This is a genomic window from Candidatus Nanosynbacter sp. HMT-352, assembly GCF_021222645.1.
Taxonomy (GTDB): Bacteria; Patescibacteriota; Saccharimonadia; order Saccharimonadales; family Saccharimonadaceae; genus Nanosynbacter.
In genome coordinates this window covers 461,371-518,272 of the sequence record NZ_CP089520.1, presented here as the reverse complement: position 1 = coordinate 518,272, position 56,902 = coordinate 461,371, and the positions used below count along the sequence as shown (strand labels likewise).

At 42.4% G+C, this 56,902-nt stretch carries 56 protein-coding genes and 7 tRNA genes (2 of these 63 running past the window's edge); 38 read left to right on the top strand and 25 right to left on the bottom strand.

What is annotated here, in order from left to right; translation table 11 throughout:
* Both LR957_RS02765 and LR957_RS02760 read left to right on the top strand, forming a co-directional pair.
* A protein-coding gene (locus LR957_RS02765) for a VWA domain-containing protein (protein WP_232272825.1) crosses the window boundary here: on the top strand, positions 1-1,008 show its 3' portion. The gene continues 1,449 nt to the left of window position 1, outside the view; the window shows 1,008 of its 2,457 coding nt (coding positions 1,450-2,457); its start codon lies off the left edge, out of view; the stop codon is at positions 1,006-1,008.
* 24 nt (positions 1,009-1,032) lie between these two features.
* Positions 1,033-1,860 carry a PH domain-containing protein gene (locus LR957_RS02760; RefSeq protein WP_232272824.1) on the top strand — a complete coding sequence of 276 codons (828 nt, stop codon included), beginning with the start codon at positions 1,033-1,035 and terminating at the stop codon, positions 1,858-1,860.
* Between the two features lie 4 nt (positions 1,861-1,864).
* Here LR957_RS02760 and LR957_RS02755 read toward each other — a convergent pair whose 3' ends face one another.
* On the bottom strand, positions 1,865-2,257 hold the full coding sequence (locus tag LR957_RS02755; protein WP_232272823.1) for a type II secretion system protein: 393 nt from the start codon (positions 2,255-2,257) through the stop codon (positions 1,865-1,867).
* 67 nt (positions 2,258-2,324) lie between these two features.
* On the opposite strand from LR957_RS02755, the gene recA reads away from it, so the two are divergent.
* Together recA and LR957_RS02745 are read left to right on the top strand one after the other, a co-directional pair.
* Positions 2,325-3,380: a recombinase RecA gene (gene recA / locus LR957_RS02750; RefSeq protein ID WP_310736987.1), complete on the top strand. Its 1,056-nt coding sequence runs from the start codon at positions 2,325-2,327 to the stop codon at positions 3,378-3,380.
* Between the two features lie 11 nt (positions 3,381-3,391).
* Complete coding sequence (locus LR957_RS02745) at positions 3,392-4,045, top strand: regulatory protein RecX (protein WP_232272822.1); 654 nt, start codon at positions 3,392-3,394, stop codon at positions 4,043-4,045.
* Here the strand turns inward: LR957_RS02745 and LR957_RS02740 are convergent.
* From LR957_RS02740 to LR957_RS02710, 7 genes are all read right to left on the bottom strand, one after another.
* The gene (locus tag LR957_RS02740; RefSeq protein WP_232272821.1) at positions 4,042-4,629 is read right to left on the bottom strand and encodes a PRC-barrel domain-containing protein; all 588 of its coding nucleotides are present in this window, start codon (positions 4,627-4,629) and stop codon (positions 4,042-4,044) included. The two genes, LR957_RS02745 and LR957_RS02740, sit on opposite strands and share 4 nt — an antisense overlap.
* Before the next feature lie 24 nt (positions 4,630-4,653).
* Positions 4,654-4,938: a hypothetical protein gene (locus tag LR957_RS02735; protein WP_232272820.1), complete on the bottom strand. Its 285-nt coding sequence runs from the start codon at positions 4,936-4,938 to the stop codon at positions 4,654-4,656.
* Positions 4,935-5,462 carry a hypothetical protein gene (locus LR957_RS02730; RefSeq protein WP_232272819.1) on the bottom strand — a complete coding sequence of 176 codons (528 nt, stop codon included), beginning with the start codon at positions 5,460-5,462 and terminating at the stop codon, positions 4,935-4,937. Before LR957_RS02730 ends, LR957_RS02735 begins: the two co-directional genes overlap by 4 nt.
* 68 nt (positions 5,463-5,530) lie before the next feature.
* Positions 5,531-6,106, bottom strand: a complete 576-nt coding sequence (locus LR957_RS02725) for a PilN domain-containing protein (RefSeq protein WP_232272818.1) — start codon at positions 6,104-6,106, stop codon at positions 5,531-5,533.
* Positions 6,099-7,151 (bottom strand): type IV pilus assembly protein PilM, encoded by a 1,053-nt coding sequence (gene pilM / locus LR957_RS02720; RefSeq protein ID WP_256443797.1) that lies wholly within the window; start codon positions 7,149-7,151, stop codon positions 6,099-6,101. The genes LR957_RS02725 and pilM overlap by 8 nt, the downstream gene beginning before the upstream one ends.
* Before the next feature lie 57 nt (positions 7,152-7,208).
* Positions 7,209-8,435, bottom strand: a complete 1,227-nt coding sequence (locus LR957_RS02715) for a type II secretion system F family protein (protein ID WP_232272816.1) — start codon at positions 8,433-8,435, stop codon at positions 7,209-7,211.
* A gap of 4 nt (positions 8,436-8,439) precedes the next feature.
* Complete coding sequence (locus tag LR957_RS02710) at positions 8,440-10,218, bottom strand: GspE/PulE family protein (protein ID WP_232272815.1); 1,779 nt, start codon at positions 10,216-10,218, stop codon at positions 8,440-8,442.
* 60 nt (positions 10,219-10,278) lie between these two features.
* On the opposite strand from LR957_RS02710, the gene tsaE reads away from it, so the two are divergent.
* The 5 genes from tsaE to LR957_RS02685 all read left to right on the top strand — a co-directional run bounded on the left by tsaE (position 10,279) and on the right by LR957_RS02685 (position 13,914).
* Entirely contained in the window at positions 10,279-10,737 is a 459-nt protein-coding gene (gene tsaE, locus LR957_RS02705) for a tRNA (adenosine(37)-N6)-threonylcarbamoyltransferase complex ATPase subunit type 1 TsaE (RefSeq protein WP_232272814.1), read from the top strand.
* Complete coding sequence (tsaB, locus tag LR957_RS02700; protein WP_232272813.1) at positions 10,734-11,108, top strand: tRNA (adenosine(37)-N6)-threonylcarbamoyltransferase complex dimerization subunit type 1 TsaB; 375 nt, start codon at positions 10,734-10,736, stop codon at positions 11,106-11,108. The genes tsaE and tsaB overlap by 4 nt, the downstream gene beginning before the upstream one ends.
* Before the next feature lie 153 nt (positions 11,109-11,261).
* The gene (gene rny / locus LR957_RS02695; RefSeq protein ID WP_232272812.1) at positions 11,262-12,752 is read left to right on the top strand and encodes a ribonuclease Y; all 1,491 of its coding nucleotides are present in this window, start codon (positions 11,262-11,264) and stop codon (positions 12,750-12,752) included.
* Positions 12,752-13,279 carry an NUDIX domain-containing protein gene (locus LR957_RS02690; protein WP_232272811.1) on the top strand — a complete coding sequence of 176 codons (528 nt, stop codon included), beginning with the start codon at positions 12,752-12,754 and terminating at the stop codon, positions 13,277-13,279. Before rny ends, LR957_RS02690 begins: the two co-directional genes overlap by 1 nt.
* Entirely contained in the window at positions 13,279-13,914 is a 636-nt protein-coding gene (locus tag LR957_RS02685) for a 2,3-bisphosphoglycerate-dependent phosphoglycerate mutase (RefSeq protein ID WP_232272810.1), read from the top strand. Before LR957_RS02690 ends, LR957_RS02685 begins: the two co-directional genes overlap by 1 nt.
* Here LR957_RS02685 and LR957_RS02680 read toward each other — a convergent pair.
* From LR957_RS02680 to LR957_RS02665, 4 genes are all read right to left on the bottom strand, one after another.
* Positions 13,911-15,242: an NUDIX domain-containing protein gene (locus LR957_RS02680; RefSeq protein ID WP_232272809.1), complete on the bottom strand. Its 1,332-nt coding sequence runs from the start codon at positions 15,240-15,242 to the stop codon at positions 13,911-13,913. The two genes, LR957_RS02685 and LR957_RS02680, sit on opposite strands and share 4 nt — an antisense overlap.
* A 9-nt stretch (positions 15,243-15,251) precedes the next feature.
* Positions 15,252-16,493 carry a nicotinate phosphoribosyltransferase gene (gene pncB, locus LR957_RS02675; RefSeq protein ID WP_232272808.1) on the bottom strand — a complete coding sequence of 414 codons (1,242 nt, stop codon included), beginning with the start codon at positions 16,491-16,493 and terminating at the stop codon, positions 15,252-15,254.
* Positions 16,494-17,108: an isochorismatase family protein gene (locus LR957_RS02670; protein ID WP_232272807.1), complete on the bottom strand. Its 615-nt coding sequence runs from the start codon at positions 17,106-17,108 to the stop codon at positions 16,494-16,496.
* Positions 17,109-17,230: 122 nt separating this feature from the next.
* Positions 17,231-17,905 (bottom strand): NUDIX hydrolase, encoded by a 675-nt coding sequence (locus LR957_RS02665; RefSeq protein ID WP_232272806.1) that lies wholly within the window; start codon positions 17,903-17,905, stop codon positions 17,231-17,233.
* Between the two features lie 142 nt (positions 17,906-18,047).
* On the opposite strand from LR957_RS02665, the gene LR957_RS02660 reads away from it, so the two are divergent.
* A tRNA-Pro gene (locus LR957_RS02660) sits at positions 18,048-18,124 on the top strand.
* A 43-nt stretch (positions 18,125-18,167) separates the two neighbouring features.
* On the opposite strand, the gene LR957_RS02655 is transcribed toward LR957_RS02660, so the two are convergent.
* The 3 genes from LR957_RS02655 to LR957_RS02645 are packed head-to-tail and all read right to left on the bottom strand — an operon-like array spanning position 18,168 to position 21,667.
* Complete coding sequence (locus tag LR957_RS02655; protein WP_232272805.1) at positions 18,168-19,679, bottom strand: glycosyltransferase family 39 protein; 1,512 nt, start codon at positions 19,677-19,679, stop codon at positions 18,168-18,170.
* Positions 19,680-19,682: 3 nt separating this feature from the next.
* Positions 19,683-20,405, bottom strand: coding sequence for a type 1 glutamine amidotransferase (locus LR957_RS02650; protein ID WP_232272804.1), 723 nt, complete (start codon positions 20,403-20,405; stop codon positions 19,683-19,685).
* Entirely contained in the window at positions 20,405-21,667 is a 1,263-nt protein-coding gene (locus tag LR957_RS02645; RefSeq protein WP_232272803.1) for a Mur ligase family protein, read from the bottom strand. Before LR957_RS02645 ends, LR957_RS02650 begins: the two co-directional genes overlap by 1 nt.
* A 44-nt stretch (positions 21,668-21,711) precedes the next feature.
* Here LR957_RS02645 and LR957_RS02640 point away from each other — a divergent pair, with 44 nt between their 5' ends.
* On the top strand, positions 21,712-22,092 hold the full coding sequence (locus tag LR957_RS02640) for a hypothetical protein (protein ID WP_232272802.1): 381 nt from the start codon (positions 21,712-21,714) through the stop codon (positions 22,090-22,092).
* Positions 22,083-24,533 carry an AAA family ATPase gene (locus LR957_RS02635; protein ID WP_232272801.1) on the top strand — a complete coding sequence of 817 codons (2,451 nt, stop codon included), beginning with the start codon at positions 22,083-22,085 and terminating at the stop codon, positions 24,531-24,533. The genes LR957_RS02640 and LR957_RS02635 overlap by 10 nt, the downstream gene beginning before the upstream one ends.
* Before the next feature lie 70 nt (positions 24,534-24,603).
* On the opposite strand, the gene LR957_RS02630 is transcribed toward LR957_RS02635, so the two are convergent.
* Positions 24,604-24,680: transfer RNA gene (locus LR957_RS02630), tRNA-Arg, on the bottom strand.
* A 54-nt stretch (positions 24,681-24,734) separates the two neighbouring features.
* Here LR957_RS02630 and murB point away from each other — a divergent pair.
* The 6 genes from murB (at position 24,735) to LR957_RS02600 (ending at position 29,817) form a co-directional block, all read left to right on the top strand.
* Positions 24,735-25,763: a UDP-N-acetylmuramate dehydrogenase gene (murB, locus tag LR957_RS02625; RefSeq protein ID WP_232272800.1), complete on the top strand. Its 1,029-nt coding sequence runs from the start codon at positions 24,735-24,737 to the stop codon at positions 25,761-25,763.
* Between the two features lie 38 nt (positions 25,764-25,801).
* Entirely contained in the window at positions 25,802-26,287 is a 486-nt protein-coding gene (locus LR957_RS02620) for a type IV pilin protein (protein WP_232272799.1), read from the top strand.
* On the top strand, positions 26,275-26,724 hold the full coding sequence (locus LR957_RS02615) for a type IV pilus modification PilV family protein (RefSeq protein ID WP_232272798.1): 450 nt from the start codon (positions 26,275-26,277) through the stop codon (positions 26,722-26,724). Before LR957_RS02620 ends, LR957_RS02615 begins: the two co-directional genes overlap by 13 nt.
* Complete coding sequence (locus LR957_RS02610; protein WP_232272797.1) at positions 26,711-27,556, top strand: type II secretion system protein; 846 nt, start codon at positions 26,711-26,713, stop codon at positions 27,554-27,556. The genes LR957_RS02615 and LR957_RS02610 overlap by 14 nt, the downstream gene beginning before the upstream one ends.
* On the top strand, positions 27,553-29,307 hold the full coding sequence (locus LR957_RS02605; RefSeq protein ID WP_232272796.1) for an RCC1 domain-containing protein: 1,755 nt from the start codon (positions 27,553-27,555) through the stop codon (positions 29,305-29,307). The genes LR957_RS02610 and LR957_RS02605 overlap by 4 nt, the downstream gene beginning before the upstream one ends.
* 78 nt (positions 29,308-29,385) lie before the next feature.
* The gene (locus tag LR957_RS02600; RefSeq protein ID WP_232272795.1) at positions 29,386-29,817 is read left to right on the top strand and encodes a prepilin-type N-terminal cleavage/methylation domain-containing protein; all 432 of its coding nucleotides are present in this window, start codon (positions 29,386-29,388) and stop codon (positions 29,815-29,817) included.
* Positions 29,818-29,882: 65 nt separating this feature from the next.
* Here the strand turns inward: LR957_RS02600 and LR957_RS02595 are convergent, their stop codons facing one another.
* Positions 29,883-31,151: a serine hydroxymethyltransferase gene (locus tag LR957_RS02595; RefSeq protein ID WP_232272794.1), complete on the bottom strand. Its 1,269-nt coding sequence runs from the start codon at positions 31,149-31,151 to the stop codon at positions 29,883-29,885.
* A 69-nt stretch (positions 31,152-31,220) separates the two neighbouring features.
* On the opposite strand from LR957_RS02595, the gene LR957_RS02590 reads away from it, so the two are divergent.
* Positions 31,221-32,741: a helix-turn-helix domain-containing protein gene (locus LR957_RS02590; protein WP_445082936.1), complete on the top strand. Its 1,521-nt coding sequence runs from the start codon at positions 31,221-31,223 to the stop codon at positions 32,739-32,741.
* Between the two features lie 13 nt (positions 32,742-32,754).
* Here LR957_RS02590 and LR957_RS02585 read toward each other — a convergent pair whose 3' ends face one another.
* The gene (locus LR957_RS02585; RefSeq protein WP_232272792.1) at positions 32,755-34,536 is read right to left on the bottom strand and encodes a glycogen/starch/alpha-glucan phosphorylase; all 1,782 of its coding nucleotides are present in this window, start codon (positions 34,534-34,536) and stop codon (positions 32,755-32,757) included.
* Positions 34,537-34,568: 32 nt separating this feature from the next.
* A tRNA-Gly gene (locus LR957_RS02580) sits at positions 34,569-34,643 on the bottom strand.
* A gap of 43 nt (positions 34,644-34,686) precedes the next feature.
* On the opposite strand from LR957_RS02580, the gene LR957_RS02575 reads away from it, so the two are divergent.
* Positions 34,687-34,763: transfer RNA gene (locus tag LR957_RS02575), tRNA-Arg, on the top strand.
* A 24-nt stretch (positions 34,764-34,787) separates the two neighbouring features.
* Positions 34,788-35,195, top strand: coding sequence for a hypothetical protein (locus tag LR957_RS02570; RefSeq protein ID WP_232272791.1), 408 nt, complete (start codon positions 34,788-34,790; stop codon positions 35,193-35,195).
* A gap of 35 nt (positions 35,196-35,230) precedes the next feature.
* On the opposite strand, the gene LR957_RS02565 is transcribed toward LR957_RS02570, so the two are convergent.
* Positions 35,231-35,307 (bottom strand) — tRNA-Lys (locus LR957_RS02565).
* An 85-nt stretch (positions 35,308-35,392) separates the two neighbouring features.
* Positions 35,393-35,470: transfer RNA gene (locus LR957_RS02560), tRNA-His, on the bottom strand.
* 76 nt (positions 35,471-35,546) lie between these two features.
* Between LR957_RS02560 and LR957_RS02555 the strand changes: the two genes are divergently transcribed.
* Positions 35,547-36,359 carry a bifunctional 5,10-methylenetetrahydrofolate dehydrogenase/5,10-methenyltetrahydrofolate cyclohydrolase gene (locus LR957_RS02555; RefSeq protein ID WP_232272790.1) on the top strand — a complete coding sequence of 271 codons (813 nt, stop codon included), beginning with the start codon at positions 35,547-35,549 and terminating at the stop codon, positions 36,357-36,359.
* On the opposite strand, the gene LR957_RS02550 is transcribed toward LR957_RS02555, so the two are convergent.
* Positions 36,356-36,727, bottom strand: a complete 372-nt coding sequence (locus tag LR957_RS02550) for a response regulator transcription factor (RefSeq protein WP_129744100.1) — start codon at positions 36,725-36,727, stop codon at positions 36,356-36,358. The two genes, LR957_RS02555 and LR957_RS02550, sit on opposite strands and share 4 nt — an antisense overlap.
* Before the next feature lie 40 nt (positions 36,728-36,767).
* On the opposite strand from LR957_RS02550, the gene LR957_RS02545 reads away from it, so the two are divergent.
* Both LR957_RS02545 and LR957_RS02540 read left to right on the top strand, forming a co-directional pair.
* Positions 36,768-38,120 carry a class I SAM-dependent methyltransferase gene (locus LR957_RS02545; protein WP_232272789.1) on the top strand — a complete coding sequence of 451 codons (1,353 nt, stop codon included), beginning with the start codon at positions 36,768-36,770 and terminating at the stop codon, positions 38,118-38,120.
* A gap of 26 nt (positions 38,121-38,146) precedes the next feature.
* Positions 38,147-40,306, top strand: a complete 2,160-nt coding sequence (locus tag LR957_RS02540; RefSeq protein ID WP_232272788.1) for a sensor histidine kinase — start codon at positions 38,147-38,149, stop codon at positions 40,304-40,306.
* Here LR957_RS02540 and LR957_RS02535 read toward each other — a convergent pair.
* Positions 40,303-40,518 carry a hypothetical protein gene (locus LR957_RS02535; protein ID WP_232272787.1) on the bottom strand — a complete coding sequence of 72 codons (216 nt, stop codon included), beginning with the start codon at positions 40,516-40,518 and terminating at the stop codon, positions 40,303-40,305. The genes LR957_RS02540 and LR957_RS02535 overlap by 4 nt on opposite strands.
* Positions 40,519-40,609: 91 nt before the next feature.
* Between LR957_RS02535 and LR957_RS02530 the strand changes: the two genes are divergently transcribed.
* Positions 40,610-40,684: transfer RNA gene (locus LR957_RS02530), tRNA-Glu, on the top strand.
* 43 nt (positions 40,685-40,727) lie between these two features.
* Here LR957_RS02530 and LR957_RS02525 read toward each other — a convergent pair.
* Positions 40,728-41,030 carry a hypothetical protein gene (locus LR957_RS02525; protein ID WP_232272786.1) on the bottom strand — a complete coding sequence of 101 codons (303 nt, stop codon included), beginning with the start codon at positions 41,028-41,030 and terminating at the stop codon, positions 40,728-40,730.
* Between the two features lie 133 nt (positions 41,031-41,163).
* On the opposite strand from LR957_RS02525, the gene pyk reads away from it, so the two are divergent.
* From pyk to rsmA, 8 genes are all read left to right on the top strand, one after another.
* Positions 41,164-42,585: a pyruvate kinase gene (gene pyk, locus LR957_RS02520; RefSeq protein ID WP_232272785.1), complete on the top strand. Its 1,422-nt coding sequence runs from the start codon at positions 41,164-41,166 to the stop codon at positions 42,583-42,585.
* 11 nt (positions 42,586-42,596) lie between these two features.
* Positions 42,597-43,835, top strand: coding sequence for a phosphoglycerate kinase (locus tag LR957_RS02515; protein ID WP_232272784.1), 1,239 nt, complete (start codon positions 42,597-42,599; stop codon positions 43,833-43,835).
* Positions 43,836-43,859: 24 nt separating this feature from the next.
* On the top strand, positions 43,860-44,618 hold the full coding sequence (gene tpiA / locus LR957_RS02510; protein ID WP_232272783.1) for a triose-phosphate isomerase: 759 nt from the start codon (positions 43,860-43,862) through the stop codon (positions 44,616-44,618).
* A gap of 14 nt (positions 44,619-44,632) precedes the next feature.
* Complete coding sequence (locus LR957_RS02505) at positions 44,633-45,883, top strand: flagellar basal body-associated FliL family protein (RefSeq protein WP_232272782.1); 1,251 nt, start codon at positions 44,633-44,635, stop codon at positions 45,881-45,883.
* A 4-nt stretch (positions 45,884-45,887) separates the two neighbouring features.
* Positions 45,888-47,990, top strand: coding sequence for an ATP-dependent helicase (locus LR957_RS02500; protein ID WP_232272781.1), 2,103 nt, complete (start codon positions 45,888-45,890; stop codon positions 47,988-47,990).
* A gap of 35 nt (positions 47,991-48,025) precedes the next feature.
* Complete coding sequence (locus tag LR957_RS02495) at positions 48,026-49,216, top strand: resuscitation-promoting factor (RefSeq protein ID WP_232272780.1); 1,191 nt, start codon at positions 48,026-48,028, stop codon at positions 49,214-49,216.
* 91 nt (positions 49,217-49,307) lie between these two features.
* On the top strand, positions 49,308-50,333 hold the full coding sequence (locus tag LR957_RS02490) for a resuscitation-promoting factor (RefSeq protein WP_232272779.1): 1,026 nt from the start codon (positions 49,308-49,310) through the stop codon (positions 50,331-50,333).
* On the top strand, positions 50,334-51,119 hold the full coding sequence (gene rsmA / locus LR957_RS02485) for a 16S rRNA (adenine(1518)-N(6)/adenine(1519)-N(6))-dimethyltransferase RsmA (protein ID WP_232272778.1): 786 nt from the start codon (positions 50,334-50,336) through the stop codon (positions 51,117-51,119). It begins immediately after the preceding gene.
* Between the two features lie 55 nt (positions 51,120-51,174).
* Here rsmA and LR957_RS02480 read toward each other — a convergent pair whose 3' ends face one another.
* A complete protein-coding gene (locus LR957_RS02480) occupies positions 51,175-52,599 on the bottom strand; it encodes an N-acetylmuramoyl-L-alanine amidase family protein (RefSeq protein WP_232272777.1) in 1,425 nt (474 codons plus the stop codon).
* A gap of 102 nt (positions 52,600-52,701) precedes the next feature.
* Between LR957_RS02480 and metG the strand changes: the two genes are divergently transcribed.
* The 5 genes in view from metG to LR957_RS02455 are tightly spaced (at most 15 nt apart) and all read left to right on the top strand, a layout consistent with a single transcriptional unit that may run on beyond the window.
* Positions 52,702-54,213, top strand: a complete 1,512-nt coding sequence (gene metG, locus LR957_RS02475; protein WP_232272776.1) for a methionine--tRNA ligase — start codon at positions 52,702-52,704, stop codon at positions 54,211-54,213.
* 15 nt (positions 54,214-54,228) lie between these two features.
* Positions 54,229-55,035, top strand: a complete 807-nt coding sequence (locus LR957_RS02470) for a TatD family hydrolase (protein WP_232272775.1) — start codon at positions 54,229-54,231, stop codon at positions 55,033-55,035.
* An 11-nt stretch (positions 55,036-55,046) separates the two neighbouring features.
* Positions 55,047-55,364 carry a hypothetical protein gene (locus LR957_RS02465; RefSeq protein ID WP_232272774.1) on the top strand — a complete coding sequence of 106 codons (318 nt, stop codon included), beginning with the start codon at positions 55,047-55,049 and terminating at the stop codon, positions 55,362-55,364.
* Positions 55,361-55,798: a hypothetical protein gene (locus LR957_RS02460; protein ID WP_232272773.1), complete on the top strand. Its 438-nt coding sequence runs from the start codon at positions 55,361-55,363 to the stop codon at positions 55,796-55,798. Before LR957_RS02465 ends, LR957_RS02460 begins: the two co-directional genes overlap by 4 nt.
* Before the next feature lie 12 nt (positions 55,799-55,810).
* Positions 55,811-56,902: the 5' portion of a cysteine desulfurase family protein gene (locus tag LR957_RS02455; protein ID WP_232272772.1), read on the top strand. It continues 66 nt past the right edge of the window; the window shows 1,092 of its 1,158 coding nt (coding positions 1-1,092); the start codon lies at positions 55,811-55,813; its stop codon lies off the right edge, out of view.

Here is a 56,902-nt window from a genome sequence, read left to right as displayed (position 1 = left end):
TGGCGAGCGGGAGTAAAAAAGATTATGATTGTGATTGGTGATGCTCCAGCTAAGGATCCAGAGCCAGTTACTGAGCTAACCGAACAGTCTATCGTTGATGCTGCTTATGCCGTTGACCCGGCTCAAATATATATTATTGATACTTCTGGACATAATATGATGGCATCTGTGATGTCTTTGGCTGAAAGAACGGGCGGCGCATATTTACAAGTTGATGATAGTAATAAGCTCACTGATCAGATTAATGCGTCAGTTGAAAATGCGACAAACAAACCGAATGCCTGGATAAATCGTCAATATGTGGCAAAAATTGGCGACACATTAGAATTGGATGGCGCTGGTTCTTATTCGGCAAATGGTAAAATCGTGAAATATGAATGGGATGTCGATCAAGATGGTGTGTATGACGTGACGACGGATAAGCCTTTTGTCAATTATACGTTTACTAAGGAATTTTCTGGGTTGTTAACACTTAGGGTGACTGACAATTCTGGATTGACGAACGTAGCAACGACGACTTTGACGGTTAGCGATGACGGCGATGAACACGAACGGGAATTTGATAATTGTCCAGATGTGGCGAATCCAGATCAAGCGGATTATGACAAGGATGGAATTGGTGATGCTTGTGATTCTGATCCGGGATATTTGGAGGAATATGGATATTATCAGATGTTAGAGTATGAAAAGAACCAAGCAAAGAAATATGATAGTAAAAAAGAAAATACAAATCGTAAACCTGTTGACGTGTCTTCGAGTAATAAAGTAAACGGTGACAATAACAAGAAAGTAGCTATCATAGATTCTGATAGAAAAGGAGTAAAACTTCAGGAGAGTAGTGGTGTGAACGAGGTGAAATCGGAGGAGGCTCGGAAGAAGTCTAAGGATAATAATGAGGGCAAGAGTGGATTGTCATGGTTTGGTGTTGCCGCAGCTATTGGAATGGCTGTAATCAGTGTGACGACAATAGCTATAAAAGTTTATCGCCAAAAAACAAGACTATCTTAAATCCTGTCGTGTTATAATATATGCATGAATCCACAAACATCCTCGTCAGAAGATTTAACGCAGCCTGTTGCGTATGATGCTGATGGTCAACCACTGTACCACCATCCACCACAGACTGGTCGTCCAGCTCCGGTTGTGGCGCAGACAAATTCCTATGTGACGGCAAGGCCGGAAATTATTGATGGGGAGAATTTTGACCCACGATTACGTAGTCAATATGCCAATGAACCGCAAGTCGTACATGTTGCGCGAGATATTGACCGAAAGCCGTTTACTATTAGTGACAACCTAAAGCAAAAGCATGAAAAGTCAGTTCGACAATATCCAAACCTCAATTTGAGCGAAGGTGAATATATTATTTTAGACATTAAACGTCATCCAATTGGTATGCTGATTCCGACGAGCATCTCAGTTTTCTTGGTAGTAATGATCATGGTGTTTTATCCGTCAATTGTTCGTGACGCAATTATTTCGCCTATGCCTTCGCTAACTGATGTATTTGGTGTGGCAATGTTGCTTATTGGACTGGTATCGCTTGGTGGTGCGGTATCCTTGTGGATATATTTGCAGAACCATTTTTACATGACGAATGAAAGTGTGATTCAGGAAATTCAGGGTAGTTTATTTTATCGGCACGAACAGACGGTGAGTTTAGGTAGTATTGAAGATGCAAGCTTCCGTCAATCAGGCATTATTCAGACTCTTTTCAATTACGGTACGATTCGCCTCAGTACCGAAGGTGAAGAAACGACATATATATTCCATTTTGTGGCAAATCCGCGAAAGCAAATTGCTATAATCAACAATGCTATTGAAGACTTCAAGAATGGTCGCCCTGTTTGTGGTGATTAGATAATTATTTGTGGCGACTTTCTTTTATGTAGTCGTCTTCATTGACAAGCGTCGCAATGAGTTTGTATGACTTACATTTTCCGTCATTGCAATTTGAAGATTCGTAGCGATAACTGCTGTCTTTATCTCCAATTTTCTTACCTTGCGGATCTTTTAACAACGCGGGATCCATAGTCGGAAGCGTGCCTTCTTCTAATTTCTCTGGGTAATAGCCATTTTTAACGTAAAAACCTTCTTCCAGGCTATAATGCATAGCATTAATCGCAGTGCGTTTTTTGGCGTTATTTGATTCGTTGGTCAATTTTGTATATTGTGAAAAACCTAAGATTGCGATAATAATTAAGAAAGTCGCTACAACCAAAAGTTCAATAATAGTGAAACCGTTTCGCTTATCCATGAATGTAATTATAGCAAATCTCGCGACAAATCGGTATAATAAAGGAAGTAACTAAGGAGGGAATGCTATGGCAAAATCAGACAGTAAAACAGTAAATCCAGAAAAATCAAGTCAGGCATCAGATAAAAAAATTGATGAAGGTAAGCTTAAGGCACTTGGTCTAGCAATGGATCAAATTACCAAGCAGTTTGGTGACGGATCAATTATGAAATTGGGCGAGGCTCATAAAGTCGATGTTGAAGTAATTCCTTCTGGTGCTTTGAGTTTAGATTTAGCGCTTGGTGGCGGATATCCAAAAGGTCGTATCATAGAAATCTATGGTCCAGAAAGCTCGGGTAAGACAACATTGACGCTTCACGCTATTGCAGAAATTCAGAAGCAGGGTGGAACAGCAGCGTTTATTGACGCCGAGCACGCGCTTGATCCAGCATACGCTAAGCGTCTGGGCGTGGACACGGAAAATTTGTTGGTTTCTCAGCCAGATAACGGCGAGCAGGCATTGGAAATTACGGAGACGTTGGTTCGTTCTAACGCGGTGGATTTGGTGATAGTTGACTCGGTAGCTGCCTTGACGCCACAGGCTGAAATTGATGGCGATATGGGTGACTCTCATATGGGTCTTCAGGCTCGATTGATGAGTCAGGCTCTACGTAAATTGACGGGAATTATTAATAAGTCAAAAGCTACGGTGATCTTTATCAATCAGATTCGTATGAAAATTGGCGTGATGTTTGGCAATCCTGAAACGACAACTGGCGGTAATGCGTTGAAGTTTTATGCGTCACAGCGAATTGATATTCGTCGAATTGGTCAGATCAAAGTTGGCGATGATATTATTGGTAACCGCACAAAAATTAAGGTTGTGAAAAATAAGATTGCACCGCCGTTCCGTGTGGCTGAATTTGACATTATGTACAACGAGGGAATTAGTAAAACTGGCGATATTTTGGACTTGGCGGCAACGCACGGTATAGTTGAAAAGTCGGGTGCGTTTTATAAATATAACGGCGAAACGATTGGTCAGGGGCGTGATAAGACGAAGACTTATTTGAAGGAAAATCCTGAGGTTCTGGCGGAAATTGATCAGAAAGTGCGTGATAAAGTGAAGGAAGCGGAAAGTTAATTCATATATAGATGAAAATCACCGATATTTCTCTTCAGGCTCGTGATAAAAATCGTGTCAATGTAAGTGTTGACGGGAAATATCGTTTTAGCTTGGACGTATTTCAGGTCGGCGAACTAGGCATTAAGATTGGTCGCGAATATACGGAAGAGGAAATTTCGAAACTAGAAGACGATAGCCAGTTTGGCAAGTTATATGCCAGGTCTATAGAATACTGTTTAATACGTCCGCGAGCCATCAAAGAAGTACGTGATTACCTGCGTCGGAAAACGCTAGCCACTCGTCGACGTTCAGCGAAAACTGGAAAAATTATTGAACGTCCTGGAATAAAGCCGGAGATTACTGAGAGCGTCTTAGATCGTCTTATTGAGAAAAAATATTTGGACGATGAAAAATTTGCTCGATTTTGGTTTGAGCAGCGGTTCGTGAAAAAAGGTGCCAGTATTCGCCGTTTAAAATTGGAACTGGCGCAAAAAGGAATTGATAATACAACGATTGAGTCGTTAGTTAAAGAGAATATTCGCTCTGATGGCGAGGAATTGCGGAAGATTATTGCTAAAAAACGTTATCGATATAGCGACCAACAGAAGTTTATGCAATATTTGGCTAGGCAGGGTTTTTCTTACGACGACATTAAGAAGGCTCTTGAAAACCCAAAAGATTAATCAACTTTTGTAGATTCTGGTTGTGGACGAGGCTGCTTACGGAATGGATTTTCGTATGAATTTATCTGCGAAATAGGTGTTTTTTCGGCTACGTGTGAGATAGTTGCTGATTTTACAATTATTTTATCGTCGGTTACTTTTATAATCTGAGAACGATGAATAAGTAGCTCTGTGTCGCCAAAACTTTTCAGGAACGGTCGCCGAATTCGGAGTTGTTGTATAATAAAATTCCCAGCCGCCAATGTGTATCCGATAACTTTTCCGATTTTCTTATTTTTCTCATCAATAACCAACTTGTCTTTTAATGCAAAATTGATGTCATAAATTTCTTTTATAGTAATTACGTCATCAATCCCGATAATTTCATCGGTTGAATCGATAATCATACCGAGTGGCCCAATCTCCCTGACATCGTCAATACGAAGTAAACTAGGTCGCTGGTCTAAAAGTTGTCCTTCAAGTTCGTATGCGATTATAGACAAATTTTTCGGATCGATAATTTCCCGCGATGTTCGTGCCAGTTCGGAGCCTGTTTGAAGGCTCATGACAGGAATATTAAGGAAGCGATCTGCAGATATAAGCATAACTATATTATAAACGGTTGTGTTTTATTCGGCAAACGGATTGGAGCGACCAGCCGGCAGACTAAATGAGTCATTTGCTGAGGTTGAGGGGCGGAAGTCTTTAATTGCTTTCATGGTTTCCTTGTCGAAGCTTATCGATGCAATTTGAGGCTCTTCGGTGGGAATTGCTAAAAGTCCACTCAAAAGAAATATCGAAATCGCTACGCCTCCGATAACTATTATGCTATATAGCATCACATGAAATCGCCATAGGAATTTGGATAATGATTTTATGATTGGTTCAAGTTGTTCTGATATTGATGGGCTCATCGTGTGTATACCTTTACCTCAAGTGCTTGAATTGATATTTCGTGTTTATTTGCGCCTCTAGAAATCGATACTCCTGAAAGCTGCATACGGGTGACATTTTTTTCGATTAAGTTAAGGAAGTGTAGGAATTTGGTGTAGTCTATACTATCACCTAATTGAATTGATACGAAAGTGCTTTTTGTTCCAGATGGATTTGTAGAAGGTTGTTTAGCGGAGGGTGTCGCTGTTTTTACTGCAGCTGCTGCCGGCTCATTCTGAAAAGTGAAAGATTTAATCGGAATGCCTGCACGATCGGCATACGTATTTAAATCTTGGATAATCTGGTTTTGATATTGATAGAGTTTTGATTCAGAAACGATATTCTTTGCTTTATTGGCTATATCAGAGTTTCTGTTGAGCTGAGATTTTGATGCAAGTAGGCTCTGTATTTTTGCATCAACCGTAGCGGCCTCGGTTTGCATTTTTCCAACTTCTTCTGATGTTTTACTCAGGAATGAGTACGCAAAGACTACTATTCCTACCATTGCTGACAGTATAATGATCAGTAATAATGATAGAATGATTCGTGCGATGCTGGCATTTATGACTTTTTTCATTGTTTTAAGACCTCTGGCTTTGGTGTGACGCTAATTGTTATGGTGATTGGATAATCTGCAGGCCTGTCTGATGACTGACCGCCTCCACTGTAAACAACAGTCTCTAGGTGAACGTCGCTAAAAATTTCTGACTTCTCTAAACTAGTTTTTATGCGAATAGCGTCATCCTTGTTTTTTCCAAGAGCCGTTAATGATAACGGCTTATCTAATGCCGAAGTGTCCAGAGATAAAGATTCCAAAACCATGCCTGATGGTATGTGTTGTGCTATTTTTGGGATGATTGTGGAGTAGTGCGCTTCGCTGTTAATAATAACCTTGGCAGCATCTAGATCTTTCTTGAATTCGTTAACCTCTTTTTGAGTTGATTGATATTGGGCGAGCTTTGCGTTTCCTTCGTCTATGTTAGCTTGAGCTGAGGAGCGACTATTTTCTAGGAATAGATAAAACCCACCAATAGTTAAGAATAATAGGCTGGTGAATACTAGCGACATCGTGCAATATCTTCTTAGTATGACGTTAACTCGTCCAGCGCTAATTTGTTTTTTCTCTTGAGGGGGAAGAAGGTTAATCATAGATATCCTCCTGTTTAATTAAAGCTAGTCCTGCAACGGGCGACAGTTGGGATCTGAGCTGCTTTGCTGGCTGTTCGAGTCCTTCAAAATTTAAAGTTTGCCATGGGCTTGCTACGCGCGCTGGCATCATTAGTTCGTTTGTAAAAAAGTCCCCAATTCCCGGAAGATTGCCACCGCCACCAACAATAAGAACTTGTTCGATTTTTTTCTCATCAGGGAAGCGGTCTGTATAATATCGCATAACGCGCTTAACTTCATTAGTCATTTTTTCTAGACTCGGACGCAAGGCTCCTGCGATTCTAGCTTGTCTTGGGCCGGGATTTAACCCATTTAATACCTTAAATTGATGAGCCGTTTCAATTGGTACGTTCATTTTTTTAGCTAAATTCAAAGTGAGTGTGTAGCCGCCGACATTTAAACCGCCCGTGACGCGTATGTCGGAATCTAGAATCGCGATATCCGTAGTTGATGTACCGATATCGACAATTATAGTTGGTAATATTCCTTCTTCTGTGCGTTGTAGTAGCCTGGCAATTGCGCTAATGTTTGGCTCAATTATTGCAACTTCTAGGCCGCATTGCTTGGTGGCGTCCAGCATGCTGTCAATTATTTTCTTCGGTGCGGCGCACATTAGGACACTAAGTTCGTCTTTTGTGCGATTAATAATCCTATAATCTAGATAAAGAGAATCTAGGGGCGCTGGAATGTATTGCTCGGCTTCCAGATTTACAGCGCTACGAATATTGCTTTCTTCTTTCGTAGGCAGACTAAACGTTCGCGAAAATGTTCGGTTGGTTGGTATGCCTAACGCTACACGATTGCTATTAATTTGTCCTACAATATTTTTCTTCAATAGGTTTTTTATATTTTGCGCTAAATATTCAGCGTTGTCGCTAGAGCTGATATCACTTTTTTGAGAGTCAAGATTAATAGAGCCATACCCATGGACTAACATTTGATTTCTGTCTATTGACATTATTTTTATGCTTGTTCGACTAATATCTAGACCGATAATTGGTTTTTTTCTATAAAATATACTCGACACGTTATTACTTCCCACCTTATATATCGATATTATAGCATAAGCCTTTTTGAAAAACTATCACTCTTTAACTTGACCTGCCATACTAGTAATCGGTCCCATGACGCTGACTGCCACCAGAGCGATAACAACACCCATAGCAACGATCATTACCGGTTCAATAATAGAGCTGACGCCGTCAATTGCAGTATCTACCTCTTCTTCGTAAAAGTCGGCAACTTTAACCAGAACTTTATCTGTTTGTCCGGTTTCTTCACCGACGGATAGCATCTGTGCCACGATTGGCGGATACAAGTCGTCTCGTTCTGCGATAATTTTTGATAAAACTTCGCCGTTTTGGACTCGCTTAGTGGCTTCCTTTAGGGATTTTTCGTAAGCAACATTTCCGACGGCACGTGAAGTTACATCCAGTGCTTCAAGTACGGCCACGCCTGCGCCAATAAGAGCGGAAAAGGTTCGAGTAAAGCGAGCGATTGCCACCTTCTTAACAATTGGGCCAACAGCTGGAACTTTGATGATGATATTATGAAATTTTACGCGACCTTTTGGGGTTTTAATATAGCGAATTAATAGCCAAATGCTTCCGGCAAATATTGGAATGATTATATACCAAAATGACACCACAAAATCGCTAATTCCGAGCATAATTTCAGTAAGGAGCGGCAGTTTGGCGTCGGGTCCGCCCATGTCTTTAATAGTTTTACCGATGACTGGAATAATGAAGATCATCAAGATAAAGAAGGCGATAATTGTAATAATCAAAAGGACGATCGGATATGTCATGGCGCCTTTAATCTTTTTCTTCATGGAGGAGTTTTTTTCTTGTTGTAGGGCTAGGCGCTTTAGAATATCATCCAAAATACCTCCAGTTTCACCTGCAGCAACCATATTTACGTAGATGTCATTGAAAGTTTCTGGATGTTTACTAAGGGCATCTGCAAATGACATACCACCTTCAATGTCCTTTATTACGGCGTTGATTGTTTCTCGAAAATTAGCGCTTTCTGCATGTTTTGACATTGAGTTAAGAGAGCGAAGAATTGGGACTCCGGCTGAAACCATGGCGCTTAATTGTCGAGTAAACATAACTAGTTCATCAGTTTTGGCGCCTTTCTTTTTTTTGCCAAATGAAAAACTGAGCTCTTTTTTTGCACTTTTTTCTTCGATTTTTACCAATTGTCCGTGTGCTTTTAGACTGTTAATGGCAGATAATTTATCAGCCGCTTCAATTGTCGAAGAAATGGTCTCTTTCTTTTTATTGACAAGTAGGTATTCAAAAATTGGCATAATATTACTCCCTCGTTGATCTCAAAACTTCTTCTACCGTGGTAATTCCGCGTAGTGATTTAATAAGTCCGTCCATTTGCATTGTTACCATACCTTCAGAAATTGCCTGATCCTGAATGTCGTTACTGGTGGCGTTGGCGGTAATCATTTTTTGAATAGGAATAGAGATCCCGAGAACTTCGTAGATACCAACGCGTCCTTTAAATCCATTGTGGCCGCATTCATCACAGCCCTCTGGATTCGGTCGCCATAGACGCTCGATTCCTAAATCTGTCGACCCCATAGGCGTATCGCCACCAATTTTATCTTCAAAAGCCTGCTCTTCGAGATTGTGGATTTTCTTAATCGACTCAGTGTTTATCTTAAACATTTCGGCAATATATTTTATTTCTTCTTCACTTGGGGTGTATTCTTGGCGGCAATTCATACACAGACGTCTAACTAATCGCTGTCCAATCACTGCTTTTACAGTTGAGGCAATCAAGAATGGTTCAATCCCCATATCTAGTAAACGCGGTAAACATGTCGCGGCGTTATTTGTGTGCAAAGTAGAGAATACTAAGTGTCCAGTTAGCGCCGCTTGAACGCCAAGGTTTGCGGTTTCGCCGTCGCGAATTTCTCCAACCATAATGATGTTTGGATCTTGGCGAAGTAACGCCCTTAATCCTGAAGCGAAGGTCATTCCAGCCTTGGCGTTGGTCTGAGTTTGATTGACTCCTGGGATTTTATATTCTACTGGGTCTTCAATCGTAGAGATATTGACGTCTGGGGTATTGAGCTCCGACAAGACACTAAACAAACTGGTTGATTTTCCCGATCCAGTTGGCCCAGTAACCAAAATCATACCGTTAGGCTGCGCCATAGCATCTTTTACTGTCGTAAGAGATAGCCCCCAATAGCCCAGCTGATCCAATTTTACGGCTTGATTTGACTCATCCAAAATACGCATAACTACTTTTTCGCCATCGGCAATTGGTAGAGTTGAAACTCGAAAGGCGTATTTTTTCCCTGAAACCTGTATCTTAAATCGGCCGTCTTGCGGCACGCGGCGTTCGTCGATTTTTAGGTTGGAGAGAATTTTAATGCGGCTTACTAAGGCGCCATGAACGTTTCTTGGTAATTTGTTAACTTCCTTCAAGACACCATCAATTCGATAGCGAACCTGAACATAGTCTTCGCGCGGCTCAATGTGAATGTCAGAAGCGTTGGATTTTATGGCGTACTCCAATAGCAAATTAACAGTTTGAGCAATTGGTGAATTTTCCGCAAAATCGTCTTGGCTAACGTTCTGGTCTTCGGCGGAAGCGTCTTTTTGTACAGCGATAACTTCATCGAGTTCGGCGTTAATATTGCCACGATAATTTTCCAAACAGTCCAAAATGTTGCTTTTTGTCGCTAGGAAAACCTTTGTGTTGTAACCAATTTCTTTTTGGATGAAGTTCAATGCCTGCACGTCATCTGGATCTTCCATTGCAAGAGACAGGCTATTATCTTCATTTTTCTCAAAAAGTACAACATTGTACTGGCGTGCGATATGTTCGGGAATTCGCTTTAATATATCTTCGGGAATATCCTTTGGCTCAATTCGCACGAAAGGTACACCGATATAATCGCCAATTAACTTTGTCAAATCTTCCTCAGAAATGACTTTTTGTTCAATAATGGTTTCTTGCAATGTTTGCTTTGACCGTTCAGCGATCAATTTCAAATCAGCAAGCTGTGGCTCATCGATAACCCCACCTTGTTTCAGAATGTTCTCAATTGTCTGGTCTGAAACACGCATAACTCTTATGGTTATTGTACTATCATCGCCAAAAAAAAGCTAGCATAGTATAATATAAGAGTGAACATTTCTGGTGAAGAGAAAATGCGAGAATTGGGCGCGGCAATTGGTCGGGCTGTTTCTGGCGGGGAAGTTCTGGAATTAGTCGGTGATATTGGCGCGGGGAAAACCACATTGACGAAGGGAATTGCGCAGGCTTTAGAGATTAACGAGCCAGTTCAGAGTCCAACTTTCACGATTTCGCGCGTGTACGATTCACCTCGCGGTCTGAGTTTGGCGCATTACGATTTTTATAGACTAGGAAATGCTGGAATTATGAGCGAGGAGATTCGCGAAGTGGTGGATTCTAATTCGGTTGTTGTAGTTGAATGGGCTGGCGCTGTTGACGATGCATTACCAAACGATCGGTTAGTGATAAAAATTACTGCGATTAGCGAAGAAGGGCGGCTTGTAGAATTTTATCCTGGCGGCAAAAAATCTGATGAACTTTTGGGAAAAATAAAGGAGAATATGGCGTGATAATTTTATTAGATACTTCAACATCAACATGTTTTTTGACAATAGTCAATGGAGAAAATCGCCAGGATTTTGAATGGGAAGCTGGGCGAACGTTGGCGCGGAATTTGTTGAAATTTTTGGAAGAAAAGACTGGCGATTTGCATCTTATAAGCGGCATTGGCGTGATGAAAGGACCAGGAAGTTTTACGGGGCTGAGAATTGGTTTGACGGTTGTGAATATCTTGGCGGACAGCTTGAATATTCCTATTGTTGGTGTGATGGGTGACAATTGGCGTGATTTGGCTTTGGGTAAATTGCGTTCTGGCGAGAATGAAAAAATTGTTATGCCAGAGTACGGTGCTACTGCGAATATCACTGCGCCGCGAAAATAATTTTTATCGCTCAAACTGTCAAAACCGTGTATAATTAAATTACGGCGGTTTGTGATTTTTGATTCGCCGAATTAGATAGTTTGAAGTTGATTGGCTGTTGATATTTTTCCTTGAGACGAACACTCAGGGGCGGCTGATCGGAAAGGAATGATAATGATAGAAGTAATTATTGCCGCGGCTATTGGAGCTGGCGCGGGTGCTGCTGGTCTTGTTGGATATCAGAGAACTCGCCAAATTAACGGTAAAAATCAGATTGAGCGAGATCTGGCAGATGCGAAAACCAAGGCGAGCGATATCGTCCTTAAGGCTAAGGACGAGGCGCTTAAGATTGAAAATGAACGTCGCAAGGAATGGCAAAAGACCGAAAATCGTTTGGCGGATCGCGAGAAGACTCTGGATAATAAGCTGGAAGAGCTTGATCGACGAGCAGAAAAATTGCGCGCGCATGAGGATGAAGTCGATAATCTTAAAAATGAAATTCGCGACATCCGCTCCAGGCAGCAGGAAAAATTGGAAAAAATCGCTGGATTGAAGAAAAAAGATGCTGCCGATAAGTTAATGCAGATGACTGAGCGCGATATTAAGCAAGACTTGGCCGGTTTGGTGTCGAAACTACAACATGATGCAATGGATGACGCTGAAGAACGGGCGCAAATGATCCTCGTGACCGCAATGGAACGAATGAGTAGTGAAGTTACTGCTGAGCGTACGGTGACTGCGGTCAAGCTGACCGATGATGAGATGAAGGGTCGAATTATTGGTAAGGAGGGGCGTAATATTCAAGCGCTCCAGCGCGAAACTGGCGTCGATATTTTAGTTGACGATACGCCTGGTATGATTATTTTGTCGAGTTTTGATCCTGTTCGCCGACAAGTGGCTCGACTGAGTCTTGAAATGCTAATGAAGGATGGTCGTATTCATCCTGCACGCATTGAAGAAGTGGTCGCTAAGGCTAAGAAACAGATCGAGAAAGAAGTTCGCCAGGCTGGTGAAGATGCTATGCGCGAAACTGGCGTGGTTGGGATTCCGAAGGAGATGCTGCTGCTTCTTGGTGAATTGAAGTTTCGTACCAGCTTCGGTCAGAACGTCCTGAAGCATTCGACTGAGATGGCGCAAATTGCGGGGATGATTGCTGAGGAAATTGGTGCGGATGTGCGCATTACGAAAATTGCTACACTTCTTCATGATGTCGGCAAGGCGGTGTCGCATAAAATCGAGGGCAAACATCATCATATTGGAGCGGAATTGGCTCGTAAATATGGTATGGACGAGAGAATTGTTCACGCAATCGAAGCGCACCACGATGATATCGAAGCGACAACCCCAGAGGCAATTATTGTTCGAGTTTGCGACGCGGCTTCGGCTGCGCGTCCAGGTGCGCGTAATGTTTCTGCTGAAAACTTTGCAGAGCGAATGCGCGATTTGGAAAATGTCGCTACGAGCTTTGAGGGAATTGATAAAGCCTATGCAATTTCTGCCGGTCGTGAGGTTCGCGTGATTGTAAAACCTCAGACAATTGATGATTTGTCGGCGATTAAATTGGCGCGAGATATTGCGACGAAAATTGAGTCGACAATGCAATATCCTGGCACGATTAAAGTTAACGTGATTCGCGAAACGCGAGCAATTGAGTTTGCTAAATAATGAAATTTACAGATGAAGAGCGACGGGCTTGGCTGGCAAGTCTGGACAGACGTTTTTCCAGCGCGGCGGTGTTGATTGAAAATGAGCAGGGCGAACTATTGATCGTCAAAGCTGGCTATAAAGACCATTGGTCGCTGCCTGGTGGCATTGTTGACGCTGGAGAATCCCCGCTGGAAGCGGCGGTGCGCGAGGTGAAAGAAGAGGTCGACATTCAAGTCGATCCTAAGGATCTGAAGCTTGCCATGGTTGCTTCGCGTCATTCTGATGAATTTTTGACACATCAATTTGTGTTTTTTACGAAGTTAGAAAACGATGTTTTTTCTGAGATAAAATTGCAGGAATCGGAAATTGTGGCTAGCAAATTTATTGCCAAAAATGATGTAGATTTTGAAGATATGTCGCTGCTCTGGGCAATCAGATTTTGGGCAATTGATAAATTCGGTTATGTAAATACGAAAATTATTGATAATGATGGCGTGAAAAAAGAAGTTGTAGATTTTTTTGCGCCGATGATTGGAGGGGAATAATGGGAATATTAGTTATTAGTCGGCACGGTGAGAGTGAGTGGAATCTGCTCGGTAAGTGGACTGGCTGGACGGATATTAATTTGACGGAAAAGGGTCATAATGACACAGTGCGATTGGGTGCTTTATTGAAAGGCTTGTCATTTAATGAAGCTTACACTTCATCATTAAAACGTACACAACAAACTTTGGCTGCGCTACTCGAAGGGTGCGGAGTCGAGAATCTACCAACAACGCATGCAACTGAGTTAAATGAGCGCGATTACGGCGATTTAACAGGAAAGAATAAATGGGAAGTTAAAGCGGAAATTGGCGAAGAGGCTTTTAATGGTATTCGACGCGGTTGGGATTATCCAGTGCCGGGCGGCGAAACTTTGAAAGATGTTTATGCGCGGGTTGTTCCATATTTTGAGCAAGAGATTTTGCCGAAATTGCAGAATGGTGAGAATATTCTATTGGTGGCTCACGGCAATTCTATCCGGGCTTTAATTAAACACCTTGATCAAGTTCCAGAAACTGAGATGGCGAATGTAGAGATGCCATTTGGTCAATTACTGGTTTATACGTTCGAGCCCGGTCAATCTTTGCCAATCAGAAAAGAAGTATTGTCGGTTGAGATCGAAGCTGTGAATGCTTAAATAGTTGTATATATTTCGTATGCACTTAACGCCGATAAAAATTGTTGAAATCTAAGAGTGTCGTCGCCGCGATATGGCCACGTTGCATGGTTTAACCAGAAACCCATTAAGGTTAGGCAATGATCTAAATTTATTTCTTTGTAATAGTTTGAAATATTATGACCGCTTTTATGTAGGTCGATTAGTAGACTAGTGATGTCACTGCCGGGTTCTCCAGGTCCAGACCAACTCCAGTCTATCAACTTAGTGCCGCGTTTGGGGTGCCAAGCCATATTTGATTGTCGAATGTCATGATGACAAAAAACTAATTTTTTTATATCGCTATGTCGACCTCCAGCATTTAGTAAGGTGGGTAAGTCTGCCAATAATTTCTTAGCTATATTTTGGCTATGGGACGTTAATCTGTCTAAGAATCTTAATGACAACTCTCTCAATTTAGCTATTTTCTGCTCGTCTAACGAAGCCCACCCTTCTTTAATAAAACTATCGCGTGATGATTCTATATCAAAAGTATCAGGCGGCAATGGTATATTTTCCAATTCGTCAAATTTTTCCTTCGCTGATTTGACGTAAGCATCTAGCGTTTCGTTCTTTGCTCGCCATAGCCAACCTTCGTTGGACGTCATTGTCTCCATGATGAAAGTGTCATCGTCTCGCAGTATTGACCTGGATGGGATTCCGCTATATCCATGGCATCGCAGATAGGACATTGTTAACGCTTCTTTTCTCAAATATTGGCGCAGTCTATTTCGTTTTATGTCGCCATATTTAGTTGATGTTTGCTTAATAAATACCGAATGATCATTTTTTGTGGCGATAATTTTGTCGTATTGCATATGACCGCCGTTAATATTGCGATAATTTTCGGAAAACTCTGCTATCTTAATTAGCGACCGACAAGACAAATAATCAATAGCCCTGGTCACTATTTCATCATGTGATGCGTATAATTTAGGCAAATTATTGAGCGGTAGCCAGGCTGCGTCGATAGCGTCGTCTTGTCCTGACACCTCTGATAGTTCGTTGACTATGAATAAGTACGCACTGGTTTCGATCCATGATGTCTGACTGTTGCGTGGATCGTCAACAAACCCTTTGTATATTAATATTGGATCGTCACTAATTATCGTTCCAGTTTCTTCTTTTGTTTCGCAAATTGCTGCGGTAAAGGAGTCTTCTTCGGAATTGATGAATCCTCCAGGTAGTGCCCATTCACCGCTGGATCGTTTTATCAAAAGAATTTTTTGTGCGATTGTGTTGATTATTACACTATCTGCGGTGTAATTTGGACCGTCATACCATAATTTACGATTTATAGATATTGGCATTGTTTTTTTTCATACAGCAACTAGAGTATTATTCAGTGCATTTTCCGCCAAAGCTGCTTTTACGCGTTCACTATATTCTCTAATTTTATCACCTGGACCTGTATGTTTGCCAGGGGTGTCGCTCAATTTGACCGTAGGTACTCCATCGGCTTCTGTGGCTTTCATAACAAAGTTATTGGGTGTAATTCCAAGGTCGTTAGTCAAAGTTGTACCCCAGCCGAATGTTACATTTATTTTGTTCCTAAAGTAATCAGCTATACGAATAATTTCATCCACATCAAGTCCGTCACTAAAGACGATAGTTTTCTCTAAAGGATCAATTCCGTTATTTTTGTAAATTTCAATAGCCTTATTTCCAAATTCTATTGGGTCGCCAGAATCGTGTCGTAGTCCTTTCCACGAAGTCATTTGTTCGGGCGTAAAGTCAGCAAAGAAGAAGTCGGTTGTAAATGTATCAGTTAAGGCAATTGATAGCTCGTCGCCGTATGTGTTTTGCCAGTCTCTTAGTGCCTGATTGTGACCACTTAGTGGGTTGTTTCCGGCTTTATCTGCCAGTGCAGCGTAGACCATCGGCATTTCGTGCGCAAAAGTTCCAATTGGTTTTAATCCTAGTTTATGCGCCAAGTATATATTTGAAGTTCCGACAAAATTGCCAGGGAGTTCATTTGCAACTCGTTCAATTACATGCCTATGCCAATCATAGCTAAAACGTCGCCTTGTGCCGAAATCAGAAAATTTAATATCTGGGCGGCTTTTTAATAATTTGATCTTTTCGTCTAATCGGCGATCTCCTTCGGCATACACTTCTTCCAAAGAGTAACCTTCACGTGTGAGTTTGTTACGAAAATATATTTCATTTATCTCGCTCATGATAACGGTTTCCCAGAATGTAACTAGGGGCCATTTTCCCGTAGCCTCAACCGCTAGATCACCGCGCTTATCATGTCCGATCTTGACCGGAGGCAAGGGGTTACTTATTAGGAAATCAAGGTATTCTTGCGAAAATGTCGCTTTGCCATCTTGGTTTTGCAGTCCGGCTAAGTAGGCTATTTCATCAGGCCGCCATCCTTCAGCTAGCTCATTTAGTCTATCCTGTAATTCTACTGGGGATACAAATTCGGATAATAGATTAGGGGAGCGATTTTTCAATGTGAAAGTAACTTCTACTTCAGGATGTTTTAAGAACTCGTTCATCCCCATAGTTATTTTGTAATAATCTAATCCTTGTGATATTTTTGAGCCCTTCTCCATTTAAATTGTCTCCTGAATCATCTTCTTTGCTTCTTCGGTTGATATTGCTAATATTCCAGCCTCCTTCATTGCGGACAATGCTTCTTCTTCGGCTGTTGGAGTTAATCCTACAGCGCGGATGGCATCTATAAGTAGGTATGTAGTAACACGTCTGTCATCTTTGAAATGTTCGGCGATATCTCGGGCGGTAGATTTTACACAAAAATCTGTTGCTAATCCGCCGAGAAATACTTTAACTTTTTCATGGGGTGTTTTTGGCTCTATGATAGATTCTAGTGTTTCGCCCTTGTCGCTTCTACCTTCCCACCCAGAATATCCGTCTGTCTGGCCGGTGCCTTTATTGATGATGATGTCATCGGGCTGGATATTTAGGTCCTTGTGAAATTCAGCTCCTCTAGTGTTAGCTACGCAGTGAACTGGCCATTTGTCAAAATGTGGTGTTTTTTCGGGGTGCCAGTCTCGGGTGAATACAACCGTGCCGTCGTGTTTTCGTATCTCGTCGGCAATGGAGTTGACGGGTTCGATGATTTGCTCTGCTTCGGCAACAGCAAGACTTCCATCGATAAAATCATTCTGTGGGTCGACCCCGACAAATATATAGTTAGGCTTTTCCATAATGTTAAGATCCTCCTTACTTAATGTATAGCTTACACTTACTATCTAGTCTAATAGCCAGTTATTGTATTGTCAACACTAATTTATGAAAAATATAAATTTTCTAGATTTTTACAGGGAAGTTAGTCTAAACTACGATCTAAATTCTCGAGCTTGCTTGAATTGAACTCGTATAATTTTGCTGGACGATGTGCGCCGTCTCGCCACAACTCATTAGTTTCATGAATTAAGTTTAAGCTGAGGAATTTTTTTCGAAAATTACGCTTGTCAAATTCACGACCAAAAACTATCTCGTAAACTGTTTGCAGTTGCGTTAAGGTAAATCTTCGATCCAGAAAAGCAAATGCCGAATTGGTATATGTCATTTTGGCAATTAGGCGTTCTTTAGCGTATTTAATGATGTTGGCGTGGTCGTATGCTAGCTTTGGTATTTTATTTACATCAAAAAATGCTACCTCTAAATCTTCATTGTATGTAATATTGCGTCCACAACCCATGTAGGTTACAGATACTGCATGTCCTCGCGGATCACGATTAATCGTATCGAAAGTGTAAAGCTGTTCAATGTATCGTAGATCGTCTTTGATTTTTACGCCTGTCTTTTGGAAAACTACACGTTCGAGCGCATCTGTAGTTGTCTCTCCCTTGGCGTTATACCCTCCAGGTAGGGCCCATTCTCCTTTAAAAGGTTCATTCGGTCGTTTTAATAATAGCACTTCCAGGGTATTGTTGTTTACTTGAAAAATTACTGCATCCACGGTTAGTGTTGGAGGTATATACGGTTTTGTGTAATTCATACAATATATCTTATCCTGAAGTAGGCTACTTGCCAAGTTATTTTTATGCTTCACAAAGTATAGAAATTTGTTTGCAAATTTATTCTGTACTTATTTAGTGATATATGTTAAGATAGATCAGAGCGAATGATAGAAATATCTTCGGGGTGTGGCGCAGTTGGCTAGCGCGCGCGGTTTGGGACCGTGAGGTCGAAGGTTCGAGTCCTTTCACCCCGACCAATTGAAATCATTCAACGTATTAAAATAACTGGCGTTTAACCAGTTATTTTTTGTTTTCGTATAATCCAATAATCAAGTCGCCATCATGGAATTCTTGCTTTAATTGCCAGTAGGGCGGAACTTGTTTTTTATATTCGTCATATGTTTTTTCGCGAAGAATAAGCCAGATTCTTGGTGCTTTTACTAATTCTAAAGAACTAATTTCTGGAGTATTCAATTTTTTAATTAATCCCCATTCGCCAACCCAGCCTAGCTCTTCTTTCGGCTTCAGGAGTATAATTTCTTTATTTGTGCGGTTGTAATAGGAAGTGTGAAAATAAGTGTAGATCTCGCCAGAAATAATAGCATCACTACTCTGGATATTTTTATTTATATGATTCATGGCTGTGCTGGTATTATTCCAGGACGACTCTGCGATATTTTTACCGCCGATATGCCACATATAATGACCGATAAATAATGTCAGGACAATAGATATTCCAATAGACCACCATTTTTTATTAGAAAAAATAAGCCCGATGAATACTGCAATCAAGCCGTAAAACGCTGGCGCTGAATAAGTGAAGTATCGATCTAAATAAACTGGTCGACCCTGGCTGAGTATGTAAATAATAATCATTGGTAGTAGCGACCAGATTGTTAAAATCCAAATTGCTGCTTGGTATTTTGGGCATTTTTTGGCTAGGATGAATGAAATTACGATTATAATTGGCGGCAGCAGCAACCCAAAATAGCGGACAATTCTGTCGTCATAAGTTAAGAACATTGATAGTGTTGTTGGGATGGTAAATTTAGTGACTTCGGGGATCCAGAAGCCGCCACTTACTCGGCTTATTTGGGAAATCATAACTGGTAGCCAGGGAAGGAATAGTAAAAAGCATGTTCCTGCGGCAAGCCAAACGTTTTTGTCCTTAAATATATTTTTTATGGCAGTGCGATTTCTGCCAAGTTTCAGCCAAATATATGCGAAATGAGCGGGTAGCATTAATGCTAGAAAATATTGCGTATAAAGACCGAGTGCTACTAAAATTCCATATAGCGCCCACCAGAACTTCTTATTTTTGTGCTCGACCGCCACGACAAATGCGTATGTCATTGCTACAGCCAAAAGTGCCGCCAGCGCATACATTCGAGCTTCGTCGCTATAGCGAATTAAGAATGGTCCTAGCGCTGCTAAAAAACTTCCGAATACGGCAATTCTTTTAGAGAAAAGTTTTTGGAGTAGTAGAAACAATAGGGCAATCGTCATAACTCCGCACGTAACGCTAAATCCTCTGAGTGAGGCTACGGAATTGCCGAAAATCGATTGCCAAACGTGCATAATAACGTAATAAAGCGGCGGGTGAACATCTGTGGTTGTGATGGTGATAATTTCTCTGATTGGCTGCTGAATGATGGCCGCCGTATATCCTTCATCGTGCCAAACATCGGCTTTTGTTAAATAGGTAAGTCGAACGTTGATGGCTAAGATTAAGATTGGAATTAGCCAAATCCAACCGGGCATTTTATGAAGAAATGCATATAGCTTTTTAAGATATATACGGATTTTTTTCATGAATTATCTGGATAATTTTAACGCTACCTCTCTCGCTTTATTCGCTAAAGTATCGTCAATTTTTTCCAGCCCCGAATCTGCGCTTACGCCGCGTCGCTCTAGTGCTTCGCCAATAAGAAAATCTGCAATCTGCGGGTTTTTAGGTAGAATCGGACCGTGGAGATAGGTGGCAATGATGTTGTTATAGCGAACACCTTCATTTGCGTCGGTCATATTATTGCCGGCGCCTTTAATAACTTGCCCAAGAGGTTTGGCGGTCTTATCTAAGAAAGTTTGTCCGCTGTGATTTTCATAGCCAACAATATCGCCAAATTCCTGGCTTCTAATGACAATGTTGCCAATCATCCGCTCGTCGCCAGCAATTGTTTCAATTGGCAGAATGTTAGCGCCAACAATTTCCTCGCCCTTGAGTGTTCGGAAAAACCGACCAAATAATTGGTACATTCCGCAAATCATCAACATCGGCACGCCGTCTTTTGCTAATTGTCGCAGTTCATCAGCTCGCGCCAGAAGATCATTTTGAATAATCGTCTGCCCAGAATCTTGTCCGCCGCCGCCAACAAAAATATCAATTTTAGAAAAATCCGTTGAATCGCCTGGATTGTGATCGATGATTTCTACTTCAAAGCCGCGTCGCTCTAGGCGTTTTTTCAGGACTAGCGTGTTGCCCCAGTCGCCATAAAGATTCATATCTCGCGGATAAAGTTGCGCAATTGTTATTTTCATTATGATATTTCCTCCACGTCGGTTTTTTCGCTCAGCAGGCGACGAATTGCCGTCATGGCTGTGTAGCTACAAAAAATCTGTTTTGGCTCGTCGGGATTAGTATTAATGAAATCTTCCAAGGCCTTCGAAATATTGGTATCAATTTTTCCAATTGGAATGTCGTCATATTGAAGCCGTAAAGCCATATCGTAAGCGCGCGCGCCGCTGATCATTGCTACGTTTTTCAATAGTGAAAAATCGACGTCCCAGAACCAACTTACATCTCGTCCGTCGGCGTAATTGTCATTAACGGCGATCATCGTAGCACTATTATTTTTGGCGAACGACAGAAGTGCTAACCGAAAGCCACTTGGATTTTTCACTAAAATAAGCTCAATTGGCGTGCCATTCAGGTAAATCGTTTCGCCACGACCAAACGCTGGCTTTATGTTTTCCAGCGCAGATAAAATCGTATCGGTAATTTCCGGTCCCGCGATTTGTCGAGCCAGAGTAACCGCTGCCGCCGCATTGAGAAGATTGTAAACTCCAGTGAGTTGCAGATCTACGTCAATTTCTTTATTGTCAATTTGAAAAGTTGCCTGTTGAGCGTTAATCTTTTTCAATAAAACATCAGCCGCTACGCTTTGATTTGCGACTGCGGTTCCGTATTTTAGAGTGTCGTCCGTTGGCATCAATTGAAGTAATTCGCTAGTTGTGCCGAAGAAAACTTTTTTAGCCTGAATATGTTCGCTAATCTTAAAAATCCGTAGATCGTCGCGGTTGAGAACGACAGTGTCGCTGGTGGCTTCAGCTATTTTTTGAAGCAATGCGGCTGTATTGTCGATTTCTCCAAATCTGTCTAATTGATCGCGCATAACATTCAGAAGCAGGGAAAAGCGCGGGCGAACAATTTGTACGAATTTAACTGCCCAAGCCTCGTCCAGTTCCAGAACTGCAATGTCGGCGTCCAGCTTGCCGCGGATATTGACCTCATCAAGTAGCGCTGCTGCCACACCTCGGGAAAAATTGCTACCAGTACGATTGGTGAAGACTTTCAGTCCAACTGATTCCAGCAACTCTACGACGATTTTTGTCGTCGTCGTTTTCCCATTCGTTCCGCTGATAATCACCACGCCTTGCGGTAAATCTGCCAATGTTCTTTGAATAAATTTTGGGTCAATTTTTTCAATCACTAAACCCGGCAAGGCCGAACCGCCGCCGCGTAATTTAGCGACTTTCTTGACGCTTTTGCCAATAATAGTACTAATCATCTGTCTTGCCATATTGTCTATTATACTCTGCGGAGCCGATGTGCTACAATATCAATATGTTTTTGGTGGGGATCTTTCAGTGGTGGTACGGCAATGGCTTGTTGCAATATATCCGACAAAGTTTTCTGGGAGTTTTACGAACCGCGGATTTTTTCTCAGTTGGGCTACTTTTGAAAACCTTATTCAATCCGTTTCGCCAGATTTCAGCCGCTCCGGTTGGCGGCGACTTATCTGTGCAGCTATCTGCGTTTTTTGACAAGATGTTCTCGCGGGTAATTGGCGCGGTGGTGCGCTCTATGGTGATAATTATTGGGATATTGATGATATTGCTACGATTTTTGTGGATGATTGTAGGAATTATTATGTGGCTGGTGCTGCCGCTGATGCCGTTTATCGGAATTATTTTATGGCAATTGGGAGTTTCTGTATGGAAATAGAGCCGAGATTTAATTACGACAGTTTGCGGGCTCAGAAGGCGCGATTTTCTGTAAGGTTTGGCAATGCTTGGCATATCGTGGCGATAGCTGTTGGCATTATGATGGTGCTACTTGGTTTGTGGTCATTGATTGAACACGGGGCGATTGGCTGGCTATTATTTGGTCTGAGTGGTCCAATGATTATGGTGTCGATTTGGTGGGAAAAAGATCTTAAGACTGCGGAGATTAGTAAAAATCCTAAGACGATTGACGATGTGATGGCGGCGGACGTTTTGGGCAAATTGCCGCGCAGACCGACGCCGATTGATATTGCTGAGGCGATTACAGGCACGCGAGCTGGGCAATTTTTGGCAGTGCGGCTGGGTTTGACGCCGAATTTCTTGCGCAATATTTCCGTCGACGATCCGGATCGAACGGAGCAAATTTGGAAGGCGGCAATTGAAATTTGGCAGAGCACGGAAAGTCCGAAGATTACTAGCGCGGTTTTGGCGGCGGCGATAGTAAAGCAATTGCCACAGCACGATTCTTTGCTGGCAAATATGAAGATCGATTTTCATGACATCGAAGAGGCGATTCGGTGGTACGAGCGAATAAAGTCACTGATTGACCAATATAAAGAGAAGCCGCTAAATACTGGCGGAATTGCTAGGGATTGGTCTTTTGGCTATACGCCACTGTTGAGTCGATTTGCTCAGAATATTAGCGTCAGTGTATCTGGCGGCGCGTTTACAACTAAGTTGGCTGCGCACGAGGAGGCGCTGGGGCAGATGCTTAAAACGTTTAGTTCTGGCGGGCGGCAGAATATTACGCTGGTTGGGGCTGATGGTGCGGGAAAAAGTACTGTCGTGTCGGCGTTTGCGGAAATGCTGATTGACGGACATCGAGGCGTTCCTGGTTCGCTGATGTATCAGCAGGTTTTTATGTTGGACGCGTCGTCGTTGATTAGTGTGGCGTCGGGTCGCGGGGAATTGGAAAATCTAGTAACGATGATTTTGAACGAGGCTTTTCTGTCGAAAAACGTGATTTTATGTCTGGATAATGCGCAATTATTCTTCGAAGAAGGTGTTGGTTCGGTTGACCTAAGTAATGTGTTATTGCCAATTCTGGAGGCGGGTAGACTTAGGACGATTTTAACGATGGACGATCAGCGATTTTTGCAAATTTCTCAGACTAAGCCGCAGCTTGCTCATGCTTTGAATACAATTGCGATCCAACCGTCAAATGAACCTGAAACTATGAAAATTATGCGCGATCAATTGGTTTTATTTGAGGCGCAGCACAAAGTGACATATATGTATCAGGCGCTGGCGGAGGCATATCGTGTTGGTGATCGTTATGTTCAGGACTTAGTAATGCCAGGTAAGGCGTTGAAAATTTTGGAAGCGGCGGCAAGTTACGCGAGTGGTGGGCTAGTGACCGCGCAATCTGTGGATGACGCGATTGAAAAGACTCTTGGCATAAAAATTTCAGTAGCATCTTTGAGTGACGAAAAGGAGAAATTGTTAAACTTAGAGTCATTGATTCATCAGCGAATGATCAATCAAACGCGAGCCGTGACAGTTGTTTCTGACGCTATTCGCCGCGCGCGCACAGGTGTTAGAAATCAGAATCGACCGATTGGCGCATTCCTATTTCTTGGTCCGACTGGTGTTGGCAAAACAGAGCTTTCGAAAGCTTTGGCGGATGTTTATTTTGGCGGTGAAGGCAATATGATTCGCTTGGATTTGAACGAATTTGTCAGGCCGGATGACGTGGCTAGGTTAATTGCGGATGGCGCGCGAGATCCAGGGAGTTTGACTGCTCAAGTTCAGAAGCGACCGTTCTCTGTCGTGCTTTTGGATGAAATTGAAAAGGCTCATCCACAGGTCTTGACGACGCTTCTGCAGCTTTTGGACGAAGGAATACTTCGCGATGAAAATAACCGAGAAATTAGTTTTCGCGATACGATTGTAATTGCGACGTCAAATGCTGGCGCGGATAGAATTCGTGAATATATTGAGCGGGGTTATCAATTGGAGCAGTTCGAACAGACGTTTATCAACGAGTTGATTAATGCTAATTTATTCCGCCCAGAATTCTTGAATCGTTTTGATGAAATCGTTTTGTTCCGTCCGCTAGGAAAAGAGGAGTTGTTGCAGGTTGTTGATTTGATTTTGGCGGGAGTTAATAAGACCTTGGCGCCGCAAAAAATTCAAGTTGCGGTCGAGGAGGAAGGTAAGAAATTGTTGGTCGAGGCTGGCTATGATCCAAGATTGGGAGCTCGCCCGATGCGCCGCGTCGTCCAGCGAGCTGTCGAGAATACCGTCGCTAAGCAAATGCTAGCGGGAACTGTCGCGCCTGGCTCGACTACAATTATCACCGCTGATCAAATTCGCCAAATTTTAGGTTCACAATCTGCGCAAATGTCGTCGGGAATTCAGAATCCGCCATTGAATAGTTAGCTCAGCCGCTCGACTGGTGTTTTTATGGTGTAGTCATAAATAAAAAACCCGTCATAATGACGAGCCATTTTGGTACACCCGGCAAGATTCGAACTTGCGACCCCTTGGTTCGAAGCCAAGTACTCTAATCCGCTGAGCTACGGGTGCGTATGAAATTATTATATCATAGATGACGGTCGAGTAAAATGATATACTAGATGCATGGATGTCATGACTAATATATCACTGAAACAATACACAACTATGAAATTGGGAGGTGAGACTCGTTATATGGCGACGGCGGATTCTGCTAGTGATGTTGTGTCGCTATATCGTAATGCTCGAAAGGAAAATTTGCCGATTTTTGTGCTGGGTGGTGGCAGCAATGTGATTACGCACGACGAGGTTTTTGAAGGAATCGTACTGTTGAATAAGATCAAAGGTTTTGAGGTTATCTCTGAAACAGACGAAACAACTGATGTAAAAATTGGTGCGGGCGAAGTCTGGGACGAGGTTGTTGAGAAGGCTATTGAGCTTGGACTTCAAGGAGTTGAGGCTATGTCGGGAATTCCTGGAACGGCTGGAGCTGCGCCGGTCCAGAACGTTGGGGCGTACGGTCAAGAAATTGCTGACACGTTGATTAGTCTGGAAGCTTACGATTCAAAAACCGACACAATTGTAACTATTTCCGCTGACGAATGTGATTTTTCTTATCGAAATAGCATTTTTCGCGACAAGGAAAAAGGGCGATATTGCATCCTGAATATTACTTTGCGACTAAATAAAGCAGAGCCGAAACCGCCATACTACGCTTCTTTGCAGAAATATATTGATGAAAATGATATTCGTGAAGTTAACTTGTCGGTGATTCGCGTGGCGGTTCTTAATATTCGTTCGGAAAAATTGCCAGACCCGGCGGAATTGCCAAGTGCAGGTTCTTTCTTCAAAAATGCATTGGTTGAAAAGTGGAAATTGGAAGAATTGCAAAAAGAATATAGCGACATTCCAAATTATGCAATGTCTGACGGAAGATATAAAATCCCGACAGGTTGGCTGATAGATAAGGCTGGCTTAAGGGGTTATCGCAGTCACGGCATGCGGGTTTATGAGAAGAACGCGTTGGTGCTTGTGAATGATTCGGCAACGGGATATGATGACTTGGCAGCGATTCGTGAGGAAATTGTGCAAATTGTCTTTGATAAGTTCGGTATAAAAATCGAGCAAGAGCCGCTAGAACTTTCTCAACAATAAGCATATGCTTTTTTGTAGATTTGCGCTACAATATTGATATGAATCGTGGGATGGGTGGCTATACGCTAATGGAGATGATGATAATTGTTGTAGTTGTGTCTATTTTGGCTGGAATTACTTTGGTTGGTGGTGATAGGTTTTTAAATCAAACCAGAGATGAACGTCAGCGTGCCAATGTTGCCACGTTATCGCTGAAGTTGGAACGATATTATAAATACAATAGCGTCAGTCGTATTGGTCATGAATATCCATCGTGCAGAGACTTGATTAAAAATTTTACATCTATTATGGGCGGTGATTCATTGAAAAAAGAAATGGTTAAATGTAATCGGAGCGACTGGGCTGGCGGAAATCATGGTGAGCTATTATATGAGGCGTCTAATATAGATGATGGAGATTGTACGAAGCCAGCTTCTGGTCCTATATCTGACTTAGTAGCGGCAACTTGCACTAAATACAGTATTATTTATAGAGAGCGTTTGACGGGAATAGAAAAAAAGGTGGATAGTATATGGCGCGACTAGTGGGAAAAAGCGATGGATTTACTATTGTTGAGGTAGCGGTGACGTTGGTTGTAATTAGTATTTTTTTGATTGTTATTTTGAGTATGCAGTCACAAGTTAGCCAAATATCAGTCATGAATGCCCAGTACAACAAGGCAAGTCTTCTGGCGTATAATAATATGCGTCGTTACGCGAATGATTCCGCTCCGTCTTGGTTTAAGTGCAACACGACGTCGTCAAATACTAGGTATGAAGTTACGACAACTACTGGTAATGTCGATGGGCTACCCGGAGTAGTTAGGCAACAAATATATGCTTCAGCACCATATGGATGTAAGAGTGGAACAGTTAGCCTGGGGATGCCGATTAAAGTGGAGTCTATTGTAGAATATGGATTGCCAAGCTCTGGCGTGGGTAGTGGAAAGAAGGTGGTACATGCGACATATGTGGCGTTCTAATGAGAGGGGCTTTACCGTAGTCGAATTGGCAATGGTGATGGTTATCATTGCAATGGTCGTCGGCGTATTTAGCCAGATGTTAATTTCATCAAATCAAAGTGCGTCTATCAGTAAGGCAAAAGTTGAGATTAGCCGAAAAATGCACAATTCCATGGATGCAATTGAAACTGACGTGCGTCAAGCTTCGCGCTTTAAGGTGAGTAGTTACGACGGAGAGGATACGTTTGCCACTGATAAAAATTTTCCCGGCGCAACACCTAGAGAGTGGGGATATAGAAGTAATCCGTATTCAAGCGGTGCCATTACTGACCCCGAGAAGAACTCACTTATATTGCTTCAATATGCTACAAATATGGGTAGAGGTGCTGATTCTAGGGAGATTGTTTATCTAAGAACTCCGAAGTTTGACTGTAATGCAAATAAGACTCAGCAGCCGAAGTATAAAAAAATAGTCATATACTTTTTGAAGAATGGAGAATTGCATCGACGGACTATTTATAATGACTTAGTTAATTTCTCCAGTTATCCTCCAACGCCATATTCAGGGGCTGCTGTAAACTATTTTTGTATGAACAGTCTTGATGCTGATAAGTTTAAAGATCGAGCAATGAAGCTTCGTGAGGATTCGATTTTGGCGACCGGAGTTTCGGAGTTTAAGATTAATTACTATGATGGAAAAACACTGATAAGCAAAAATAGTGACGCTCCAGATAGCGATAAGAAAGCTCTTGATGGCGCGGATAATGTAGAAATTACCCTGACAATTCAATCACCTAGCAAGCAAGTTTCTGATTCACAAACCTTAACAATACGAAAGATAAATAACCTATGATTCAACGAAAAAATGGCTATTCCTTGGTGTTGATTATCCTTATGAGCACTTTTATATTGGCGCTTTTGGCTGGTGCTATGAGGGTCGTGACTCAATCGTATATTTACTCTCAGGAGGAGTACTATTATAAATTAGCCCAAGAGGCTGGTGAGGCGGGTACGGCTTACGCCAATGCTTGTTTAGATATCAATGGAGCTGAGCAATCATGGGGCTCAGTTCCTGGCGGAATTGGTTCACTTCGTCCAGAAACCAATTGCAAGGGAGCTGTAGATTTCCCTGGTAATAGATATGTATTTGAGAATAGTAAACTAAGAACAACTTTTGAAGTCGGTGATTTGGAAGCGTCAACTAAAAGTGCAGCCTTGTCAGCTGCTACCGCTCAAATTTCATCTATTGGTCGCGTTGAAATAACAAATGGTAGTGGCACAGTCTTAAAAACTTATACTGCCGTTGTAAAAAAATCGGTCACTTGGCCAGCTGACATTGATGCAACACGTACGGTAAGTGGTACTAATCGTACGTGTGCGATTTTATCAAATAATGTGTGGTGCTGGGGTAGTAATGATAAGGGCCAATTAGGAGATGGAACTACTCACAACTCCAATATCCCAGTAAAAGTTCGCTCTATTGGCGATATGAAAAATGGTGAAATTATCGATATTTTTACAGCACAGCATCATAGTTGCGTGTTAACTAAATCAAGTACTGGCAGGAGAATATATTGTTGGGGCGATAATAGATCCGGACAATTGGGTAATAGTGATTTTGGGGGTAGCTATTCTCCAGTACCGATTGAGATTAAGGTTGTTGGCTCGGCTGCAATCTCGGATTTTTCTGGAGATAAAATTAGCGCAATTGGAGGGACGGGTGATACTTCGTGCGCTATTGCATCAGGTAAGGTGTACTGCTGGGGCGGAAATGACTGGGGGCAGTTGGGTTACGGTAGTCCAGGTAGTCCCGGCCATAGCTCAGCACCAGCGATGATTAATTCGGGCGGACATAACGGTATTCCTAATAATTATTCTGCTACTAAGTTGTCGACTGGCGGATCTCGTTCACGGACTATGTGTGTTATAACTACCGAAAAAAGGGCTTACTGTTGGGGGCAGGCTAGGTTTGGGCAACTGGGCGTTGGTCCAGTAGCTGGTGATAAGTATAGTCGAGCTACTCGAGTTAAGGGGCTGGAAGATGTGATTGATATATCTCAGGATGGATATTGGTGGACAAAAGATCCTAATTATGTAACTCACACCTGTGCTATCGCCAATGCAGGCAGAGTATATTGCTGGGGCGGTGCTGGGCTTGGTCAATCTGGATCTCCAGGGAGCGGTAACCCTAAGAAGCATATTGAGCCGAAGGAAGTCCATGGCTTACCTGGAGTGGCGCTGCAGGTTGAAGTTGGTATTGCTCATTCTTGCGCCTTGATGAATGTTGGCGGCACCAAGAAAGTCTATTGTTGGGGGAGTAATGAGATGGGACAATTGGGGGCGAATGAAAAAAGCACTTCACATTCATTTGGGCCTAAACTGGTGCACGTTGGTGCGGATGGACTACCTCCCTCTGAGCGTGTAGTGAGTTTGTCTGCTGGGGCAAACCGCGGCTGTGCAATTATGTCGAATAAGCGCTCCTACTGTTGGGGATTGAATGATAATGGGCAGATTGGTGACGGAACTTCAGGTAGTGAGAATAATAGGTTTAGTCCAACAGAGTCTTTATTCCTTCGTCCGGTACAAAATCGATATATATATTAAAAAAACGCTTGCGCTTTTAAAAGCGTTGTAGTATTATCAAGTTACAAATCAAACTAACAATTTAGGGGGCACATTATCGTGACTACAAAGAATATCAAAAATCAAGGTTTTACATTAGTTGAGCTTTTGATCGTTATCGTGATCATTGCAATTTTGACAGTTGTTTCTTTGGTTGCATACAACGGTTTGCAAAACCAAGCAAAGACATCTGCTGCTAAATCTGCTGCTGACGCTGTTGCTAAGAAAGCTGAGCTATACAACACAGCAAAGAGTAGCTATCCAACCAACTTGTCAGTCTTAACAAATACTGCTGATTCTGGCGAACCATACTACCTAGATGCAAATACAGTTAAGGCTCCTACTGGAGGTTCTCTCGCTGCCGGTACTGCTCCTACAGAAGCTAATACTGTTGAGTATGCGCCATGTACAGGCAATAAGGGTGCTAAAGTTAAGTACTACAACTTCTCAAAGGACACTGTAGAAGAGCGAACAATTGGTACAGGCTGTTAATCGGCTAAGTATGTAAATAAAAAAACTCCGGCGTTATGTCGGAGTTTTTTATGCGCAGGTTTACATTAAATATCGCGTAGAATATGGCAGAATTCCATAACTTCTTTGCGTAGTTCAGCCAACTCATCGTCATTATCGCGATTATCTATTGACCGTCTCATCCATTCCGCGATTTTTTTCATGTCGTCTTCTTTGGCGCCTCGCGTCGTGACGGCTGGAGTACCTAAGCGAATGCCGCTTGGCCTAAATCTTGGCAGTGGATCATCTGGAATTGCATTGGCATTCAGTGTCAGACCAATTTTGTCCATAGCGATTTCTGCCTCTTTGCCGTCAATACCAAAACTGCTGCGAATGTCTGCCAGGATTAGGTGATTACTGGTGCCGCCAGTTACTAGCTTAAAGCCGCGCTTTTGCAACTCCTCCGCCAATCTTTTTGCATTTTTGACAATTTGCTCGGCGTAATCTTTGAATTCTGGCTGTAAAGCTTCACCGAACGCTACGGCTTTTGCAGCGATGGTGTGCATGTGCGGTCCGCCTTGTGTGCCAGGGAATACTGCTCGGTCAATTAACGTGGGTAGGTTTTCGAGTGTTTTTTCTGGCTTTTTCAATGGATTACCAACTACGCCTCGACTAAGAATCAGCCCGCCTCGTGGTCCACGTAGAGTTTTATGAGTTGTTGTGGTAATTACATGAAAGCCATAGTCGAACGGATTTTTGGCAACGCCACTAACGATTAGCCCTGCGATGTGGCTCATATCCGCCATTAGCATAGCGCCGACCTCATTGCCAATTTCGGCAAATTTTTCATAATCTAACTCTCGTGGATATGCCGAAAATCCCGCCAAAATGATCTTTGGTTTGTGTTTTAAGGCCAATTGACGAATTTCTTCATAGTCAATTTCGCCAGTGTCGATATTTTTTATACCGTAGCGAATGAAGTTGTACTCTCTGGCGCTACGGGTAACTGGAGCGCCATGAGTCAGATGTCCGCCATGCGCCAAATCCATAGCCAGAATGGTGTCGCCAGGCTCGCACCAAGCGTAATAAACCGCCTCATTGGCCTGCGCGCCAGAATGCGGCTGGACGTTAGCGTGATCTGCTTTGAAAAGTTTCTTAGCGCGGTCAATTGCCAGCTGTTCGACTTGATCAGTGTTTTCTTGTCCGCCGTAATAACGTCGACCAGGGTAGCCTTCTGAATACTTATTAGTAAAAACGCTACCGAGCGCCTGAAGCACATCTGACGAAACGTAATTCTCACTAGGAATTAGCTCCAGGCCGTCCGTTTGACGCTTTTTTTCTGCTTTTATAAGTTCTTCAATTTGCTTGTCTTTCATGACTAAACCTCCGTTAATACTTATTATATCATTGCTTATATATATCATTAGTGATATAATTTACGCATGATAAAAGACAAGTATCTTCAAAAAATCGGCAATTTAATCGCTGAAAATCGCCAAAAACAAGGTTTGACACAGACGCAATTAGCTGAGGCGATTGGCACGTCTCAGAGCGCTATTAATCGCATTGAAAACGGGGGTCAGAATATTAGTATTGATATGATCGCTCGAATTAGCGAGGTGTTAAATAATAATATCGTGACTGTAAATCATTCAGGAAAAATGAATTTTAAAGTAACTGGCGGTAAAAAACTGTCTGGTGAGATACAAGTTAAGACTAGTAAAAACGCCGCAGTAGGTCTTCTCTGTGCGAGTTTGTTGAATAAGGGGAAAACGACGCTTAGGAAAGTGGCGCGAATTGAGGAGGTCAACCGAATTATCGAGGTTCTGAACTCGATTGGTGTTAAAACTCGCTGGTTGGATGGCAGTGATCTTGAGATTGTGCCGCCAGCGCGCTTGAAGCTTGAAGATATGGATATTGCTGCGGCGAAGAGAACTAGAACCGTAATCATGTTTCTCGGTCCGCTACTTCATCAATACGACGATTTTAAGTTGCCGTTTGCTGGTGGCTGTAATTTAGGCAAACGCACGGTCGAGCCGCACCTTAGTGGTTTGAGGCATTTTGGAATGAACGTCACGGCGGAGACTGATTATTATCACGCGAAAACGGATGTCAATTCTGGCGATCGAACGATCTTGCTAACGGAGCGTGGCGATACAGTGACGGAAAATATCATTATGGCTGCGGCGTTGTCGCCTAACACTACTATCATCCGTAATGCTAGCCCAAACTATATGGTTCAAGACGTCTGTTTCTTCTTGAAAAAATTGGGTGTGAAAATTGAGGGAATTGGTACGACGACCTTGAAAATCACGGGTCGTAGACGCATTAGTAAAAATCTGGACTATTATCCGAGCGAAGATCCGATTGAAGCGATGAGTTTTATTGCGGCGGCTGTCGTGACGGATTCGGAAATTACTGTTCGTCGTGCGCCGATTGAATTCTTGGAGATTGAATTAGCGACATTGGCGGAAATGGGCCTTAAATTTGAACTCAGCAAGGAATATTTTGCTAATAATGGGCAAACTCGTTTGGTTGATATTAAATTACAGCGTTCCAAACTCCAGGCGGCAAAGGATAAACTTCACGCCTTGCCGTTTCCTGGAATTAATATGGACAATTTGCCGTTCTTGGGACTTATCGCGACGGTGGCGGAGGGCCGCACGTTGGTCCACGACTGGAGCTACGAAAATCGAGCAATTTACTTTACAGAGCTAAGCAAGCTGAATGCGCAAATTGAGTTGGTTGATCCACACCGTGTTTATATCACTGGTCCAACAAAATGGAAGCCAGCCGACGTTGTTGCTCCGCCAGCGCTTCGTCCATCCGTTGTGATACTTTTGGCAATGCTTGCTGCTCCGGGTGTATCGATTCTGCGCGATGTATATTCGATTAATCGCGGATATGAAGAATTAGCCGCACGTTTGAATTCTTTGGGTGCAGAAATAGAAGTTGTTATTGAATAGGAACTCGCTTGATTTACGGTTTTTTCTTTGGCTGAATTTGTGGTTTTGGAAAGATAAATTTTAGATAGTCTTTCATCATTCGGGCGCCAGAAATAATTGGCAAATAGTTGCTTAATTGGTGGCGGATGTGTTTTTCTAACAATTGGTCATTTTTCAAAATAGTGGCCGCTTTATGCATATTGACGTATAGAGACGAAACCTCGGCCTCATAGTTTTTTCCGGTAACCTCCAGGCAGGCGATTGGCTGAATGTCGGCAACACCGCCGTCGCTAGTAGAGATGAGGAGTTTCAAATTAGCGACGTCTTTTTCCCACGAAGTGCCGCACGCTTCTAATCCAATGATAGGAATATTTATCGAGACATCCGAGCCGATCGCTAACGCTCGTCCCAACTCTTCGTCGTAATCTTGTATGTAATGAACACGCTCCTTGAGGACTGGATCGTTATCAATCAATTTTAATACTTCGAGCAATTTCTGATACATCGTCACGTCGCCTTGGTGAACTTTTCCTGTCAGAATATAATGCGCGTTGTGGCTAATGAGAATTTGGCGCAATGAATCTGGGTTTTCAAATGGCATATAAGGTCGTTTGTAATTGGCGAATCTTCGCTTGAAGTCGAATAATATTGCATTTTCTGGGATTTGTATGGATTTTCCGTACTGGTCTTGGCGACTCAATAGGACTCGATTCAATTCCTTTCGACCGAGTTTTTTCAAATATCTCAAATCCGCGCTACTCAGCGAGTCTAATTTTTCAGAAAAATCATTTGTGGGCAGCCCAAATTTATCGATAATGCCATGATTGCGATATGTTTGCAGCGTTTCAGGCAGCACCCACGTTTCAAGATCTATTCCATTAGTAATGGCTTGAAATTTAACTTTGTCGTTGTTACGGTCGCGGAAATTTGCTACGCGGGCATGTAATTTACTTACACCATTCTTCGCTTCAGTAAGTTCAATTGCCAAAAGATTCGGCCTCAGTCTGTCATTACGGAATTGTTCCATTAGCCAGCAACGCACAGCATTACTTTTTATATTTGGCAGAACTAATTTTTCAAATTGCGAACGATGAAATTCCGGTTCGGCAGCCTGAAGAAGCGTGTGGTTTGTGTAAAGTGTGTGTTTACGAACATAAACGATGGCTTCATATAAATTCATTCCGTTAGCACACAGCTCGTCTAGTCGTGCCAATGCAGCAAAAATCGTTGCGGTCTCATTAAGTTGAATAACAGCTGGCTTAATACCGAGGAGTTTTAATGCTTTATAGCCGCCAAATCCCAGCGCTACTTCTTGGTATAATCTATGGTCGCCGGATCCGTCACCTTCGTACAATTGTCCAAAGTTCGGTTCTGAAATTGTAACAAATTGTGTTGAACCGAGCGTCTTCTTGAAAATGCTTAAGCTTGCGTCTGGGAATCCGTTTGAACTTACGAAAACTTCGTCAATATATTCAAATCCGTAATCTTGAGGTGAAACGGATTCCGAAAACTCTTCTTGTGCGAGGTCGGTAATTTTTTGGTGTGATTCGCTACGATAAAACGGCGTCACTACTACGAATGGAACTTCCAATTTTTCAGCTACACGTCGCGTGTCCGCCGCTAAAACTCCAAGTCCGCCGCCACCCTTAATGCCATTGGACTTATCATAAATTTCCATTGTCCAGTAGACGTATGGTCGGTTTTCAGACAATTGGTGCGTCAAGCTACTTCGTTCAATTACATCATAAAAATCGGACGCATCTTCAATATCGTGCGGTTGGTATTTTGGCTTTTCTGTATAAATATATGGATCCATCGATGCCCTTTATGGATTGAAATTGTCTAACTTGGTGCGGGTGGGGAGAATCGAACTCCCATCTCAAGTTTGGAAAACTTGCATACTAACCGCTGTACTACACCCGCAAGCTTTTACTATTGTAGCAGAAAGATGTTATAATGTGAATACGCCCTGATAGCTCAGCTGGATAGAGCAGGAGACTTCTAAGCTCAAGGTCGTAGGTTCGAATCCTACTCGGGGCGCCACTTCATATAACTAATGGGGAATATATGGATGCGAACAAAAAGCCGCAAATGACGCGGGAAATGATAATGAGATTATCTGGTCCTTCGAGGAGGTCAGTTGATGGTTTTAGTGCATATGGAGTTACGGGCAGAGCGCCGATTGTTAATCGTAGTTTGAATTCAGAGCGTCGATATATTAAGGGTTATGAATCCTCGATATCTGCTAATAATTCCGGCAATCGAAGGCCGTTTGGTGCGGAAATAAGTGTAGTGTCTCGGTCGAGGAGTGTTAATAATTCTGATGACATTGGTTTATCTGGTGGGAATCGACGAGTTAATAGTTTGCAGAATAATAATGCTTCGTCAGGCGTGAACAATTCTCGCCAGTCGTTTAACGCTAATCGAATTACTTTTCGTGAACCGCCTTCTCGCGGATATAATCCGTTTGGATAAATAAAAAATCCCCACTTCAATGTGAGGTTATTTTTTGGAGGGCCAGGAGGGGCTCGAACCCTCGACACCCTGCTTAAGAGGCAGGTGCTCTAACCAGCTGAGCTACTGGCCCACGATTTCATTATACAACAATTAATAAAAATGTCTACCGTTTTATTGAAAATAATTTATCGGTGTGAATAAATTGTCGTAAAACTTGGGGCGAATGATGGGGTTCGAACCCACGGCCTCCGGAGCCACAATCCAGCGCTCTAACCAAACTGAGCTACATCCGCCATAAACCAAGCTTCTCAAATTATAGCACATACTATATCTGTACTCAAGATGGTAAAATTGCTATACTTAATGACAATGAGAGAACTAAATGGCTCAGAACTAGCTGGATTTATTAAGGAGCGTCAGGCGAAACAGGTGCGAGCTTTAAGACAGGCTTGGCATATTAATCCTCGTTTGGCAATTGTTACTGATGTCGAAAATCCGGTTATTGAAATGTACATGCGTTTGAAACAGAGGTATGGCGCCGATATTTTGATTGACGTGGAGATTCATCGAGTCCCTGCGGGCGGTGCTTTGGAGGTGATTCAAGAATTGAACAATCGAGACGACGTTCAAGGAATAATTCTGCAATTGCCGATTAGTAATTCTGATCAGACTGATGAATTACTCGAGAGTATTCGAGAAGATAAAGACGTTGATGGTTTGCGCAAGAGGGCGATTTTTCAGGCGGCTACACCAACGGCTATTAGTTGGCTACTGGCTGGATATGGTGTTGATTTGAAAAATAAAAAAGTTGCAATTGTCGGGCGAGGTCGTTTGGTCGGTGCGCCTCTTGAGAAAATGTGGCTGAAGTCTGGTGTTGATGTGACGGTTTTTGAAAAAGGTGACGATTTATCTCAATTGATAAATTACGATATTATCGTGTCGGCAACTGGAGTCCCGGGGCTGATTAAAAGCCGAATGATTAAACCTAAAGCAGTTGTTATTGATGCGGGAACTGCTTCGGAAAATGGAAAAATTATTGGTGATGCGTCTGAAGAAGTGCGTCAGCGCAATGATGTAATTATTACACCAAAAAAGGGCGGAGTTGGTCCGTTAACAGTCTCTGCGTTGTTTGATAATGTGATTACGGCTTGTCTAAAAATTGCGAATCAATCAAAAAACTAGGCAGCTTTTATGGCAGCTTTGACCTGTTCGACAACTTGGCGTGGCGTGAGATTTGCCTTTACGATATAGCTATGAATTCCTAATTTCTTCAAATCGTGTGGAGCTTCTTCCTCGCCGAGGTTGGTAAGGATGATAACGGGAATGGTTTTTCCCCAATCTTTAGACCTAATCCGCTTCAAAGCCTCTGCTCCGTCCATTTCCGGCATTTGTAAGTCTAACAAAATAATATCTGGCTGAAACTTTTCGACTACTTCTATGCCAATTTGTCCATTGGCGGCCAAGCGGACGTCAAACCCGTCAGATTCAAACTTCATGCGATACATCTGGCTAATGGTTGGATCATCTTCAATGATGGCAATTTTTATCATGTTTTAAGTATATCACATAAATTATGCTATAATTTTTGGCATGGAAAACTTTGGGAATGAACGATATACCGCAGTGGGGATGGGCGATTTTCTTGATGGAATTGATTGCAAGGCTAATGAAGAACTTAATGAGGAGATTATAAACCTTAGACACGAGGGGTATAATGTTAGGGTCGGGGAAAAGACCGATCCTGCATATAATAATCCGGATAAAATTCAGGACATATACAATTATCTGGAACGAGGCGAAGCGGAATTAAAGGATGTTCGTAAAGATATTATTCATATAAATTTGGCAGCGGCAGCGCTTGCGAGTGTCCTAGAAAAGATTCCTTTTGTAAGAGAAAATAAATGGGGCAATGTTATAGATGCTTATCTGGAGGTTTTTCGCGACAAGTTATTGTACGGTAAAGATCAGACTGATTCGCAGCCGTGGCATAATCAGCGAGGTTCCGCACTGACATTTTTGACAATTTCTGAAGCTGAGGATTTGAGTGTTTTTGATGAAAATGGCGAAATATTGTCAGAAGGTAAATATCCAACTATGAGTGGTCCGCTGGATGAGTCGGTATTTGATGAGAAGATTAATGGCTTGCCACTGACAGAAGTTATGATTCAAGATAAAATCAACAACGGCGTAGATAAAGCGACAGCTATTGAAGAGGTAGAGAAGAGAATTAGTGAAGTCCGAGAGTTTATCCAGGCGCCGGTGACGGAGAAGTTTTCTAACGTCATTCGGCATTGTGCGGATTCGCTTGGTATTCGTGAGCGAGTGGAAACAGTGAATGGCCTATCGATTGATCATTTGATGAAAATGGCGGAAAAAGAAAATCGTTCAATTGACGATATGTTGGTGATGAGTTTTGGTTGCGGAACGGGATTGGCGACTTTGAAGATGCTGAAAAAACTTAAGGACGAAACGGGTGAGGCGCCAACGGTTATCCTGCTAGACCAAGATCCGTTGTCTCTAGCGGCGGCGCAGAGCTTGGCTAAGAAATGGAATTTGGAAGATAAGATTGAAGTTCATTGCGAGCGATTATTCAGTAAGCTTGGCAAACCTTTGAGTTTGGAGGGAGTTCTGGGTGATCGTAAGCTGGATATTGCGGAAGATTCTGGCTTGCGAGAATATTTGCCGGATGGCGTTTATAAACAATTGACACGAGAATCATTGAAGTTTTTACGAACTGGCGGACTAATGATCACTGGCAATATGAATGTAAATCGCCCACAAAAAGAATTTTTGCATGGACTAATGGGGTGGGTTCCAAAGGTTAGGATGCGCTCAATTAAAGAAGGTTTTAAATTGCTCCAAAAATCTGGCATACCAAAAGAATCTATTAAAGCTACAGTTACCGCAAGCGGCGTTTACACAGTTTTTGCGATTGAAACATAAAATTAAATGCTATAATAAGCATTAGTATGATGGTACGAGCATTAGTACTAGGATTGGTTGCGTTGATGGCGCTAATTTTGGGCGTACTCGTACTTAAAAAGTCGAAGCGTCATCATGATGCGAAGCATTGGTTTTTTCTGGTTTGTCTATGTTTGGCTGTGTGGTCAGCTGGACTTGAGGTGTTTTCTTTGGCAGACAATAGTGTGATGCTGGACACTGCGTCTAGGTGGTTTTATGTCGCTTCAGCTATTTTTTGTCCTGCGTTGGCTATTTTTACTACGAAGTCGTTTCTTCCATCGACAAAATCAACGAAGAGTTTTATCTACGCGTCTAGTATACTAATAACGATTTTTTCGCTATATATCATTTTAGTTCCTGAGTTTATAATTAATGTCTCGGAGGTTAATACACCAGTAGATTTCTCGCAGATTCCGATCCATGCAATCCACTATGTTATTTTTGCAACTTTTTTCTTGGTATTCTTTCTAATTTCTATGTGGTTTGGCTATGTTGCGTGGAAAAAGTCGGATTCTATTCGACGCAAGCAAGTCGCTATCTATATGATTGGTTTATTGATATGTAGTATTCCCGGGTTTGCAGTGGACTTATTGCTTCCGGCGCTTGGCGATTATCGATACGTATGGGTCGGTCCAGTTGCTACGATTATTTTCTTATTTGCAATTATGTATAGCATAGTCAGATATCGATTAATGGATGTAAAGATGGCGGTAGCTCGAAGTGTCTCGTATATGCTACTACTAATCGCATTGGCTGTTGTTTATATAATTTCTGCATATATCATTTCAATTGTAGTTTTTCAGCGTAGCCTTACGATCGATAGTCATGTAAATCTTATGAATATGATTTTGGCTATGGTTTTGGCGGTCACATATCAGCCCGTGAAGAGATTTTTTGATAAGTTTACGGATAGGGTTTTTTACTACGGAGAATACGATGCTGACACTTTTACTCGTGAGATCAGTAAAATATTGACATATACGGCGGATTTGCAGCTATTGACTCGACGCATTAGCAGCTACATAGCAAGCTCTCTAAAAGCTGAAAAAGTGGCGTTTTGTATTCCAGAAAAAGGAATATATGGCCGGGCGGGTCGGCGACGAATAGCTGTTGTTGAGGAAGATATTCGTAGTATCATGGATTACTATTATAAAAACTGTAGTTTTCCGGAAGTTATTTTGGCGAATCAAGTAAAAGATCCAGAGCTGAAGAAACTTTTGGATATTCATCGTACGAAAATCGTTATGCCGCTATTGTATCAAAATCAAGAAACGGGAATTCTATTTCTGGGTGAGCATAAGAGTTTAGGCTATAGTTCTCGCGATATTGAAATGCTGGAATCGATTGCCGGGGAATTGGCGGTGTCGATTCGAAACTCTTTGTCGCTGGAAGAGATTAATGAATTGAATAAGAGTTTGCAACGCAAGATTGACGAAGCGACTAAAGAATTGAGATTTAGCAATCGTCAGCTTCAAAGGTTAGACGAGGCGAAGAATGAATTTATTTCTATGGCTTCACATCAATTAAGAACGCCGTTGACTAGTATAAAAGGTTATCTGGATATGATGCTGGAGGGCGATTTGGGAAAGATTACGCCAACGCAACGTGCGGTTCTTAGGGAGGCATTTTCTTCGAGTGAGCGTATGGTGAGGCTGATAAATGATTTTCTCAACGTTTCTAGGCTTCAAACTGGCAAATTTAATATTGATAAACAGAAGATAGATATTGCTCAAATTCTTCGGGATGAAGTTGCTTTACTTAAGGTTGTGGCAGATCAGAGATCTGTCGAGATGAATCTAAAGATTGATAAAAAAGTTCCATTGATTGTGGCCGATTCCGAAAAGATTCGTCAAGTTATACTAAATATGATTGACAACGCCATTTATTATTCAGATCCTCATAAAAAAGTGATAATTTCTCTAAAAAATAATAACGACATGATCGAATTTACAGTGAAAGATTCGGGAATTGGTGTGCCAAAATCGGAGCAAGCAAATTTGTTTGGCAAATTCTTCCGTGGTACAAACGCTAGGAAAAAGCGACCAGATGGCACTGGCGTTGGCTTATTTTTGGCGAGGAAAGTTATCTTGTCGCACGATGGCGAAATGATCTTTGAATCAGAAGAAGGAAAAGGTAGTACCTTTGGATTTAAGCTACCGGTTCGTTAATGAAACAGGCTCAATATTCCAGAAATAACGATAACTAAGGCGATTATAACGAGCCCCGCCATGCCAATGGTACGAATGAGCTTTTTTCGATCAAAAAACCATTGAGATAATTTGGAGCGATTCGTCGCCGTAATCCTTGTTACTTTTGGTCGCTGAGATGTTGCGTCCATCCCAGAATATTTTTTATTGCGCTTTTTCTTCTGCTTTGTCATGGAAATATTATACATTAACAGATGGCGGCGGAGAAGTGTCTGATTTGCTATAGACAATTCGACAATAATTTGTTATGATATCTGAAGTCGTGGCCTTATCGTCTAACGGTTAGGACACCAGGTTTTCATCCTGGCAATCCGGGTTCGATTCCCGGTAAGGTCACCATAAAGATTTTTTAGAATAGCTCGCTTATTGTGGCGAGCTTTTTTCATTGTCGTTTCGTAGTTTCTTTGGTAGTGGACTCATCATCAGCCTGAGGCGTCATTTCGGAATAGGCTTCAAGTATATCACTCTCCTTATATTTCGTTTTATGTGAGCGCTCGATTGCATACCAGATTGTTACGGGTATTAGCAGGGCGGTATTTATGCAATATATCATAATTGCAGCTTCTATGGACCCAACAATATTTACAAATACTCCTGTATAGAATAAAAAGAAAATAATTACAGTAGTTGATCCGAAAATAAAGAACAAAATTTTTGAGATAATGTATTTATCTATTTCTGGCATAATATTTTATATTCTAGCATTAAGGAAATGGGTAAGCTAGTTTTGATTAATACAAATCTTGGCATTAAATAAGTATTACAAGTCTTCTTGGTGCCATTTTTCATCACTGTTATTTCGTGGTATAATTTAAAAAATGAGCAATAATATATTTAAACGAACAAAAATATTAGCAACAATTGGGCCAGCAACGTTCAGCCAGGAAAAGGTCTACCAATTGTTGGAGGCTGGTGTTAACGGCATCCGTATGAATTTTAGCCATGGCGCCAATGAAGAGAGAGTTGAACAGATCAATTGGGTGCGTACGGCTAGTGAGCAATTAGGGAAGCCTGTGGCGATTTTACAGGATTTGCAGGGTCCAAAGATTCGCCTAGGTGTTCTAAAAGATAACATGTTGAATGTTAAGGCTGGTGATATGTTAGTTTTGGACTCAGAAATTGCTGAGCATGACGGTAGTTTTAATTTGCCTGTTCAATATAATCTGGCGGAGAAAATGAAAGTTGGCGAGCCACTTTACATATTTGATGGAAAGATTAAGACGATTGTACGAGAAATAGCTAGCCCAACTGCAATTCGCATAGAAGTTCAGAACGACGGCTTCTTAATGAGTCGCAAGGGGTTGAACCTGCCTGATACAGACTTTGGTGGAGATATTCTTACTCAAAAAGACATTGCGGATTTGGAGTGGGGTGCAAATCAGGATCTTGATTATGTTGCGCTAAGTTTTGTGCAAAAAGCTGACGATATTAACGACCTAAGGCGCCGTATGGTGGAGCTGGGTTCGACGGCTGACATTATTGCTAAGATTGAAACAAAATCTGCTATTGATCCAGAAAACCTGGAAGAGATTGTTAAGGCTAGTGATGGCGTTATGGTTGCTCGCGGCGACTTGGCTGTGGAAGCTGGCGCGGAAATTGTCCCAGTTATGCAGCGTAGAATTATCGCCTTGTGTCGCAAGTACTGTAAGCTGGTGATTGTTGCCACTCAGATGATGGGTAGTATGGTTGACAACCCAGAGCCTAGTCGTGCTGAAGTAAGCGACGTCGCTAACGCTGTGATTCAGGGTGCTGATGTGGTTATGTTATCTGATGAGACCGCCAACGGTAAATATCCTATTGAGACTGTTCGGGCAATGCGCAAGACAATCTCTTACACTCAAGAGCATAGCGAAGTCATGCTGGTTGAGAAGACTGAAATGCGTGAAAAAACTGATGCAATTTTGAGCTATACTGCTGCGCAATTAGCGCGAAGAATTAAGGCTAGGGCAATTATTGCAGAAACTCACACCGGTGCTACCGCGGTAAATGTTGGTGCATATCGTCCGAACTTACCAATTGTTTGCGTAACAGAAAACGTGAAGACTGCGCAAAAATTAGCGTTAAACTACGCTTCTCGTCCGTATGTTCGGCCAAATGATTCGGGCGCCGCAGCTAAGCTTGCTGAAGAATTGAAGCAAGAGGGTTACTTTGGTGAAGATCCAGTTACTGTTGTATTGGTGAGTGGTCATCATCCAGAACCGGGAAGAACTGACAACATTCAAATTAAGACGTTGTCGTAAGGAGAAGTTGGGTGGGCAGAAAATTTCCGAAGCAAACGATTCGTGATGTCGATCTACGTGGAAAAACTATTCTTCTGCGAGCAGATTATAATGTGCCACTAACAAAGCGCGGTCAGATTTCTGATGATCTAAGAATTCGCGCTTCGCTGCCCACGCTTCGATATTTGCTGGAGCAGAATTGCAAGATTGTTATCATGTCTCATTTGGGGCGACCAAAAGGTAATGATCCTAAGTTTAGCTTGAAAGTTGTCGCAGATCACCTATCCAAGTTGTTGGGCCGTCCGGTGGAATTGCTGGATGATTGCGTGGGCGAAGCTGTTCATCAAGCTGTTCGCCGCGCGCCACGAGGCAGTATTCTTATGTTGGAGAATTTACGCTTTTATGACGAGGAGGAGGCTAATGATTTAACATTTGCCAAGTCAATTCAGCGCGCTGTCCGAGCAGATTATTTTGTGCAGGACGGATTTGCGGTCGCACACAGGGCGCATGCCAGCACTCATGCGATTACATTGTGCGTTCCGGGGCTAGCGGGATTACTATTAGAAAAAGAATATGTAACTATCACTGAGGCGATGAATAAGCCAAAACGTCCGTTGGTTGCGGTTATTGGCGGTGCGAAAGTTAGTGATAAAATATTACTGATTAAGCGTCTGATTAAAAAGGCGGATCGGATTTTAATTGGTGGCGCCATGTCAAACACGTTTTTATATTGCCGTGGATTTAATGTCGGTAAGAGTGTGTTTGAGTCAGGAATGGAAAAGGTTGTCGCGGAAATTTATGATTTGGCAGCGGCTAAGGTTGGCGTAGAGAATGTTGACGATTTTTTGGTATTGCCGATTGATATGGCGGTTGCGCCAGAGATTTCTAAAGATTTTCCTCGTCAAGAAGTTAATATTGATAAAATAAAGAGATCAGATATGGCGCTGGATATTGGAAGTCAGACGATTGAGAAATTCACGAAAATACTGGCCGGCGCGAAGATGGTTATTTGGAATGGTCCGCTGGGCTATGCTGAAATTGATAATTTTGCAATCGGTTCAGCGCGAGTGGCGCTAGCTATTGCTCAAAATAAAGGGGTTATTTCAATAGTCGGCGGCGGAGATACGGCTGATTTTATATTGAAATGGGACGGACATGATGGTGCCAATTTTACCCATGTTTCTACCGGTGGCGGAGCTAGTATGGCTCTGATGGCTGGTAAAAAATTGCCCGGAATTGAAAGTTTACTAGACGTATACGGTTTGAGGTGATAAACTAAGCATAAGGATTATCTCATGAGAAAAAAGTTAATCATCGGTAACTGGAAAATGAACTTCAATATGCAGGAGGCTAGCTTATATTTGCATAAGCTAATGAATACACTACCTTCGCACAGGGATGTTGAAGTGGTGCTGGCGCCTACTATTCTGACACTGCAGAGTTTGAGTTTGCAAATTAATCGTCGGATCGCCAAGTTGGCAGCTCAGAATTGCTATTGGCGAGATTCGGGCGCGTACACAGGAGAAATTCCAGCAGCGCATCTTCGTGGAATTGCCGATTATGTATTGATTGGACATTCGGAGCGTCGCTATATTTTCATTGAAAGCGAAAAAGATATTCGACTTAAAGTTCAAGCGGCAATTCGAAATCGTATTCATCCAGTTCTATGTGTAGGTGAGACGATTCAAGAAAAAACTCTTGGCGAAACGAAGGATGTTTTGGCTGATCAATTGACTAGCGGTCTGGCTAACGTGACAGCGGACGAACTGGGTGAGGTAGTTGTCGCGTATGAGCCGATTTGGGCAATCGGTACTGGTGATAGTGCTAGGGTATCTGATGTAAAAAAGGCTACGCAGATGATTCGACGACATATTTCTCACTTGTATGGTAAAAAAGCGGCAGAATCAGTGAGAATTGTATATGGCGGCAGTATTACACTAATGAATGCCGTAGATTATTTGGCAATTGATGAACTTGATGGTTTGTTGGTTGGTACAGCTAGTTTGGATGTACATCAGTTTAAGGAGATAATCTCAAAAGCACATAAAGGTTAAAAAATAGGGGGCATATGACAGATATTGATTTTGACGAGTTGGATAGGGCGGTGAGTTCTCTTATGAACAAGCAGCAAGAAAAGGAATCTTCAATAGCTAGTGAAGTCGACAAAGAGTCTTCTGTTTTTGCAGAGGATAAGTCGGCAAAGGAAAGTGTCGTTAATGATAGCTTTGCGCCTCCTGTAACTCCGTTTTCGTCTTCCTCTAACTCTACTTCGACCTCTTCTGTTTTATCTTCTACGCAGCTGATTTCTCAGGCTGAATCAAAAAAGGAATCTCTGGATTCCAACATTCAGCATAAAGAGGATAATGGTTCTGTAAATAAGGAGGGGTCTGCTTCATCAGTCGGTATAACCTCTGGTGCGGCGGCTAATGAGGCTAAAACTTCGCCTATAATCGCAAAGCGCCCAACTGGTCGTTTTATGGATGTTGTTAGGCCCTCATCTAGTAACGGTACTCAGAAACCTGTCATTTCTGCGCCATCTCGTACCGGCTTATCAATCCAGCCTTCCACGGACCTAGTTGATGTAGTCAGTGTGGGTAGTAAATCTTCTAAGCCAGAGGTAAATATACATAGCGTAAATACGGAGTCTGGTGTGTTTGAGAGTACTCCCGATCTTAAAGATGTACATGACGAGTCCGTCTTTTCTGAAATTGAGAATGCATCCATCGAAGAGGTGTCGTTAACAGATAGAATAGCGCAATCATTAGCCGTAGATAATAGCGAAACTTCTGCTGCGCCAATAGATATTCCATTGGAGTCTCCGTTTATTGCTAATGTTGAAGTGGAGAAGCGGCCACTTGGTTCTACTGGTCAAGCCGCAGCTGACCCTGAAGTAGATATTGATGAGAATACACCTGTATCTGATGATTCTGAGAAGATGAAACTGGAGCATCAGTATAATGCTAATTTATCTAATTATAGTATGGATGAGAGCTCCTTGAATAATACTTCTGATTTGACAATGGACTTGAGTCCTGAAATTATAGCGATTGAAGAGTCTGGAGTTCCTGAATCTGCGGGTATCAATGAAGAGATGATTTCTGATGTAGATGGATCTTTAATCGAATCTTCCGAGTTGCCTGAAAAAGAAGCCATGGATTCTGAGTTGACGCCGATGTTTGATGCTGTATCTACGGAGGTTAAACCTTCAGCTGGTAAAGAGAAGAAAAAATCTGGGTTGCTAATAGCGTTGCTTATTGTTCTATTTTTGGCAATTGGTATGGCTGGCGGTGCTGTTTCGTACTTTTTGCTGATAAAATAGATATATGTCTAATTTTACTGACGGATTAAATAGCGAGCAGGCTCGAGCGGTGACGCACGCTGATGGGCCACTGTTGATTTTGGCTGGAGCTGGATCTGGAAAGACTAAAACTCTGACCCATAGAATTGCCTATTTGATTGGCGAGTTGAAAATATTTCCTAGTCGAATATTGGCGGTTACATTTACTAATAAAGCTGCGAAGGAAATGCGTCAGCGATTGGCGCAAATATTGGGTGAAGATTCTGAAAATCGGCAATTTATGCCGTGGATGGGAACTTTTCACAGTATTTGCGTGCGAATGTTGCGGATGGATGGTGAAAATATTGACCTGAACAAGCGATTCTTAATTTACGACACCGACGACCAAATAAGCTTGATGAAGCAAATTATGAAGGCTCGCGGCTTGACGGATAAAGACATTAAACCTCGAGCTGTACTTTCGGTTATTTCAAACGCTAAAAATGAAATGCGAAATGCTGAGGATTTTTCCGCTTCGACTCGCGGTCCAAGAGAACAAAAAATAGCTGAATTGTTTTTTGCTTATGAAAAAGCTCTGAAAGATGCTTCGGCTTTGGATTTTGACGATTTATTGATAAAAACCGTGGAATTATTGAGAAATAAGCCAGACATTCGTCATAAATGGCAACAGCAATTCGAGCATATTCTGATTGACGAGTATCAGGACACGAATGCAGTGCAGTATGCGCTAATTAAGCTGCTGGTGAATTCGCGTCGCAATTTATGTGTGGTTGGTGATGACGCTCAGTCGATTTATAGTTTTCGCGGGGCTGATTATACTAATATTCTCAATTTTGAGCGTGATTTTCCGGGCACGACGGTGGTTAAGTTGGAGCAAAATTATCGTTCGACTGGCGCGATTTTGAATATGGCAAATGCGCTGATTAGTCATAATATTCATAGAACTGATAAAAATTTATGGACGGCGAATGGCGACGGTATTGAGCCAAAATTATGGCAATTATACAATGAGTCTGAGGAGGCTTTAGCGATTGCGAATGAGATTCAGGCGCAAATTGCGAACGGCCGTCAATACGGCGACGTGGCGGTGTTATACCGAACGAATGCGCAAAGTTACGCAATTGAGCGAGCCTTGCGTCAGAGCTATATTCCGTATAAAATCGTCGGCGGTCTGCGATTTTTGGATCGAGCGGTCGTTAAGGATCTATTGGCATATCTTCGATTGTTATATCAGCCGAGTGATCGAGTTAGTTTTTTGCGAATTGTGAATACGCCAAAACGCGGTGTTGGAGCAGTAAGTATTTCTAAGTTTCTGGACTGGAATGACGCGTCAGGGAAAGATATAATTAGCGGGTTGCTGGCGGTTGAGGAGGCGGATACTTTGACAACGCGCGCAAAGCGTCCGTTGCTAGAGTTTGGTCAAAAATTGCACGATTTGCAGCAGGAAATTGACGGATCTCCAGCCGAACTGATTGAAAAAATCATGAAAAGTACTGGCTATGAAGATTTTATAAACGACGGAACGCCGCAAGCTGAGGAGCGAATGGAAAATATCGGGGTGCTTTTATCGGAAGCGAAGGCTTACGTTGATGTGGCGACGTTTTTGGAAGAGATGGCTTTGATGTCTTCGACGGACACAACTGTCGATCAGCAAGTGACGCTCATGACGCTTCATGCGGCTAAAGGCTTGGAGTTTCCGGTGGTTTTTTTGGCGGGACTGGAAGAGGGGATTTTGCCGCACGCAAGAGTGTTTGATAGCGGCAATGCTGATGACGTCGAAGAGGAGCGCAGGTTGTGCTATGTTGGTGTAACTCGGGCGAGGGAAGAATTGTTCGTTAGTTGTGCTAGTTCTCGGACGCAATTTGGTCAGATTGGCTATAACATGCCATCGAGGTTTTTGGACGAGATGGGCTTGATAGCTGGTGGTGTTGATAGGCCAGCTCAGCTGATCGTAGAACCTGATTTTTATTCGGAAGATATTGGTTTGGAAGTTGGTGATCGAGTTCGCAGTCCGAGTTTTGGTTCGGGGGAAATTATTGATAGCGAAGGGCTGAGTGTTACGGTTCGATTTGACAATGGGAATATTAAGAAATTGAATGTCGAGTTCGCACGCTTGGAGAAAATTTGATATAATAAGAATACCTGCGTTGTGGGTGTGAACTTATGGGTATAAGATTACAAGCAAAACACTATTCTAAGAAAATTACGTTTGTTTCTGGCGCGATATTGATGCTGGTCGGCGGTTTATTTTTTGTTAATCAAGCATTAGCTGACGCTACTAAGCCAGCAGCCAAGGCTGACGAAAAGTTGGTAACGATTTACGACAGAGGCGTAGAAAAGACGATTGTTACAAAAGCGAGGACGATTCGCGAGGCTTTGAAATTGGCTAAGTTTTCTATTGATGAACGCCAAGACGTAGTCGAGCCGAGTCTTGATTCGGAGATGGTGGCGGAGAAGTACAATATTAACATTTTCCGCGCTCGTCCAATAACAATTGTCGATGGAAATAAACGCCTGAAAATAACCACTGCCGAACAAACACCAGCTTTGATCGCGAAGGCTGCTGGAATTGAAGTTTTTGAAGAGGACAAAACTACTCTAACTAATTCCGATAATATGGCGGTTGATGGCGCAAATATAGTAATGAAAGTTGACAGGGCCTCGATGATTAATTTTGTACTTTACGGCAAAGAATCTGTCATTCGCACACATGCTAAGACGGTTGGCGAGCTATTGAAAGAGAAGAATATTAACCCAAAGAAAGATGATACGCTATCTGTGGATCGTTTGGCAAAAATTATTCCCGGAATGAAAATTGAACTTTGGCGTAATGGCAAGCAAACCATAACAGCAGAAGAAGATGTAAAATTTGAGGTTGAAAAAGTTCAAGACGCGAATCGAGATTCGGGATATCGCGAAGTAAAACAAGCGGGCGAGAATGGTAAGAAGAATGTTACTTATGAAATCGAAATGAAGAACGGTGTGGAGGTGAGCCGTAAGGAAATTGCTAGTGTTGTAACAAAAGAGCCAAAGAAGCAGATTGAGATTGTGGGGACGAAAGTTAGCCTACCTTCTGGATCTCATTCGGATTGGATGTCTGCGGCTGGCATTAGTCCTGATGATTATGGCTACGTGAACTTCATTTTTACGAAAGAGTCAACTTGGCGAACAACGGCTAGGAATGGGCAATATGCTGGGCTCGGTCAGACGAATATAAATAAGCTTTCTCAGGCTTGTCCAAACTGGCAAAGTGATCCAGTTTGCCAGATTAGAGTTTTCAATAATTATGCCGTAAGTAGATATGGTAGTTGGGCTGGGGCTTACAATGCATGGAATCGCCAAAAATGGTGGTAGACTAACGCTGGTGGCGTAAGTTGGTTGCAGTCTATAGATAAAAAGCGCTTAATCTGATATAATTTATTTGACTAGGTTAACAAGTCATTGTATGATTATGCGCGCAAAAGGTTTATTTTTTGGAAAAATTATTGGATTAGCTGTGTTGGTTGCGATTGCGACTCCAATGGTTTCGTTTGCTGACGGAAAGACTTCTGGTGAGCATTTGGTTCGTATTTATGATCGCGGCGAAGAAAAGACTATTATCACAAGCGCATTGACTGTTCGACAGGCCTTGCGCGCAGCTAAGATTACGATTGACGAAAAGATTGATGCGGTTGAACCGAATATTGATATGGAATTGACCGGCGCAAAATACCAGGTCAATATTTTCCGTGCTCGTCCAATAACAATCGTCGATGGAAATAAACGCCTGAAAATAACCACTGCCGAACAAACACCAGCTTTGATTGCGAAGGCTGCTGGGCTGACTTTATATCGCGAAGATAAGACACATTTTACGAATTCTGACGATCTTTTGGTAAATGGTGTTGGTTTGGTGATGAAGATTGAGCGATCAAAACAGCGAACGATAACCGAAGAAGCTGATGTTAATTTTGATATTGAGCAGATTAAGGACGATTCTCAGCCGATTGGATTTAAGAGTGTTAAGCAGCTTGGGGAAAAAGGTGTGCGGAAGGTGACTTATCAGGTTGAGGTAGAGAATGAGCGCGAGATTAGTCGTAAGGAAGTTGCTAGCGAAATCACAAAGCAGCCAAAGAAGCAGATTGAAATAATTGGTACGAAGCCTAAAAATCCATTGACGAAAAGCAAGGGCGCGCAGATATTTACCGATTCTAAGGGTGTAGCACATCGCGAGACGTATTATGATTTGCCGATGAATATTGTGATAAAAGCTTGTGGCAGCGGCGGTACTTATACGGTGCGGGCGGATGGCGCGAAGGTTGATAAGGATGGCTATATTTTGGTGGCGGCCAATTATGGTAATTATCCACGATGTTCGGTGGTTGAGACCAGCATGGGTCCGGGCAAGGTTTACGATACTGGCGGATTTGCAGTTAAGCATCCGCACGGATTCGACTTGGCGACTGACTGGACTAATGGGGATGGGCGCTAAATGGCTTCTTCTCATGGACCAAAAAAATCGCTCGGACAGCACTGGCTGAAGGATCCGGAGATTTTAGCGGATATTGCTGAAGCGGCCGAATTGACGTGTGATGATGTCGTATTGGAGATCGGCCCGGGGCTAGGCACCTTGACTAGTCGCTTGTTGGCTCGGGCTAATTCGGTGACCGCCGTGGAATTTGACACAGATTTGGCGCGAAAATTACCAGGGCAATTTCCGGGTAAGAAATTAACTGTCGTGAATCAAGATATATTGCAATTTGATCTGAACCAATTGCCAAAAAATTACAAAGTCGTAGCTAACGTCCCGTATTACATTACCAGCAAAATTGTTGAAAAATTGATGACCGCGGAAAATAAGCCGAGCGTCGCAGTGCTATTGGTACAAAAAGAAGTTGCCGAGAGAATTGCGGCAGAGGCTGGGAATATGAGTATTCTGTCTGTGAGCGTTCAGATTTTTGCCGAAGCGGAGCTGGATATTGAAGTTCCTAGGCAGTTTTTTACGCCACCACCAAAGGTTGACTCGCAGGTTGTGGTTTTAAGAACTCGTAATAATCCGTTAATTACTCCAGAAGATCAGAGAGATTTTTTCCGCATTGTTAAGGCAGGATTTTCTGCAAAGCGTAAGAAGTTGCGTTCTAGCTTGAGCGGTGGGCTGGGGATTGATAAAAGTGCCGTGGAAGAATTGCTGAAAAATGCAGGAATTTCACCAGATGCTCGTGCTGAAGATTTGGCGATTGAAGATTGGAAGAGGTTGCTGAAAAAGTGGCGGAATTAAATAAGAACGACTCAGTGGTTTTAAACTGAGTCGTTCTTTATGCCAAAAGACTGAATTAATCTGTCAAATTATCGTGCTTTAAATCCTTAATGGCGTTGGTAGCTTCTTCTTGGGTGAACCCCCATCCGTCGACAAGAGATTTTATTAAATTACTTCTGCTGTATTTTATATTTTTTAGATTATCTATAGCACGCAGCTTTGCTCGCTCGGTGTAATTAATATTATATTCTTCTAATACTTCACGGATGTATGATTCTGAATCCTTCATCTCTTGATCGCGGGCTATGCTGATTATTAGGGATTTTTTTGAAAGCATACCGTTATAGTAATTGCCTGTGGTGTAATTTTTTTCAATAAGATTACGTAGGTTGATCTTGAAGTCATAATTCAGACGCTGTAAACCTTCTTCTGCCTCTTCCTTAGTGAATTTACCGATCTCTTGCAGGAGTCTTAGGATGGAATTTCTTGAGATGGTGGGTTTCTGTCCTGATAGATAACTACTGGCTTCTAGTTGAGCGTTATGTGCAAAGTCAATTTTTACTATATTAAACACATTTTTGATCTCTTCTTTAGTGAATCCTTGTAAGGTGAGGAGATTTTCATATTTTACTTTTGATGTATGGTTGTAGGAATCTAGGGCTTTTAGAGCCTTTACAGCCTGCATTTGGAACATCCTAGCAACGTCGATTTCATGGTTTAGCTCATCAAGCGCTTTTTCAACCTCTTCCTTTGAGAATCTAAAATCACCCTTGGGTCCTGTATCGGTAAATCTTTCCATTAGTTTACTTTTGGAAATCCATACGTTAGGATCTTTGTTGATATCGGCTGATGGTGGTATGAAAAATTTTATTGCTCTTTTTGCGTTATTGATGGGATTGTAATTTGGATATATTATCTCTAGTAATTGGAGTGCTGCAGTGTAGTCTAGTTTGTAGTAGGTTGAAATGTAGTGTGCAGCTCCAAACTTAGAGAATCTGGAATTATCTAGGTTTTGATATTTAGCTATTTCTGCTAATTCTCTTGAAAACCTCTTGTCCCATTTTCCGTCGCTTCCAACTACATAGTTGTCTGGTGTGACGGTATTCTTTAACATATCGCCATTTTTACCGACGTAGTAGTCGCCGACCCACTGGTCGTGCAGCATGTGACCTTTAGTGTCGAAGTAGTACCATTTGTCGCCAATCATTTTCCAGGTGTTTTCGGTCATGTGTCCGCTGGTATTAAAGTAGTACCAATGTCCGTTTATATATTCCCATTTACTATGAATGATATATCCGCGCCCATCAAAGTAGTACCATTTGTCGCCAATCCTCTCCCATTTGTTCTTTGGGTAGCTGCCGTCCGAATTTCTGTACCACCATCCGATTGAGTCTTTGCGCCAATCTCCGCTTGCCGCATGGGTTGTTGTAGGTGTGCTTACTGTGACTATGGTGGCACTTACGATCATTGCCGCCACTAAGCTTTTTAAAATTTTCTTCACAATCTCCTCCTGTTAAGTATTGTTTCAATTTTTTATTATAGCATACTATGGTTGACATTTCCGCCAGTGGCGCCACTCTGTTGAATCTGTTATAATTTCTTTATGACTAAGAAACACGCTTACATAACCACTGCCATTCCTTACGTAAACGGCTTGCCGCATATTGGGCATGCCATGGATTATATGTTGGCAGATGTGTGGGCGCGTTATTCCAGGCAGAACGGGCGTGAAGTTCGTTTTCAAGCCGGCGTAGATGAGCATGGCAATAAAATTGCCGCCAAAGCTGCCAGTCAAAATCAAACCCCTCAAGAATACGTCGATCAAACGCACGTCAATTTTAAGAAGATGATTGCTGAGCTGAATATTTCAGTGACGGATTTTATTCGAACAACTGACGCGCATCACGTTGCTGCGGTGCAGTATATTTGGCAGAAACTCGTTGAGGCTGGTTACATTTACAAAGGTTCATATGAAGGCTGGTATTGTCAGGGTTGCGAAGCTTTCGTTACAGATAAAGAAGCTGCCGATAATAATGGGGTTTGTCCAGATCACCAGACGCCGTATCAGCGTTTGAGTGAGGAAAATTACTATTTTAAGACCAGTGCTTTTTCGGATAATATTCGTCAGGCAATTGAGTCAAATAAAATGAGAATAGTGCCTGAATTCCGTAAAAAAGAGTTTTTGGAATTGATAAAAGACGGCCTGAAAGACGTGTCGGTTTCTCGTCCGCGTAAAAATCTTAGCTGGGGTGTGCCGGTTCCTGGTGATGATAATCAAGTCATGTACGTCTGGTTGGACGCTCTCAGTAATTACATTACGGTTATCGGTTATCCTGATCGTCCAGAAGAGTGGCAATCTTTTTGGCCGGCTGACGTGCAAGTCATTGGCAAGGACATTCTCCGTTTCCACGCTGGTATTTGGCCAGCAATGCTCATGGCACTAGATTTACCGCTTCCGAAGGTCTTGCTTGTTCATGGATTTATTAATTCTGGCGGAATGAAAATGTCAAAGAGCCTTGGAAATGGTGTTGGTCCGACTGACATTATTCCAGATTACGGCGCTGAGGCGTTTCGATATTATTTCTTGCGCCACGTACCGACGCAAGACGATGGTGACTTTACTTGGGAAAAGTTTGAAGCTGCGTATAATGGTGAGCTTGGTAATGATTTGGGTAATTTGGTTCAGCGAGTCGCTAAAATGGTACAGAGTTATCAAGCTTGCGTTATTGGCGATGCTCCACAATCAGAACACGATATGGGACCGTATCGTCAGGCGATGGAAAGTTATATGTTCGATCAAGCAATGGACGAAATTTGGCTAATTGTTCGCTCTTTGAATCAATATATTGAGCGAGTTCAACCATGGCAAGTTGCTAAAAATCGTGATAAAGATCCAGAGGCGGAGTCGCATTTGAGTGAGATTTTGGCGTATGCTTGCGGTACGTTATTGCAAGTGTCCGACATGTTGCGCCCATTTATGCCGCAAACTGCCGAGAAAATTCACAATATGTTTGCTAGTGGTGTTGTGTCGTCAGAATTGACACCTCTGTTTCCGCGCAAGTATATTCATACGCCAGATCCGCGCGCCCCAAAAGCAGATTCTCAGGTTAAATAGCTATGGGTGAAGTTAATGAATAATAGTGCGACTGAGGGTTTACGTCTGATAGATTCGCATTGTCATTTGCACGATACGGAATTTTTTACGGACAATCGCGAGCAATTTTACAAAGAAACGGTCGAGGCGAATATTGGTATGATTTGTGTCGGTACTGACCAGAGAAGTAGCCGCCAAGCTGTGGAATTTGCCGCGAATCATGAGTCTACTTGGGCGGCAATTGGCGTTCATCCGCACGATACGAAAGATGGCTGGGGAGATGTCAAAACCTTGCTGGAGAATAAGACGAAAAATTCTCCGATTGTGGCAATTGGCGAGATTGGGCTCGATTATTATTACAATAACAGTCCGCGGGAAACACAAATTGAGGGCTTGGAGGCGCAACTTCAAATGGCAATAGATTATGATTTGCCAGTAAGTTTTCATGTTCGCGATGGTGCGAAGGATCAGCCGTCAGTTTGGGGTGATTTTTGGCCAATCTTCGATAATTTTCCTGGACTGCGCGGTGTTTTGCATAGTTTTACCGATACGCGCGACAATTTAGAAAAAGGTTTTTCGCGAAATTTGTACGTTGGACTTAATGGAATTAGCACATTCACAAAGGATCAATTGCAAAAAGAATTGTTCGCTTCAATCCCGCTGGAGCGATTATTGCTAGAAACTGACGCGCCATTCTTGACACCAGCGCCGTTTCGTGGTAATATAAACAAGCCAGAATATGTGAGATTGGTGGCTGAATATTGGGCAAAGCAGCGAAATATTGATTTTGATGTTTTAAGCCAAGCTACTCTTCACAACACAAAAGAACTTTTTGGCATTTGAAAGTGGAGAAAATGAATAGTACGCCGGAATGTGTTACAAAAACACCTGAAATTGAAGCTCGCGAAAAACTTGCCGCTATTTTTTCTGATGCCGAGCGGTGTGATAACTCTAAGGTGAACCCTGAATTGGGGAAGACTGCGATTGATATTGAAAATACTTCCAGGATGAACTCTGCTGATGATGGGGCGGTTTATTTATGTAATCAAGCACTTGGTAGCTATGAAAAAAGTCTTGACCACATTAACAACGGTCCGCTTGAAACCGTGCAGACAATTGGTATTTCACTTCAACGCTTACGTGAATACAAAACAGAGAGGAGTTGTAGGTGACTAAGTTTTTGAAAAAAGTACGAAGTTTGGTTTTTGCTGATGACAGTGACGCAGTGTCTTTGTTGAAATTCCGTAAAAAAGATCGTCCATTAAAGAAATTTACCGAGCGCGAGCTAATCCAACTGGAAAGTGAAATTGGCGCAACAATTTTTGGCGAGAAGCCAGCTCATGTTGCGCGACGAGAGTTTTTTAATTTAGATAAAGATACCTGGATTTGGTATGAAGAAGTTGCTGATGGTAAGGGTGGCCGGCAAGAATTGACGACGCGCTATGAAGTGCAACCAAAGGGAATTTTGAAGATTCAGCCGAATTATCGCTATAGTTACTTGGAAGGCGACGAGCTTCAGAATTTTGTCTTGGCAACTAAGGAATATTACGAGCGAGTTTCTCGACAATTGTATAAGAAAGATCCGCAAACCGGTCGGCCGCTTTGATATAATAAAAAAGTGAATAAAGACTACATTTATCTTGATCATGCTGCTGCTACACCAATGGATCCATTGGTGATTGAGGCGATGTTACCATATTTTTCTGAAAAGTTTTTCAATCCGTCTAGTCCGTACGCTCCAGCAATATTTACGAAGCGTGAATATCAAGACGCGAAGGCTCGGCTGGCGCGCTGCTTGGGTGTGATGGCTGATGAATTAATAATGACAGCTGGAGCAACTGAGTCTGTCAATTTGGCGTTCAATGCAGCAAATGGCGTAAGCTTAATTTCGGCAATTGAGCATGACTCGGTTATTAATTCCGCAAAAGCACGTTCGGAAGTGAAGTTAATTCCTCCAATGAAAAATGGACGAATAGATCCGAACACTGTTAAAAAAATGTTAACGCCAGATGTTGGATTTGTTAGTATTGCGCTAGTGAATCATGAGCTGGGCTACATCCAGCCAATTGAGGAGATTGCGGAAATTGTAAAAGCTGAGCGACTCAGGCGCCAAGAAAATAATGAACCTTTACCGTTGATTTTTCATACAGATGCTTCGCAGGCGGCGGCTTTAATTGACGTGAAAATTAAAAGGCTGGGCGTTGATTTATTGACATTATCTGCGGCGAAAGTTTACGGTCCAAAGCAAGTTGGACTGCTGTGGGTGCGACCTGGCGTTACGCTGAAAGCCAATATTTTTGGTGGTGGTCAAGAATTGGGTCTGCGTAGTGGAACTGAAAACGTTGCTGGCGTGGTTGGTTTTGCGACTGCTTTGGAATTGGCACAAAAACGACGTTCTGCTGAAGTGAAGCGACTGCGAAAGTTGCGGGAAAATTTGGTAAAAGATTTGAGGCAGACTTTTCCTGAGATGCTGATATCGTCAGATATGAAAAAAAGTTTGGTGAGTTTTTTGAACATATCATTTTCTGGAATTGACGCTGAAAGATTGGTGTTTTTATTAGAATCTCGTGGAGTTCTAGTGGCTACGGGCAGTGCTTGCGCGGCTAATTCTGGAACACGTTCTCATGTGCTAGCGAGTGTTGGCCTGAGCGAATCAGAGATTGACGGAAGTCTAAGGCTTACCTTAGGCAAGTTGAACAATGATGAGAAT

What these genes read in the sequence shown, in the direction of transcription:
- LR957_RS02640 (WP_232272802.1), top strand. Translation starts at nt 21,712, where the DNA reads ATGTTTTTGGTGGGGATCTTTCAGTGGTGGTACGGCAATGGCTTGTTG.
- LR957_RS02740 (WP_232272821.1), bottom strand. Translation starts at nt 4,629, where the DNA reads ATGCTTATATCTGCAGATCGCTTCCTTAATATTCCTGTCATGAGCCTT.
- LR957_RS02470 (WP_232272775.1), top strand. Translation starts at nt 54,229, where the DNA reads ATGAATAATAGTGCGACTGAGGGTTTACGTCTGATAGATTCGCATTGT.
- LR957_RS02745 (WP_232272822.1), top strand. Translation starts at nt 3,392, where the DNA reads ATGAAAATCACCGATATTTCTCTTCAGGCTCGTGATAAAAATCGTGTC.
- LR957_RS02670 (WP_232272807.1), bottom strand. Translation starts at nt 17,108, where the DNA reads ATGGAAAAGCCTAACTATATATTTGTCGGGGTCGACCCACAGAATGAT.
- tpiA (WP_232272783.1), top strand. Translation starts at nt 43,860, where the DNA reads ATGAGAAAAAAGTTAATCATCGGTAACTGGAAAATGAACTTCAATATG.
- LR957_RS02730 (WP_232272819.1), bottom strand. Translation starts at nt 5,462, where the DNA reads ATGGTAGGAATAGTAGTCTTTGCGTACTCATTCCTGAGTAAAACATCA.
- LR957_RS02550 (WP_129744100.1), bottom strand. Translation starts at nt 36,727, where the DNA reads ATGATAAAAATTGCCATCATTGAAGATGATCCAACCATTAGCCAGATG.
- murB (WP_232272800.1), top strand. Translation starts at nt 24,735, where the DNA reads ATGGATGTCATGACTAATATATCACTGAAACAATACACAACTATGAAA.
- LR957_RS02735 (WP_232272820.1), bottom strand. Translation starts at nt 4,938, where the DNA reads ATGAGCCCATCAATATCAGAACAACTTGAACCAATCATAAAATCATTA.
- LR957_RS02595 (WP_232272794.1), bottom strand. Translation starts at nt 31,151, where the DNA reads ATGAAAGACAAGCAAATTGAAGAACTTATAAAAGCAGAAAAAAAGCGT.
- pyk (WP_232272785.1), top strand. Translation starts at nt 41,164, where the DNA reads ATGAGCAATAATATATTTAAACGAACAAAAATATTAGCAACAATTGGG.
- LR957_RS02715 (WP_232272816.1), bottom strand. Translation starts at nt 8,435, where the DNA reads ATGCCAATTTTTGAATACCTACTTGTCAATAAAAAGAAAGAGACCATT.
- LR957_RS02585 (WP_232272792.1), bottom strand. Translation starts at nt 34,536, where the DNA reads ATGGATCCATATATTTATACAGAAAAGCCAAAATACCAACCGCACGAT.
- LR957_RS02525 (WP_232272786.1), bottom strand. Translation starts at nt 41,030, where the DNA reads ATGCCAGAAATAGATAAATACATTATCTCAAAAATTTTGTTCTTTATT.
- LR957_RS02680 (WP_232272809.1), bottom strand. Translation starts at nt 15,242, where the DNA reads ATGCCAATATCTATAAATCGTAAATTATGGTATGACGGTCCAAATTAC.
- LR957_RS02650 (WP_232272804.1), bottom strand. Translation starts at nt 20,405, where the DNA reads ATGAAAATAACAATTGCGCAACTTTATCCGCGAGATATGAATCTTTAT.
- pncB (WP_232272808.1), bottom strand. Translation starts at nt 16,493, where the DNA reads ATGGAGAAGGGCTCAAAAATATCACAAGGATTAGATTATTACAAAATA.
- LR957_RS02605 (WP_232272796.1), top strand. Translation starts at nt 27,553, where the DNA reads ATGATTCAACGAAAAAATGGCTATTCCTTGGTGTTGATTATCCTTATG.
- LR957_RS02570 (WP_232272791.1), top strand. Translation starts at nt 34,788, where the DNA reads ATGGATGCGAACAAAAAGCCGCAAATGACGCGGGAAATGATAATGAGA.
- metG (WP_232272776.1), top strand. Translation starts at nt 52,702, where the DNA reads ATGACTAAGAAACACGCTTACATAACCACTGCCATTCCTTACGTAAAC.
- LR957_RS02635 (WP_232272801.1), top strand. Translation starts at nt 22,083, where the DNA reads ATGGAAATAGAGCCGAGATTTAATTACGACAGTTTGCGGGCTCAGAAG.
- LR957_RS02505 (WP_232272782.1), top strand. Translation starts at nt 44,633, where the DNA reads ATGACAGATATTGATTTTGACGAGTTGGATAGGGCGGTGAGTTCTCTT.
- LR957_RS02755 (WP_232272823.1), bottom strand. Translation starts at nt 2,257, where the DNA reads ATGGATAAGCGAAACGGTTTCACTATTATTGAACTTTTGGTTGTAGCG.
- LR957_RS02665 (WP_232272806.1), bottom strand. Translation starts at nt 17,905, where the DNA reads ATGAATTACACAAAACCGTATATACCTCCAACACTAACCGTGGATGCA.
- LR957_RS02690 (WP_232272811.1), top strand. Translation starts at nt 12,752, where the DNA reads ATGAAATTTACAGATGAAGAGCGACGGGCTTGGCTGGCAAGTCTGGAC.
- LR957_RS02710 (WP_232272815.1), bottom strand. Translation starts at nt 10,218, where the DNA reads ATGCGTGTTTCAGACCAGACAATTGAGAACATTCTGAAACAAGGTGGG.
- LR957_RS02495 (WP_232272780.1), top strand. Translation starts at nt 48,026, where the DNA reads ATGGGTATAAGATTACAAGCAAAACACTATTCTAAGAAAATTACGTTT.
- LR957_RS02725 (WP_232272818.1), bottom strand. Translation starts at nt 6,106, where the DNA reads ATGATTAACCTTCTTCCCCCTCAAGAGAAAAAACAAATTAGCGCTGGA.
- LR957_RS02645 (WP_232272803.1), bottom strand. Translation starts at nt 21,667, where the DNA reads ATGGCAAGACAGATGATTAGTACTATTATTGGCAAAAGCGTCAAGAAA.
- recA (WP_310736987.1), top strand. Translation starts at nt 2,325, where the DNA reads ATGGCAAAATCAGACAGTAAAACAGTAAATCCAGAAAAATCAAGTCAG.
- LR957_RS02535 (WP_232272787.1), bottom strand. Translation starts at nt 40,518, where the DNA reads ATGACAAAGCAGAAGAAAAAGCGCAATAAAAAATATTCTGGGATGGAC.
- LR957_RS02540 (WP_232272788.1), top strand. Translation starts at nt 38,147, where the DNA reads ATGATGGTACGAGCATTAGTACTAGGATTGGTTGCGTTGATGGCGCTA.
- LR957_RS02490 (WP_232272779.1), top strand. Translation starts at nt 49,308, where the DNA reads ATGATTATGCGCGCAAAAGGTTTATTTTTTGGAAAAATTATTGGATTA.
- LR957_RS02615 (WP_232272798.1), top strand. Translation starts at nt 26,275, where the DNA reads ATGGCGCGACTAGTGGGAAAAAGCGATGGATTTACTATTGTTGAGGTA.
- rny (WP_232272812.1), top strand. Translation starts at nt 11,262, where the DNA reads ATGATAGAAGTAATTATTGCCGCGGCTATTGGAGCTGGCGCGGGTGCT.
- LR957_RS02685 (WP_232272810.1), top strand. Translation starts at nt 13,279, where the DNA reads ATGGGAATATTAGTTATTAGTCGGCACGGTGAGAGTGAGTGGAATCTG.
- LR957_RS02655 (WP_232272805.1), bottom strand. Translation starts at nt 19,679, where the DNA reads ATGAAAAAAATCCGTATATATCTTAAAAAGCTATATGCATTTCTTCAT.
- LR957_RS02610 (WP_232272797.1), top strand. Translation starts at nt 26,711, where the DNA reads ATGTGGCGTTCTAATGAGAGGGGCTTTACCGTAGTCGAATTGGCAATG.
- LR957_RS02465 (WP_232272774.1), top strand. Translation starts at nt 55,047, where the DNA reads ATGAATAGTACGCCGGAATGTGTTACAAAAACACCTGAAATTGAAGCT.
- LR957_RS02545 (WP_232272789.1), top strand. Translation starts at nt 36,768, where the DNA reads ATGGAAAACTTTGGGAATGAACGATATACCGCAGTGGGGATGGGCGAT.
- LR957_RS02555 (WP_232272790.1), top strand. Translation starts at nt 35,547, where the DNA reads ATGAGAGAACTAAATGGCTCAGAACTAGCTGGATTTATTAAGGAGCGT.
- rsmA (WP_232272778.1), top strand. Translation starts at nt 50,334, where the DNA reads ATGGCTTCTTCTCATGGACCAAAAAAATCGCTCGGACAGCACTGGCTG.
- LR957_RS02620 (WP_232272799.1), top strand. Translation starts at nt 25,802, where the DNA reads ATGAATCGTGGGATGGGTGGCTATACGCTAATGGAGATGATGATAATT.
- LR957_RS02760 (WP_232272824.1), top strand. Translation starts at nt 1,033, where the DNA reads ATGAATCCACAAACATCCTCGTCAGAAGATTTAACGCAGCCTGTTGCG.
- LR957_RS02500 (WP_232272781.1), top strand. Translation starts at nt 45,888, where the DNA reads ATGTCTAATTTTACTGACGGATTAAATAGCGAGCAGGCTCGAGCGGTG.